This window comes from Virgibacillus carmonensis (genome assembly GCF_057836705.1).
The window spans coordinates 1-57,671 of record NZ_JBYQFJ010000002.1 but is presented as its reverse complement, the minus strand read 5'-3'; the positions used below and the strand labels follow the sequence as shown (position 1 = coordinate 57,671).

Annotated in this window: 56 protein-coding genes, 1 tRNA gene and 1 other RNA gene (1 of these 58 running past the window's edge); 45 read left to right on the top strand and 13 right to left on the bottom strand. The window is 37.4% G+C overall.

All coding sequences use genetic code 11. The features are described 5' to 3' along the window. From gap to AC3G7N_RS01555, 7 genes are all read left to right on the top strand, one after another. Positions 1-51, top strand: partial view of a type I glyceraldehyde-3-phosphate dehydrogenase gene (gene gap, locus AC3G7N_RS01585; protein ID WP_489420386.1) — the end only. Its footprint begins 957 nt before the window's first position; only the last 51 of its 1,008 coding nucleotides appear in the window; its start codon lies beyond the left edge, outside the window; it ends in the stop codon at positions 49-51. 244 nt (positions 52-295) lie between these two features. Further along, positions 296-1,477, top strand: a complete 1,182-nt coding sequence (locus AC3G7N_RS01580) for a phosphoglycerate kinase (protein ID WP_489420385.1) — start codon at positions 296-298, stop codon at positions 1,475-1,477. Positions 1,478-1,495: 18 nt separating this feature from the next. Continuing rightward, complete coding sequence (tpiA, locus tag AC3G7N_RS01575) at positions 1,496-2,254, top strand: triose-phosphate isomerase (RefSeq protein ID WP_489420384.1); 759 nt, start codon at positions 1,496-1,498, stop codon at positions 2,252-2,254. Beyond that, on the top strand, positions 2,251-3,789 hold the full coding sequence (gene gpmI, locus AC3G7N_RS01570; protein ID WP_489420383.1) for a 2,3-bisphosphoglycerate-independent phosphoglycerate mutase: 1,539 nt from the start codon (positions 2,251-2,253) through the stop codon (positions 3,787-3,789). Before tpiA ends, gpmI begins: the two co-directional genes overlap by 4 nt. A 13-nt stretch (positions 3,790-3,802) precedes the next feature. Further along, positions 3,803-5,089 (top strand): phosphopyruvate hydratase, encoded by a 1,287-nt coding sequence (gene eno / locus AC3G7N_RS01565; RefSeq protein WP_489420382.1) that lies wholly within the window; start codon positions 3,803-3,805, stop codon positions 5,087-5,089. Between the two features lie 214 nt (positions 5,090-5,303). Continuing rightward, complete coding sequence (locus tag AC3G7N_RS01560; protein WP_489420381.1) at positions 5,304-6,260, top strand: nucleoside hydrolase; 957 nt, start codon at positions 5,304-5,306, stop codon at positions 6,258-6,260. Between the two features lie 213 nt (positions 6,261-6,473). Further along, entirely contained in the window at positions 6,474-7,058 is a 585-nt protein-coding gene (locus tag AC3G7N_RS01555) for a nitroreductase family protein (protein ID WP_489420380.1), read from the top strand. 44 nt (positions 7,059-7,102) lie between these two features. Here the strand turns inward: AC3G7N_RS01555 and ptsP are convergent, their stop codons facing one another. Together ptsP and AC3G7N_RS01545 are read right to left on the bottom strand one after the other, a co-directional pair. Further along, a complete protein-coding gene (ptsP, locus tag AC3G7N_RS01550) occupies positions 7,103-8,815 on the bottom strand; it encodes a phosphoenolpyruvate--protein phosphotransferase (protein WP_489420379.1) in 1,713 nt (570 codons plus the stop codon). Between the two features lie 138 nt (positions 8,816-8,953). Further along, a complete protein-coding gene (locus AC3G7N_RS01545) occupies positions 8,954-9,868 on the bottom strand; it encodes an alpha/beta hydrolase (RefSeq protein ID WP_489420378.1) in 915 nt (304 codons plus the stop codon). A 169-nt stretch (positions 9,869-10,037) separates the two neighbouring features. On the opposite strand from AC3G7N_RS01545, the gene secG reads away from it, so the two are divergent. The 6 genes from secG (at position 10,038) to ssrA (ending at position 15,453) form a co-directional block, all read left to right on the top strand. Continuing rightward, positions 10,038-10,271 (top strand): preprotein translocase subunit SecG, encoded by a 234-nt coding sequence (gene secG, locus AC3G7N_RS01540; protein ID WP_489420377.1) that lies wholly within the window; start codon positions 10,038-10,040, stop codon positions 10,269-10,271. Between the two features lie 94 nt (positions 10,272-10,365). Then, positions 10,366-11,112: an alpha/beta hydrolase gene (locus AC3G7N_RS01535; RefSeq protein ID WP_489420376.1), complete on the top strand. Its 747-nt coding sequence runs from the start codon at positions 10,366-10,368 to the stop codon at positions 11,110-11,112. A 52-nt stretch (positions 11,113-11,164) separates the two neighbouring features. After that, positions 11,165-13,390, top strand: a complete 2,226-nt coding sequence (gene rnr, locus AC3G7N_RS01530; protein WP_489420375.1) for a ribonuclease R — start codon at positions 11,165-11,167, stop codon at positions 13,388-13,390. Positions 13,391-13,628: 238 nt separating this feature from the next. After that, the gene (gene zupT / locus AC3G7N_RS01525) at positions 13,629-14,438 is read left to right on the top strand and encodes a zinc transporter ZupT (protein WP_489420374.1); all 810 of its coding nucleotides are present in this window, start codon (positions 13,629-13,631) and stop codon (positions 14,436-14,438) included. Between the two features lie 83 nt (positions 14,439-14,521). Then, entirely contained in the window at positions 14,522-14,983 is a 462-nt protein-coding gene (smpB, locus tag AC3G7N_RS01520) for an SsrA-binding protein SmpB (protein WP_489420373.1), read from the top strand. 110 nt (positions 14,984-15,093) lie between these two features. Beyond that, positions 15,094-15,453: a transfer-messenger RNA gene (gene ssrA / locus AC3G7N_RS01515) on the top strand. A 153-nt stretch (positions 15,454-15,606) separates the two neighbouring features. Here the strand turns inward: ssrA and AC3G7N_RS01510 are convergent. Continuing rightward, positions 15,607-17,193: a peptide chain release factor 3 gene (locus AC3G7N_RS01510; RefSeq protein WP_489420372.1), complete on the bottom strand. Its 1,587-nt coding sequence runs from the start codon at positions 17,191-17,193 to the stop codon at positions 15,607-15,609. A 264-nt stretch (positions 17,194-17,457) separates the two neighbouring features. Here AC3G7N_RS01510 and AC3G7N_RS01505 point away from each other — a divergent pair, with 264 nt between their 5' ends. Beyond that, the gene (locus AC3G7N_RS01505) at positions 17,458-18,237 is read left to right on the top strand and encodes a redoxin domain-containing protein (RefSeq protein ID WP_489420371.1); all 780 of its coding nucleotides are present in this window, start codon (positions 17,458-17,460) and stop codon (positions 18,235-18,237) included. Between the two features lie 180 nt (positions 18,238-18,417). After that, on the top strand, positions 18,418-18,624 hold the full coding sequence (locus AC3G7N_RS01500; protein WP_489420370.1) for a thioredoxin family protein: 207 nt from the start codon (positions 18,418-18,420) through the stop codon (positions 18,622-18,624). Between the two features lie 159 nt (positions 18,625-18,783). Here AC3G7N_RS01500 and AC3G7N_RS01495 read toward each other — a convergent pair whose 3' ends face one another. From AC3G7N_RS01495 to AC3G7N_RS01460, 8 genes are all read right to left on the bottom strand, one after another. Then, positions 18,784-19,380, bottom strand: coding sequence for a polysaccharide deacetylase family protein (locus AC3G7N_RS01495; RefSeq protein ID WP_489420369.1), 597 nt, complete (start codon positions 19,378-19,380; stop codon positions 18,784-18,786). 74 nt (positions 19,381-19,454) lie between these two features. Then, complete coding sequence (gene phnC, locus AC3G7N_RS01490; protein WP_489420368.1) at positions 19,455-20,195, bottom strand: phosphonate ABC transporter ATP-binding protein; 741 nt, start codon at positions 20,193-20,195, stop codon at positions 19,455-19,457. A gap of 12 nt (positions 20,196-20,207) precedes the next feature. After that, the gene (gene phnE, locus AC3G7N_RS01485; RefSeq protein ID WP_489420367.1) at positions 20,208-20,963 is read right to left on the bottom strand and encodes a phosphonate ABC transporter, permease protein PhnE; all 756 of its coding nucleotides are present in this window, start codon (positions 20,961-20,963) and stop codon (positions 20,208-20,210) included. Between the two features lie 11 nt (positions 20,964-20,974). Then, positions 20,975-21,874: a phosphate/phosphite/phosphonate ABC transporter substrate-binding protein gene (gene phnD / locus AC3G7N_RS01480; RefSeq protein ID WP_489420366.1), complete on the bottom strand. Its 900-nt coding sequence runs from the start codon at positions 21,872-21,874 to the stop codon at positions 20,975-20,977. A 42-nt stretch (positions 21,875-21,916) separates the two neighbouring features. Next, entirely contained in the window at positions 21,917-22,825 is a 909-nt protein-coding gene (locus AC3G7N_RS01475; RefSeq protein WP_489420365.1) for an NAD-dependent epimerase/dehydratase family protein, read from the bottom strand. Positions 22,826-22,906: 81 nt separating this feature from the next. Next, positions 22,907-23,959, bottom strand: coding sequence for a selenide, water dikinase SelD (selD, locus tag AC3G7N_RS01470; RefSeq protein WP_489420364.1), 1,053 nt, complete (start codon positions 23,957-23,959; stop codon positions 22,907-22,909). Then, positions 23,935-24,981, bottom strand: coding sequence for a glycosyltransferase family 4 protein (locus AC3G7N_RS01465; protein WP_489420363.1), 1,047 nt, complete (start codon positions 24,979-24,981; stop codon positions 23,935-23,937). The genes selD and AC3G7N_RS01465 overlap by 25 nt, the downstream gene beginning before the upstream one ends. A gap of 142 nt (positions 24,982-25,123) precedes the next feature. Beyond that, a tRNA-Sec gene (locus AC3G7N_RS01460) sits at positions 25,124-25,220 on the bottom strand. 78 nt (positions 25,221-25,298) lie between these two features. Here AC3G7N_RS01460 and selB point away from each other — a divergent pair. The 17 genes from selB (at position 25,299) to AC3G7N_RS01375 (ending at position 43,426) form a co-directional block, all read left to right on the top strand. Beyond that, complete coding sequence (gene selB, locus AC3G7N_RS01455; protein WP_489420362.1) at positions 25,299-27,191, top strand: selenocysteine-specific translation elongation factor; 1,893 nt, start codon at positions 25,299-25,301, stop codon at positions 27,189-27,191. A 25-nt stretch (positions 27,192-27,216) separates the two neighbouring features. Beyond that, on the top strand, positions 27,217-28,623 hold the full coding sequence (selA, locus tag AC3G7N_RS01450; RefSeq protein ID WP_489420361.1) for an L-seryl-tRNA(Sec) selenium transferase: 1,407 nt from the start codon (positions 27,217-27,219) through the stop codon (positions 28,621-28,623). Between the two features lie 222 nt (positions 28,624-28,845). Beyond that, complete coding sequence (gene map / locus AC3G7N_RS01445; RefSeq protein ID WP_489420360.1) at positions 28,846-29,586, top strand: type I methionyl aminopeptidase; 741 nt, start codon at positions 28,846-28,848, stop codon at positions 29,584-29,586. 202 nt (positions 29,587-29,788) lie between these two features. Beyond that, a complete protein-coding gene (locus tag AC3G7N_RS01440) occupies positions 29,789-30,370 on the top strand; it encodes a DUF4256 domain-containing protein (RefSeq protein WP_489420359.1) in 582 nt (193 codons plus the stop codon). A gap of 344 nt (positions 30,371-30,714) precedes the next feature. Then, positions 30,715-31,467, top strand: a complete 753-nt coding sequence (locus AC3G7N_RS01435) for a class I SAM-dependent methyltransferase (protein ID WP_489420584.1) — start codon at positions 30,715-30,717, stop codon at positions 31,465-31,467. Between the two features lie 349 nt (positions 31,468-31,816). Continuing rightward, positions 31,817-32,866 (top strand): M42 family metallopeptidase, encoded by a 1,050-nt coding sequence (locus tag AC3G7N_RS01430; protein WP_489420358.1) that lies wholly within the window; start codon positions 31,817-31,819, stop codon positions 32,864-32,866. A 601-nt stretch (positions 32,867-33,467) separates the two neighbouring features. After that, on the top strand, positions 33,468-34,076 hold the full coding sequence (locus AC3G7N_RS01425; protein ID WP_489420357.1) for a TetR/AcrR family transcriptional regulator: 609 nt from the start codon (positions 33,468-33,470) through the stop codon (positions 34,074-34,076). A 108-nt stretch (positions 34,077-34,184) separates the two neighbouring features. Beyond that, complete coding sequence (locus AC3G7N_RS01420) at positions 34,185-34,388, top strand: hypothetical protein (protein ID WP_489420356.1); 204 nt, start codon at positions 34,185-34,187, stop codon at positions 34,386-34,388. 136 nt (positions 34,389-34,524) lie between these two features. Next, entirely contained in the window at positions 34,525-35,523 is a 999-nt protein-coding gene (locus AC3G7N_RS01415; protein ID WP_489420355.1) for an LLM class flavin-dependent oxidoreductase, read from the top strand. Positions 35,524-35,541: 18 nt separating this feature from the next. Beyond that, positions 35,542-36,561 (top strand): low-specificity L-threonine aldolase, encoded by a 1,020-nt coding sequence (gene ltaE, locus AC3G7N_RS01410; protein ID WP_489420354.1) that lies wholly within the window; start codon positions 35,542-35,544, stop codon positions 36,559-36,561. A 184-nt stretch (positions 36,562-36,745) separates the two neighbouring features. Beyond that, positions 36,746-37,360 carry a DedA family protein gene (locus AC3G7N_RS01405; protein ID WP_489420353.1) on the top strand — a complete coding sequence of 205 codons (615 nt, stop codon included), beginning with the start codon at positions 36,746-36,748 and terminating at the stop codon, positions 37,358-37,360. Positions 37,361-37,379: 19 nt separating this feature from the next. Next, positions 37,380-38,213: an undecaprenyl-diphosphate phosphatase gene (locus tag AC3G7N_RS01400; protein ID WP_489420352.1), complete on the top strand. Its 834-nt coding sequence runs from the start codon at positions 37,380-37,382 to the stop codon at positions 38,211-38,213. A gap of 167 nt (positions 38,214-38,380) precedes the next feature. Beyond that, positions 38,381-38,725, top strand: coding sequence for an ArsR/SmtB family transcription factor (locus AC3G7N_RS01395; RefSeq protein WP_489420351.1), 345 nt, complete (start codon positions 38,381-38,383; stop codon positions 38,723-38,725). Between the two features lie 12 nt (positions 38,726-38,737). Further along, the gene (locus AC3G7N_RS01390) at positions 38,738-40,039 is read left to right on the top strand and encodes an arsenic transporter (RefSeq protein ID WP_489420350.1); all 1,302 of its coding nucleotides are present in this window, start codon (positions 38,738-38,740) and stop codon (positions 40,037-40,039) included. 24 nt (positions 40,040-40,063) lie between these two features. Further along, positions 40,064-40,483 carry an arsenate reductase (thioredoxin) gene (gene arsC / locus AC3G7N_RS01385; protein WP_489420349.1) on the top strand — a complete coding sequence of 140 codons (420 nt, stop codon included), beginning with the start codon at positions 40,064-40,066 and terminating at the stop codon, positions 40,481-40,483. Positions 40,484-40,785: 302 nt separating this feature from the next. Beyond that, positions 40,786-42,834, top strand: a complete 2,049-nt coding sequence (locus tag AC3G7N_RS01380; protein ID WP_489420348.1) for a heavy metal translocating P-type ATPase — start codon at positions 40,786-40,788, stop codon at positions 42,832-42,834. Positions 42,835-42,859: 25 nt separating this feature from the next. Then, positions 42,860-43,426: a YdhK family protein gene (locus AC3G7N_RS01375; protein WP_489420347.1), complete on the top strand. Its 567-nt coding sequence runs from the start codon at positions 42,860-42,862 to the stop codon at positions 43,424-43,426. An 80-nt stretch (positions 43,427-43,506) separates the two neighbouring features. Here AC3G7N_RS01375 and spoIIP read toward each other — a convergent pair whose 3' ends face one another. Next, positions 43,507-44,673 carry a stage II sporulation protein P gene (spoIIP, locus tag AC3G7N_RS01370; protein WP_489420346.1) on the bottom strand — a complete coding sequence of 389 codons (1,167 nt, stop codon included), beginning with the start codon at positions 44,671-44,673 and terminating at the stop codon, positions 43,507-43,509. 111 nt (positions 44,674-44,784) lie between these two features. On the opposite strand from spoIIP, the gene AC3G7N_RS01365 reads away from it, so the two are divergent. The 12 genes from AC3G7N_RS01365 to AC3G7N_RS01310 all read left to right on the top strand — a co-directional run bounded on the left by AC3G7N_RS01365 (position 44,785) and on the right by AC3G7N_RS01310 (position 55,492). Next, complete coding sequence (locus AC3G7N_RS01365; RefSeq protein WP_489420345.1) at positions 44,785-45,378, top strand: class I SAM-dependent methyltransferase; 594 nt, start codon at positions 44,785-44,787, stop codon at positions 45,376-45,378. Between the two features lie 86 nt (positions 45,379-45,464). Beyond that, positions 45,465-45,809 carry a four-helix bundle copper-binding protein gene (locus AC3G7N_RS01360; protein WP_489420344.1) on the top strand — a complete coding sequence of 115 codons (345 nt, stop codon included), beginning with the start codon at positions 45,465-45,467 and terminating at the stop codon, positions 45,807-45,809. Positions 45,810-46,121: 312 nt separating this feature from the next. Further along, a complete protein-coding gene (locus AC3G7N_RS01355) occupies positions 46,122-46,475 on the top strand; it encodes a lmo0954 family membrane protein (RefSeq protein WP_489420343.1) in 354 nt (117 codons plus the stop codon). 19 nt (positions 46,476-46,494) lie between these two features. Next, entirely contained in the window at positions 46,495-47,136 is a 642-nt protein-coding gene (locus tag AC3G7N_RS01350; protein ID WP_489420342.1) for a PspA/IM30 family protein, read from the top strand. 96 nt (positions 47,137-47,232) lie between these two features. After that, a complete protein-coding gene (gene liaF / locus AC3G7N_RS01345; protein WP_489420341.1) occupies positions 47,233-47,964 on the top strand; it encodes a cell wall-active antibiotics response protein LiaF in 732 nt (243 codons plus the stop codon). Then, complete coding sequence (locus AC3G7N_RS01340; RefSeq protein ID WP_489420340.1) at positions 47,961-49,004, top strand: histidine kinase; 1,044 nt, start codon at positions 47,961-47,963, stop codon at positions 49,002-49,004. Before liaF ends, AC3G7N_RS01340 begins: the two co-directional genes overlap by 4 nt. After that, positions 48,997-49,629 carry a response regulator gene (locus AC3G7N_RS01335; protein WP_489420339.1) on the top strand — a complete coding sequence of 211 codons (633 nt, stop codon included), beginning with the start codon at positions 48,997-48,999 and terminating at the stop codon, positions 49,627-49,629. The genes AC3G7N_RS01340 and AC3G7N_RS01335 overlap by 8 nt, the downstream gene beginning before the upstream one ends. A 449-nt stretch (positions 49,630-50,078) precedes the next feature. Continuing rightward, a complete protein-coding gene (gene aceA, locus AC3G7N_RS01330; RefSeq protein ID WP_489420338.1) occupies positions 50,079-51,356 on the top strand; it encodes an isocitrate lyase in 1,278 nt (425 codons plus the stop codon). Positions 51,357-51,739: 383 nt separating this feature from the next. Beyond that, positions 51,740-52,690 carry a magnesium/cobalt transporter CorA gene (gene corA, locus AC3G7N_RS01325; RefSeq protein WP_489420337.1) on the top strand — a complete coding sequence of 317 codons (951 nt, stop codon included), beginning with the start codon at positions 51,740-51,742 and terminating at the stop codon, positions 52,688-52,690. Positions 52,691-53,045: 355 nt separating this feature from the next. Further along, a complete protein-coding gene (locus AC3G7N_RS01320) occupies positions 53,046-54,392 on the top strand; it encodes a C40 family peptidase (RefSeq protein ID WP_489420336.1) in 1,347 nt (448 codons plus the stop codon). A gap of 206 nt (positions 54,393-54,598) precedes the next feature. After that, positions 54,599-55,183 (top strand): nitroreductase family protein, encoded by a 585-nt coding sequence (locus tag AC3G7N_RS01315; protein ID WP_489420335.1) that lies wholly within the window; start codon positions 54,599-54,601, stop codon positions 55,181-55,183. An 87-nt stretch (positions 55,184-55,270) separates the two neighbouring features. Beyond that, on the top strand, positions 55,271-55,492 hold the full coding sequence (locus tag AC3G7N_RS01310) for a hypothetical protein (RefSeq protein WP_489420334.1): 222 nt from the start codon (positions 55,271-55,273) through the stop codon (positions 55,490-55,492). A 75-nt stretch (positions 55,493-55,567) separates the two neighbouring features. On the opposite strand, the gene AC3G7N_RS01305 is transcribed toward AC3G7N_RS01310, so the two are convergent. Then, complete coding sequence (locus tag AC3G7N_RS01305) at positions 55,568-55,762, bottom strand: hypothetical protein (RefSeq protein WP_489420333.1); 195 nt, start codon at positions 55,760-55,762, stop codon at positions 55,568-55,570. 269 nt (positions 55,763-56,031) lie between these two features. Between AC3G7N_RS01305 and AC3G7N_RS01300 the strand changes: the two genes are divergently transcribed. Further along, positions 56,032-57,540 carry a BCCT family transporter gene (locus tag AC3G7N_RS01300; protein ID WP_489420332.1) on the top strand — a complete coding sequence of 503 codons (1,509 nt, stop codon included), beginning with the start codon at positions 56,032-56,034 and terminating at the stop codon, positions 57,538-57,540. Positions 57,541-57,671: the final 131 nt, after the last annotated feature.

Genomic DNA, 57,671 nt, shown 5'->3' with positions numbered 1-57,671 from the left:
TCAGCTCGTTGTGTTGATTTGGCAGTTTATATTAAAAATCAAGGACTATAAGGAAAGGCGCAAGCGCGCTTTTAGTCGGCCTTCCTTCTAACAACTGATGTTGACTTATCGTACGAAGGTGAGGGAAGTCTACTACAGCTTTAGAACTGGAGCTAGACAAGAAGTTCATATATACTGGAGGGGGAACTTTATCCTCCTCTTTTTCTTTTTTATGACTAACTGTCGTAATCTTGGGGAAAACAAACAAGTAGCATGTATACATAATTTTTTAATCACAAGGGAGGATTTTTTAAGAATGAATAAAAAAACTCTGAAAGACCTTGATGTAAAAGGGAAGAAAGTTTTTTGCCGTGTTGATTTTAATGTGCCAATGTCGAATGGCGAGGTGAGTGATGATACACGGATTAAAGCTGCACTTCCTACAATTGATTACTTAACAGAACAAGGTGCTATTGTCATTTTGGCTAGTCATCTTGGACGTCCAAAAGGAGAAGTAGTAAAAGACTTAAGACTTGATCCTATTGCGAAACGATTGAGCGATTTAATTGGAAAAGATGTTACGAAAACCGATGCAGTATTCGGTAAAGAGGTAAATGAAGCTCTATCACTACTAAGTGATGGCGATATTTTACTAATCGAGAATGTACGATTTGAACCAGGTGAAGAAAAAAACGATGAGAAGCTGGCTCAAAGCTTTGCAGATATGGCAGACTTTTATGTGAATGATGCATTTGGTGCAGCTCATCGTGCGCACGCATCCACAACTGGTATAGCAGAAAAACTACCAGCTGCTGCCGGACTTTTAATGGAAAAAGAGCTTGATGTTTTAGGAAAGGCATTAGAAAATCCGGAGCGCCCGTTTACTGCAATAATCGGTGGTGCAAAGGTTAAAGATAAAATTGGTGTTATTGACCATTTACTGGATAAAGTGGACAACCTACTCATTGGTGGCGGACTTGCCTATACATTTATTAAAGCACAAGGGCACGAAATCGGACAATCTCTACTAGAAGAAGATAAAATCGGTGTGGCGAAACAGTTTATGGAAAAGGCGAAAGAAAAAGGTGTTAATTTTATAATTCCTGAGGATGCCATTATTGCAGATGAATTTGCAAAAGATGCCAATACTAAAATTGTTTCAATCGATGAGATACCAAAGGACTGGGAAGCGCTTGATATTGGGCCGAAAACACGTGAAAAATTTAGTAAGATTGTAGCAGATTCAAAGCTTGTGATTTGGAACGGGCCAATGGGTGTATTCGAATTCAATGCTTTTGCAGGTGGAACACAAGCAGTTGCAGAGGCATTAGCTGAGACAAACGGGTATACTGTAATTGGTGGTGGCGATTCCGCTGCAGCTGCCAGCAAATTTGGTTTTGCTGAACAAATGGATCATGTGTCGACTGGTGGCGGAGCGTCACTAGAGTTTATGGAAGGTAAGGAACTTCCTGGTGTACAAGCTTTAGATGAAAAATAAATTGAATGAGGTGAGACGATGCGCAATAAAGTAATTGCTGGAAACTGGAAAATGAATAAGGTGTTAGCAGAAGCAGAACAATTCGTTCAAGAGGTTGTGAAAAAAGATCCAACTGATCAAGGTGTCGAAGCAATTGTCTGTGCTCCTTTCCCTTTTTTGGCACCACTTGTAGAACAAACAAAAAATAGTTCTGTGAAAATTGCTGCTCAAAATATGCATTTTGCAGAAAACGGTGCATATACAGGTGAAGTAAGTCCTGTAATGCTTAAAGATTTAGGAGTGACACATGTTGTTATTGGTCATTCGGAACGCAGAGAACATTTTGCTGAAACAGATGAAACGGTAAATAAGAAAACACATGCAGCGTTTAATCATGAATTGACACCAATTGTATGCGTCGGTGAAACACTTGATCAACGTGAGAAGAACGAAACAATGAACCATATTGAAAAACAAATTTCCGCTGGATTAAAGGATTTAACTGCAGAACAAATTGCGAAAACAATTGTTGCCTATGAACCAATTTGGGCGATTGGAACTGGCAAAACAGCTTCCAGCAGTGATGCAAATGAAGTATGCCAGCATATACGTACAGTTATTGAAAAACTTTCATCAAAAGAAACAGCAAACCAAGTGGTCATTCAATATGGTGGTAGCGTAAAGCCTGCTAACGTGGATGAGTTACTAGCGCAATCTGATATTGATGGTGCACTTGTTGGGGGCGCAAGCCTTGAAGCCGAATCATTTATCCAGCTTGTGGAGGCCGGTAAAAAATGACGAACCAAAAACTAGCTGCATTAATCATCTTAGATGGATATGGAATTCGTGATACAGAGATGGGAAATGCAGTTAAACAAGCAAACACGCCTAACTTTGATCGGTATTGGAGTAAGTATCCACATAATCAACTGCAAGCAAGTGGAGAAGCGGTTGGACTACCAGAAGGTCAAATGGGTAACTCAGAGGTAGGGCATTTAAACATTGGTGCAGGAAGAATTGTCTATCAAAGTTTAACTAGAGTGAACCTATCAATTAAAGACGGCGACTTTTTTGAAAAAGATGCGTTTCTAAATGCAATCAAAGACGCTAAAAAGAAAAAGAAATCATTACACATTTTTGGATTATTATCAGATGGCGGCGTGCATAGTCACATTCAACATTTGTTTGCATTATTGAAGTTGGCGAGGGATAATGATTTTAAAGATGTGTTTGTTCACGCATTTTTAGATGGACGAGATGTAGGTCCACAAACTGCAAAAACATATATCATGCAAGCGGAAGAGAAAATGAAAGAATACGGTGTAGGACAATTCGCAACGATTTCAGGACGTTACTATTCAATGGATAGAGATAAACGTTGGGATCGTGTGAAGAGGGCTTATGATGCAATGGTGTATGGTGAAGGACCACAATATCAAGATGCCTCCACACTAGTCGACGACTCCTATGAGAATGGGATCCATGACGAATTTGTTATTCCTTCTGTTTTAACGGATGAATTTGGGAATCCAAGAGCAACCGTTGAAGACGAAGATTCTATCATCTTTTATAACTTCAGACCAGATCGGGCTATTCAAATTTCACGTACATTTTCTGATGATGACTTTCGTGATTTTGACCGTGGGAAAGAAGTACCAAAGGGATTACATTTTGTAATGCTCACAAACTTTAGTGAATCAGTTGATGGGTATGTAGCATATAATCCAGTTAACCTAGATAACACAGTCGGGGAAGTTTTGTCTCAACAAAATATGAAACAACTCCGTATTGCTGAAACAGAAAAGTACCCACACGTAACATTTTTCATGAGTGGTGGCCGAGAAAAGGAATTCCCTGGTGAAAAACGAATTTTGATTGATTCACCAAAGGTTGCAACCTATGATTTGAAACCAGAAATGAGTGTTTACGAGCTGACTGATGCGCTACTTACGGAATTGGATTCTGATACACCGAATGCAATTATCTTAAATTTTGCCAACCCAGATATGGTGGGGCATTCAGGAAAGCTAGAACCAACGATAAAAGCGATTGAAGCAGTTGACGAATGTCTTGGAAAAATTGTTGATAAGCTAGTAGAATTAGGTGGCAATGCTATTATCACAGCTGATCACGGTAATTCAGATGAGGTCATTACACCTGATGGAGGTCCTATGACGGCACATACGACAAATCCAGTGCCCGTTATTGTGACACAGGAAAATGCAACATTACGTGAAGATGGAATTTTAGCAGACTTATCACCAACACTACTAGATCTATTAGACATTGATTTGCCAGCAGAAATGACTGGCACATCATTAATTAAAAAATAAGGGAGCGATTTACATGCCATACATTACAGACGTTTATGCACGAGAAGTTTTAGATTCACGTGGAAATCCAACAGTAGAAGTAGAAGTTTTTACAGAGTCAGGAGCATTTGGCGCTGCCTTGGTTCCAAGTGGTGCATCAACTGGTGAATATGAAGCAGTTGAATTACGTGATGGCGACAACGATCGTTACTTAGGAAAAGGCGTACAAAAAGCAGTAGAGAATGTAAATGAGTTGATTGGGCCTGAATTACTTGGGGTAGATGTTACACGTCAAACGATTATCGATGAAATTATGATAGAACTCGACGGAACAGAAAATAAAGGAAAACTTGGGGCTAACGCAATCCTTGGCGTATCAATGGCAGTAGCACATGCAGCAGCCAGTTACTTAGAAATTCCATTATACAATTATTTAGGTGGATTTAATGCTAAAACGTTACCTACACCAATGATGAACATTTTAAATGGTGGGGAGCACGCAGATAATAATGTAGATATCCAAGAATTTATGGTTATGCCTGTAGCAGCACCAACTTTTAAAGAAGCGGTTCGTACTGGTGCAGAAATTTTCCATTCATTGAAAAAAGTATTAAAGTCTAAAGGCTATAACACAGGTGTTGGTGACGAAGGTGGGTTTGCACCTAACTTGAAGTCAAATGAAGAAGCACTTCAAACTATTGTAGAAGCAATTGAAGCTGCAGGATATAAGCCTGGAGAAGAAGTTAAACTTGCAATGGATGTAGCGGCATCTGAGATCTATGAGGATGGAAAATACAACCTCAAAGGTGAAGGAGTTGTGCGCACGTCAAAGGAAATGGTTGATTGGTACGAAGAAATGGTTAATAAATACCCAATCATCTCCATTGAAGACGGTTTAGATGAAAACGACTGGGATGGCCATAAAATGTTAACGGATCGGATTGGCGACCGTGTTCAGTTAGTTGGAGACGATCTTTTCGTGACGAATACGAAGAAATTATCACAGGGAATTGAACAGGGCGTTGGTAACTCTATCTTAGTTAAAGTGAATCAAATAGGTACTTTAACGGAAACATTTGATGCAATCGAAATGGCAAAACGTGCAGGATATACTGCAGTTATTTCTCATCGCTCTGGTGAAACAGAAGATGCAACTATTGCAGATATTGCTGTCGCAGCAAATGCTGGTCAAATCAAAACAGGTGCACCATCACGTACCGATCGTGTAGCGAAATATAACCAATTATTGCGTATTGAAGACGAGCTGTCAGGCCTTGGTGTCTACGCAGGATCAAATGCATTTTATAACTTGAATAAGTAAATAGTTATTTTGATTAGAGGCAGAGAAATCTGTCTCTTTTTTTTGCCATTTTTCCAGTACTAGACAGTAAATACAGTTTTGGATCGTATTTTTAAATTCTGGACAGTATTTTTCACATGCTCGACAGTGAACAAACTTATCCTGAAATTTTAAAAGCATAGTACATCCTTCTCCATGAATAGTATTTAAAAAGTGGAGTAAAGGACGTGACTTGATGGCACAGAAAGTCTTACTATTTGGCGATATTGGAATAGACGATACAGTTGCACTTATATATGCTCATTTAAAGGAACAAGTTGAGGTTGTGGGTGTTGTCGCAGATTATGGAAATGTTCCACGAGATAAGGCGTTAGCTAATGTTAGGTACATTAAGGAGCTATTTAATATTCCAGATGAACTTGCCATAATTAGTGGAGCTGAGCTTCCCATGACAGGGAAAATGCCGGAGTTTTTCCCGGAAATTCATGGTGAATATGGGCTTGGGCCGATAATTCCTCCAAATGCTAATGATGATTATGATATTGAAAATTTTTTTCAGATTGTAACAATTATAGAAAAATATCAGGATGAATTAATGATCGTTAATATTGGCAGACTTACCTCGCTTGCTACTATGTTTATCTTATATCAATCATTAATGAGTAAAATAAAAGGTTTCTATATTATGGGTGGCGCATTTTGGGTTCCAGGTAATGTAACTGCCGTGTCAGAAGCCAATTTTTACGCAGACCCTATCGCTGCAAAGATTGTGTTGGACAACGCTCATAACGTAACGATTATTCCCCTGAATGTGACTCTCCAAGCGATAGTAACGCCGCAAATGGTAGATTATATAGCGAACATTGGAAAAGCTAAGATCATTAAGCCTTTGCTAGATTATTACTATGATTTTTATAAACGACGAAATCCCGCCATTCTAGGTAGTCCGATGCACGATGTCCTTACCCTGATGGCTCCAATACATAAGGACATGTTGACCTTCGATACGCTACCAGTCCACATTGTTCAATCGAGGGAGGGAGTGGAGAGGGGACAAAGCATTGCCGATATCAGGCCGTACATAAATAATGCCAAAGCTGGAGAGAAAAAACATCGAATTGCTTTTAGTTTGGACTACAGGAAATTTTATATCGAATTTATGTCTGTGATGACTGGAGAACAAGGGAATTAACCGAACCGCGTTAGTTTTCTATAATACCGGTTGGAAATCAACGGTTAACCTAATATCAAGCTTCAATGCAGGAAATCAACGGTTAATTCGATATATCAAGCTTCAATGCAGGAAATCAACGGTTAATTTGATATATCAACAACCTTCACCTCATTTCATCCACCACACATAGTCAGAATCTGTTACCATGGTAGAAAGTAGTTTGACAACGGGGTGGTAAGGTTGGATATTTTACGGGCAATTAAAGAAAGAAGATCCATACATAGTTTTAAAAGTGAAGAAGTACCATCGGACAAGTTGAAAGAAATTTTTACTTACGGTTCATATGCGCCAACACATTACATGAAAGAGCCATGGGAAATTAAGCTTTACCAGGAACAAGGGAAAGTACAACTTGTCGATCAGATTATTGAAAGCTATCAACGAATCGGGATGTTAAAAAATGATCAGAATCCAAAAACAGTCAAAATGACAGAATCCATGAAGAGATTTTTATTACAGATCCCGCATCATGCACTAATTTATTATAAAAGAGAATCTGATCCGGTTCGTATGGAAGAGGAAATTGCGGCCGTAAATGCATTTATCCAAAATGTGCAATTAGCTGGATGGGAATTTGGTGTTGGAATGCTTTGGACAATTACACCGTTTATGCACGACCCAGAATTTGTGGAAGCGATAGGCTTAAACAAATATACGCATAAAATAGCTGCAGTTTTGCAAATTGGATACCCAAAGAATATTCCCAGGAATAAGGGTAGAACGCCTGTTGAACAAAAACTTGAGATAATAAGATAAAAAAAGATGGATGAAGCTCCAGAGCTTCATCCATCTTTTTAACTTTATTCTGTTTTCTCTTTCACAAATGCTACGACTTCATCTGCAGTACCCATGGAAAGTAATGTATCTTTATGGGATTGCATATCTTCTTTTGACAACTGACGTAGCTGTGTTCTTGCTTGCAAAATGGACGTTGCACTCATGCTGAATTCGTCTAATCCAAGTCCAAGTAAAATTGGAATTGCAATTGGATCACCGGCCATTTCACCACACATGCCTACCCATTTGCCTTCATCGTGAGCTGCCTCGATTACGTTATGAACCAGGTTTAAAATTGCAGGATGGTATGGTTGATACAGATAGGAAACCTGTTCATTCATACGGTCAGCAGCCATGGTATATTGAATTAAATCGTTAGTACCAATGCTGAAGAAATCAACTTCTTTTGCAAATTGTTTGGCAGTTACAGCGGTAGATGGAATTTCTACCATGATGCCAACTTCAATTTTATCAGAAACATTTACACCCTCGTTTGACAAGTTACTTTTTTCATCCAACAAAATTTCTTTCGCCTGTCTAAACTCCTCAAGTGTTGCAATCATTGGAAACATAATCTTTAAGTTACCATGAACGCTCGCGCGCAATAACGCACGTAATTGAGTGCGGAATATAGACTCATTTTCTAAGCAGAATCTTATTGCACGAAATCCTAGGAATGGATTCATTTCTTTAGGGAGGTCTAAGTAGCTTAGTTCCTTATCTCCACCTATATCTAATGTACGAACAACAACAGGTTTGTCGCCCATTTTTTCAAGTACGGATTTATATGCATCATATTGTTCATCTTCAGTTGGAAGTTCGCTTTTTCCCATGTATAAAAATTCTGTACGGTAAAGTCCAATTCCTTCTCCACCATTATTTAGCACGCTCTCTACATCTTCTGGTGTACCAATATTAGCTGCTAATTCTACTTGTTCTCCGTCAGAAGTAACTGTTGGTTCATTCTTCAATTTTGCCCATACCGTTTTTTGCTCTTCGTACTCTATTTGTTTTTTCTTATACGAATCTATTTCTTCCTCACTTGGATTAATCAAAACGTCACCATTCATGCCATCAACAATAATGAGGTCGTTTTGCTTAATCTTTTGCGTACTTTCTTTTGTACCAACTACGGCTGGAATCTCAAGTGACCTAGCCATAATAGCGGAATGAGAAGTCCGTCCGCCAATGTCTGTTGCAAAGCCTTTTACAAACTCACGATTTAACTGAGCCGTATCAGATGGTGTTAAATCATGCGCAATGACGATTACTTCTTCATCTATTAATGCTGGATCAGGAAACGTTACATTCAACAGATGAGCCATTACGCGTTTGGTAACATCTTGAATATCAGCAGCCCGCTCACGCATGTATTCGTTATCCATATTTTTAAACATATCGATGAACATATCAGCTGTTTCCTTTAAAGCAGCCTCAGCCATTTCGTTATCAGTTTTAATTTTTTCTTTGATTGGCTTGATTAATTCAGGGTCACTTAACACAAGGAGATGTGCTGAAAAAATCTCTGCATGTTCGTCCCCAATTTCTCTTTTAGCGTGTTCTTTAATTTTTTCTAACTCGGCTCTTGACTTTTCAAGTGCCTTGTCTAGTCTCTCAATCTCTTCGTTCGGATTATCTATTGTCTTTTTTTCAAAGGTTAAATCTGGCGTTACCAGTTGATAGGCCTTTGCGATTGCTATTCCACTTGAAGCGGCTATTCCTTGTATTTGTTTCATAAACTATTTGTCCAACCCTTCAACATTTATTTCATATCCTTTATCTATTTTACCTCTAAAAACCCAGTTGTTTCAAGGGATTAAGCATGCATATAACTGGAAAACTTCATGTAAACGCTTACCTGAAAAGGGAGTAACCTAGCCCATTTGATCGCGCAACCAATGGAATAGGAGTTTGAACACTTCTTCTTTGTTCAGTTCATTCAATAATTCATGCCGGCCATCATGAAAAAACATCGTGGCAATATTGTCGAGTCCAGCGTTATCATACAAATCAGCTGTTTTCCAAACACCTTTCCCGTAATCACCTACAGGATCCGCGTCACCACTAACTAGAAGCATTGGCAAATCTTTACGAATCGCTTCGTTGCGTCTTCCGTCTTGAATTGTGCTAATTCCGTCCATCAGGTCATAGTAGAATCTTGCAGTCGGGACAAATCCACAATATGGATCATCCATGTATGATTGAATCATTGCTTTATCACGTGTTAGCCAGTCGTAGGAGGTATTCATATCATCTACACGCTTGTTGTAAGAGCCAAATGTCAACATGTTCATCAATTTTGTTTCTTCTTTTGGCGGTAAAGTAGATGCAAGCTGTTTACCAACTTGATAGCGGACCTTAGGGGTATAGCCAGTTCCGGAAAGAATAACGCCATTAATTTCTTGGCTATACCGTTGGATATACGCACGTGCTAGGAATGATCCCATGCTGTGCCCTAAAATGAATAATGGTGTGTCAGGGTATTCCTTTTTTATTTCCATTGTAACTTCATAAAGGTCATTTGTTACTTTTTCAAATCCTTTTTCTTCTGCAAAGTAACCAAGTTTACCTTTTTTCTCACCCGTTCTCCCGTGTCCACGGTGGTCATTCCCATACAGAAAAATATCGTTTTCCAACAAATAATTACCGAATGTATCGTATCGATTAATGTGTTCTGCCATGCCATGCGCTAACTGAACAATAGCTTTTGGCTTTTGATTTGGTTTATACCACTTTTTCACATAGACTTCGACATCATCATACATGGATATCCAAAATTCTTTTTCCATTGCCTCTATTCATCCTTTTTGATAAGTAGTTGTTCTTCTATCATAAAGTGAAAAGAGTGTTTCGTCCAAAATATAGCGATTTCATTAAAATAAACTTGCTAAATAAACAGAAATTATGATAAAGTACAAATAGGTATTCGTACGTTTTTGATGGGGGTGTCATAGTAACATGGCTAATTTAGTAAATATTATATTAGTAATAGATGCAGTTATTTTGATCGTTTTAGTTGTTTTACAGTCAGGTAAAAGTGAAGGGCTCTCTGGTGCAATTTCTGGTGGTGCTGAACAATTATTTGGTAAACAAAAAGCTCGTGGTGTTGATTTAATCTTGCACCGGGGTACAGTTATAACGGGTACATTGTTTTTTGTTTTAGCTTTCTTAAGTGCATATGTTTTACAATAGACAATTAAACCCTTACCACGTTTTTGGTGGTAAGGGATTATTTATGTTCAAGAGGATATCATAAAAGAGCGAGTGTCAAAGGAGAATAATGATTATGAAAATTAAAGAACCAAAACCTTTCACGTTTGAATCAGGAGAGCGTGCTGTTTTATTACTGCATGGCTATACGGGGCACACTGCTGATGTCCGTATGTTGGGCAGGTATTTGGAGAAAAAAGGATATACATGCCATGCGCCAATTTACAGGGGCCATGGTAAACCACCAGAAGAACTTATTGACGCAACTCCTGAACAGTGGTGGGATGATGTTCAAGAGGCCTACAACCATTTAAAAGAACGAGGTTATACAGAAATTGCTGTTGCCGGTTTGTCGCTTGGTGGTGTTCTAGGGCTGAAGTTGGCGTATTCAGAGAAAGTTAAAGGTGTTATTCCAATGTGCGCACCGATGTTTTTTGACAATAAAACACAGCTAACAAAGGGCTTTAAAACCTTTGCAAAGGAATACAAGCAACTAGAAAGGAAAAATAATGATACAATAGAGGAAGAAGTTACCAGTTTAATGGGTGAGTCGGCTTCTATGTTTGAACAATTAGGCAAGTTAATCACGGATGTCAAAAACAATGTCGATACCATCTATACACCTACATTTGTTGTACAAGCCAAAAAAGACGAAATGATTAATACAAAAAGTGCGCCATACATTTATGAAAATGTCGAATCTGATACGAAAGATATTAAATGGTATGAAGAATCAGGACATGTCATTACGCTCGATAAGGAAAAAGAACAGCTACATGAGGATATTTATGATTTTTTGGAAGAACTCGATTGGGAAAAATAGTATTATAAATTGGTAATTTAGGGTAACAATAGTAGAGAAAGAAGGTGAACAAATGAAAGATGAATTTAAAGAGTCATTACAAAATTACTTTAAAGAGAATAATACGAAGCCATTGGCAGTTGATGAGCTTAAAGAAGCTCTAGATATCAATGACTCAGAGGAATTTAAAATTCTAATTAAATCACTAAATGAACTGGAAGAAAGTGGCGAGCTTGTTCGCACGAGGAAAAATAGATTTGGATTACCTGAAAAAATGAACCTAATTAAGGGTAGGATTCAAATGCATGCGAAAGGATTTGCCTTTTTAATTCCGGAAAATGAAGAACAAAAGGATGTCTATATACATCACTCCGATCTAGCTTCGGCGATGAACAATGATACCGTTTTAGTACGATTAGAGAAAAAGGATGATGCAGGTAATCGTCCAGAAGGTACGGTAATTCGTATTCTGGAACGTGCTGTGCATCAGGTAGTAGGTACGTTTGAGGATAATCGATCATTTGGCTTTGTGATTGCCGATGATAAGCGGATTCCAAACGATATATTTGTTCCTAAAAGCATGACAAAAGGGGCGGTTAGTGGACACAAAGTAATTGCTACTATAACGAAATACCCTGAAGGAAGAAAAAGTGCTGAAGGCGAAATTGTTCAGATTCTAGGCCATAAAAGTGATCCAGGAATTGATATAATTTCGATTATTTACAAGCATGGTATCACCATTGATTTTCCTGATGAGGTATTGGAGCAAGCAGAAAATACACCAGAAACAATAAATGAAGATGAAATTAAAAATCGTAAAGACATACGTGATGAAGTAACGGTAACGATTGATGGTGCAGACGCAAAGGATCTCGATGATGCGGTGTCTGTGAAGATGCTTGATAATGGTAACTATAAATTGGGTGTATATATTGCTGACGTTAGCTATTATATGGGTGAAGACACCCCAATGGATAAAGAAGCCTTTGAACGTGGGACAAGCGTTTACTTAGTTGACCGTGTTATTCCGATGATACCTCATCGCCTGTCTAACGGAATTTGTTCGTTGAATCCACAAGTTGATCGTTTAACCCTGGGTTGTGAAATGGAAATAAACAAATTTGGTGAAGTGGTCAATCATTCCATTTTTCAAAGTGTCATTCAAACAAATGAACGCATGACATATAGTGATGTAAATAAGATTTTAGTCGACAAGGATGAACAGGTTCGTTCGCGGTATGATGCGCTTGTTCCAATGTTTGAAGCAATGGAGAAATTGGCTTCCATTCTACGTCATAAACGGGCAAAACGTGGTGCGATTGATTTTGATTTCAAAGAGGCAAAAGTCCTAGTAGACGATGCAGGTAAAGCCGTTGATGTTGTTATCCGTGAACGTGGGGTTGCCGAACGTTTAATAGAAGAATTCATGCTTGCGGCAAATGAAACAGTTGCCGAGCATTTCCATTGGATGGATGTTCCGTTTATCCACCGAATTCACGCAGATCCAGATGAATCAAAGTTGCAGCATTTCTTTGAATTTATCGGAGGACTTGGCTATAAGGTCAAAGGAACAGCAAATGAAATCCACCCACAAGCATTGCAGAAAATTATTGAAGAAGTAAAAGATAAGCCAGAAGAAATGATTATTTCAAAGCTGATGTTACGTTCCATGCAGCAGGCAAAATATGATCCTAACAGCATTGGGCATTTTGGTTTAGCAACAGATTTCTATACCCATTTCACTTCACCAATTAGAAGATATCCAGATTTAATCGTTCATCGATTAATTCGTACCTATTTAATTGAGAAAAACATGGGCAATAAGACAATCCAAAAGTGGAAAGAAAAAATGCCAGAAATTGCCCGTCACACATCAGGAAAAGAACGAACAGCAGTCGATGCGGAACGTGAAACAGATGATTTGAAAAAAGCAGAATTTATGGAAGATAAAGTTGGGGAAGTTTTCACAGGTGTCATTAGCTCCGTTACTAACTTTGGACTTTTTGTTGAACTAGAAAATACGGTAGAGGGCCTTGTGCATGTTAGCCAACTAACCGATGACTATTACCATTATGATCAGCGAAATTATGCAATGATTGGTGAACGTACGGGTAATATTTACAGAATTGGTGACACGGTGGAAGTCCGCGTTATCGCAGTAAATATTGAAGAACGAGTAGTAGATTTTGAAATGGTGAGTGGTTCCAGTAAGAAGCGCGAAACCCCTAAGAAGACAACAAATAAAGATGGGGTAAATAATACAAATAAGAAAAAGAAGAAAAGTAAGTCCAATAAATAATTAAGATTATTACCAAAGAAAATTTGCTGAATTGTGATGAAAAACAGTTCGTACACAAACCCTCTAAACTTAAGACTAATTCGGCTCAACTGTGAGCATCGGATTAGTCTTTTTATTGTACGAAAAAATATTAGAAAAATGATTGCATTTTGTTAGCTTATAGCATAATGTATAACTACATATAAAAATGTTTACCTAAGGAAAAACTAATAAGCATATACAACAAAGGAGGATAATTATGTCTGAAGAAGTAATTCTTGCGTTTCTGTTTACTTTATTTGCTGGATTAGCAACGGGAATTGGAAGCATATTAGCTTTTTTTACAAAAACAACCAATACAAAATTTTTATCATTTTCACTAGGATTTTCAGCAGGGGTTATGATTTATGTGTCAATGATTGAAATCTTTGTGAAAGCTCAAGATGCTTTAATCGGTGAGCTAGGAAAAGTGGAAGGCAGTTGGATAACGGTTCTTTCATTTTTTGGTGGAATTTTTTTAATTGCGATAATCGATCGTTTTGTACCAAAGCAATCTAATCCCCATGAACTGAAGAAAGTAGAAGACATGAAAAATACCAGCAAAACAATTAATAACCCAGATTTATTAAAAATGGGCACGTTCACAGCGCTTGCGATTGGAATTCATAATTTTCCTGAAGGTATTGCAACGTTTACGGCAACGTTACAAAATCCAGAAATTGGTTTTGCAATTGCCGTAGCGATTGCGATTCACAATATACCAGAAGGAATTGCAGTATCCGTGCCAATCTATTACGCGACAAATGATAAGAAAAAAGCATTCAAGCTATCGTTTTTGTCCGGGTTATCTGAACCAGTGGGAGCTGTTCTAGCCTTTTTGATTCTCATGCCTTTTTTAAATGATGTGTTATTTGGTGTAATATTTGCGAGTGTCGCGGGAATCATGGTATTCATATCACTTGATGAATTACTGCCGGCTGCCAAAAAATATGATGAAGCACACACATCGATTTATGGATTGGTTGGAGGTATGGCATTAATGGCCATTAGTTTGTTGCTGTTCATTTAAATGTTGCTACGTGGCTAATTATGATTGGAATAAAGTAGAATCTTTGATAAAATAAGGGGCACGTAACAGTAGGAGGAAACATTATGCCAAAAGGATTCGGAAAAACACTTGCCCAAAATAAAAAAGCATCACATGATTATTTTATTGAAGAGACATATGAAGCAGGAATGGTATTACAAGGAACGGAAATAAAATCCATTCGTGCTGGCCGCGTAAATATTAAAGATTCACACGCAAGAATTGATAAAGGTGAATTAAAGCTAATAAACTTGCATATTTCAACCTATGAACAGGGAAACAGATTTAATCATGACCCAACCCGGACACGTAAATTACTGATGCATCGAAAAGAAATTGATAAATTATTTGGGGTAACACAGCAACAGGGTTATGCGTTAGTACCATTAAAGATTTATATTAAAAACGGCTATGCCAAAGTTCTGATTGGTATAGGTCGAGGAAAGAAAAAGTATGATAAGCGGGAAGACTTGAAGCAGAAGCAAATGAAGCGTGACATCGACCGTGCAATAAAGGACCGTGAGTAAAAATACCTATATGTAGTTGCAATTTATGCTGAATATGCTATAATGGATCTTGTAACAATAAAGCTAATAATTAAATAGATGCTCAATTTTTTCCGAGCGTTTCTCTTAATGGGGACGTTTAGGATTCGACAGGGATAGATTGAGCTCAGGTTGCGCGTCGAGGTTACGGCTCGTAAAACGTTACACGCCTATAATTGGCAAAAATAATCAACCTGCTTTAGCAGCTGCGTAAGTAGTTCTAAAGCGATCCTTACTGCATTCGCCCGTGATGCAGATTGAAGGGTCTCAAATGAAGCGGGCTACACTATTATCCACCGTCTGCGGATAGTGGTTGAAACTAATCAGACTAGCTACATGGAAGCCTGTTGGTAGGCCGATATGCTAGCGAATTATTAATATACCAACTACACGCGTAGAAGCCTGAGTGGCGATGTCCTTGGACGTGGGTTCGATTCCCACCGTCTCCACCAATACATATGTTGGTGGTTTTTTTGTGAAAAATAATAAGGTAATGCGTTAGCAATTTCCTATTTAACCAATGCTAGTTATCTTATTGTATGAATAAAATTATATTTTAAAAACCACAGTTTCGCAATCACGCGAAACTGTGGTTTTTTATAAAATTAATATTCCTGATCATACTTATTTACTTCAAGTAAATCAATCAATTCAACCTTAGGATTTTTATCTTTAAACCACCGGAGTGCAAATTCATTTCTAAACAAAACAATGTGATTTCCTTCTCGATCTCGGACAAGTAAGTTCTGCTCATCAAAGAGTGATTCATCTACTTGGTCTGCCTGTAACCAACGGGGTACTTTTTCTCCTATTGATTCCAACAAGACTTCAACATTGTATTCATTTTTCATTCGATATTTAAAAACTTCATATTGTAACTCGCCTACAGCTCCCAATATGAAGGAGTCGGTACGATGTCGATAATATAATTGGATTGCACCCTCCTGCACAAGCTGTTCAATGCCTTTTCTGTATTGTTTGGATTTCATAACGTTTTTTGCCGTTACCTTTTTAAATATTTCTGGTGGGAATTTTGGTAACTCTTCGTATTCAAAATGATCCTTACCTTCAATTAATGTGTCCCCGATTTGATAGGCGTTTGGATCATAAATACCGATGATATCACCTGCATACGCTTCCTCTATTGTATCTCTAGAAGATGCAACAAACTGCTGCGATTGGGAAAGCTTAATCAGCTTATTGTTTCTTGCCAGTCTGACACTCATTCCACGCTCAAATTTACCAGAGCATACACGTAAAAATGCAACCCTATCGCGATGAGCGGGGTTCATGTTGGCCTGAATTTTAAAAATAAATCCAGAAAAGTCTGGGTTATCGGGTTGTATGGCTCCATCAGTTGATTTTCTTGGTGTTGGTGTTGGTGCCATTGAAATGAATGTATCAAAAAAAGTTTGCAATCCAAACGGTGCTAAGGCACTACCGAAAAATACAGGAGTTTGTTTACCAGACATAACGGTGTTTAAAGAAAACTTATCTCCAGCTTCATCCAATAAAGAAAGTTCGTCTTTAGCTACTTGAAATGCTTCCTGGGCTATTAATTCCTTATATTCAGGATCACCTAAATCGTTATATGGAATATATGCTTCTTCTTCGTTGCCATTGTATTGAACAAATTGTTTTTCATGTCGGTCAAAAGTACCAAGAAATCGTTTCCCCATACCAGCTGGCCAGTTCATTGGATAAGTCTCAATATCTAAAACCTGTTCGATTTCTTCCAATAATTCAAGGGGTTCTCTACCTTCACGGTCCAATTTATTAATAAAAGTAAAAATTGGAATGCCGCGCATGCGACATACTTTAAATAACTTTATTGTTTGTGCTTCTATGCCCTTGGTTGCATCGATGATCATAACCACACTATCAACGGCGGTCAATGTGCGATACGTATCCTCACTAAAATCCTCGTGACCAGGAGTATCTAAAATATTTACTTGATATCCATCATATGGAAAATTCATCACACTGGAGGTTACCGAAATGCCGCGTTGTTTTTCTATTTCCATCCAGTCTGACGTAGCAAATTTACCAGACTTTTTACCCTTGACCGTTCCGGCTGATTGAATTAAGTTTCCGAACAGTAGCAACCGTTCTGTTAAAGTTGTTTTTCCTGCATCAGGGTGCGATATAATAGCAAACGTTTTTCGTTTCTTAACTTCATCTTGAATACTCATAAAAATCCCTTCCATTCTATATTATTTCTTGTGTCATCGTTATCAATACAATCGGGGATTTTTGATTTACATTGTAATAATTCTCCTCGCATTTTTTCGGTTAATAATACCCTAAAAGATAGCATGAATAGAGGATTGAAGTCAATAAACCATGACTATTATCAACCATAGAAACTTATGGTCATGATTTACTTGCTTCTGTGAGTTGATTATTTGTGTTAAGAATATCTCAAGGAGTATACTAACTGTGAAAGGTGGGATAAAATGTTATTAGAAAAAATTAAGGATATCGAACTTTCTGATTTAGATGGAGAAAAAGTATCCCTCAGTGATTACCGTGGAAAAAACACGTTAATTTTCATGTGGGCTTCATGGTGACGGTGTAGAGAGCAACTGCCTGGATGGCAGGAATTTTATGAAAAATATAAAGATAATAATTTTGAATTATTATCCGTATCTGTTGATATTCAAGGTGCAGAGGTAGCTAAACCGTATGCACAAGATATGGCTTTTACAACTGTTGTTGATACTGAAAATAAGCTTGCTAATTTATTCGGGTTTAAAATTGTACCGAATGGTATTTTCATCGATGAAGAAGGAACCATCCGCCTTATTAAACAAGGCTTTCAAGTCACAACAGAAGAACATGTTGAATCTGTTAGGAAGTTACTGTTTGGTGAAGTTGAAAAAGTGGAGCTCGATGATCAGTATTACGCTCCAACAAATGATACAAGTGATGTAGAAAGCATGCTTGCTCAAACAAAGTTTAAACTAGGAATGGAATATGCCAAAAGTGGTAAAAAAGAAGAGGCATTAAAAGAGCTTGATGAAGCATTACTTCTTGATACCGATAACTTTTTAATTCGTAAACAACGTTGGTACATTCGATACCCTGAAAAATTTTCACCAACAATTGACACTGAATGGCAACAAGAGCAGCTTGAGAAAGAAAAAACGGAAGAAGCGGAATTAAAAGGTGAATTGATTTGTGGACCAGAGGGCTGTGTCATACCGGGTACCTCTTCTGAAAAAAACGATAAGTAATCCAAACTACTCTTGTAAGAAATAAATAATAAGCGAACACAGTGGAATAATAATAATGAAAGTAAAGGAGGATTAACAATGGCTAAAACCATTACACTAGAAAAGTATGAAGAATTAAAAGACACTGCAAGCAAGCCGATTGTACTTGAATTTGGGGCAGATTGGTGACCAGGCTGTCGTATGTTGAGGCCGGTGGTCTCAAGCGTCTCAGAACAGCTAGATAGCGCTGATTTTTATTATGTTGATGTAGATGAATCATCTGATTTGGCTAGTGAATTTGGAGTTCAAAGCATCCCAACTATGGTTTTGATAAAGAATGGAAAAGAAGCAGAACGATCAGTTGGTTTTGTACCTGAAGAAAGAGTGAAAGAATTTGCTCAGTCTTAATATAAATAAAAAAACACTAAACGTACTCGGATTGAACCGATAATACGTTTAGTGTTTTTTTTGCACATAAGTAAAGTATATGGGTTTTAAGGAAACGCCGTATAAAAAAATTCGCCACTCATTATTAAGGACGAGATGAATGGCGAGTTTTTCTAACAATTAATCTTTAAGCAAGGTAAATTCATAACCTTTTTCTTTAATAGCTTTTATTAAAGAAGGTAATATTTCTACTGTTTGTGTAAGCTCATGTAATAAGATAATCGCACCATCTTCCAGGTTTTCTACTACGTTTAAAAGAATTTGTTCAGGATTCCTTTTTAATTCCCAATCCATCGAAGCGACTCTCCATAAAATAGGGTTTAAGCTTAGTTCTTTAGCAGCCTTTATCGTGTCATCGTTATACTGACCAAATGGAGGACGGAAGTACGTTACCTTATTCCCTGTAATTGCTTCAAACTTTCTGACGCTATTTTCTAAATCCTGATACTGTTTTTCGTAAGTTTGTTTAACCAAATTAAGATGTTTAGTCGAATGCGTACCAATCGCATGGCCTTCATCTAATACTCTTTTCCAAGGTCTTTCTGGATGCAACAGCCGTGATTGCCAAAAAAACATGGCTGGAACACTTTCCTTTTTTAACACGTCTAAAATGGAGGGAAGTACCCTACTTGGGCCATCGTCGAATGTAAGTACGATGGATTTATGACTTTTCCTTTGCGCTTTTGTGACGATATTAGAATCTGTAGAGTCGTACACGACCCTTGAATTATCTACCACTCAAGGACTTTTCATCACTAAATTCCACCTCTTATTGTTTAGTTTACTTGCTATCAACTGGAAATATATACATTTTGATATTCCTTTTCATCAAAGTCTTCAGGTTTACCATCAAAAATAACTTCTCCATTTTTAAGAGCCAGAAGCCGAGTTGAATAGCGTTTCGCAAGTTCGACATCATGAACATTAATAATTGTCAATAGTTTATGACGGTTATGCATCTGTTGCAGTAGATTGAAAATATGACTGGACGTTCCTGGGTCGAGACTAGAAACAGGCTCATCACCTAACAGTAGTTTAGGTTGCTGTAATAGGGATCGTGCTATTCCTACCCTCTGTTTCTGCCCGCCACTTAAACGTTCAACCCGTCGATCGATAAGGTCAGATAGTCCTACATCTGAAATCACTTGTTTTGCTCGTTCTATTTCTTCTGCTGTAAACCATCCAATTAGATTTTTAAACGTACTTCGATAACCAAACATGCCTGTTAAGACGTTCTGTAAAACAGATAATCGAGGGATTAAATTAAAGTGCTGAAAAATCATCCCCATCTCTCTGCGAACTCCTCTTAATTGCTCTTCGTTCATGCTAGACAAGGTGTAGACATCCCAAATTATTTCCCCAGATGTTGGTTTTTGTAAACCATTAATACATCGTACTAACGTCGATTTTCCTGCACCACTTTTGCCTAATATACAAACAAACTCACCTTGAGCAAAGGCCAAATTAATATCCGAGAGTGAATTTTCTGCGTTACCTGGATATCGAATCGTTAAGTTTTTTAATTCTAACAAGTAACTACCCCCTTAAATGACCTTTTTTCGTACATAACTACCAAATAGATCAACAGCAATGACGATAACCATAATAATTAATACATCTAAGGAAACAGAAGAATATTGAAACGTTTTAAAATCAACAAATAATCGTTGTCCAATTCCTCCGCCACCGATAAACCCTAGTATAAGGGAGGTTCGAATCGCGACTTCAAATCTATAGAAATAGTTGGACAACACATTTGGCCAAATTTGTGGAAGAATACTAAATAAATTTGCCGACCAGCTTTTTTCTCCTACTGCCTTCATCGCTTCCTGTGGGCCTGGATCTGAAGCTTCAATCAGTTCGGCTATTAATTTTCCTAGAACACCGACATTATGAAACATGATAGCCAAAACCGCTGGAAAAGGGCCAAGTCCAAGCGTAGTTAGTAATATTAAACCAAAGACTATTTCTGGAATAGAACGTACAAAGCTCAATCCCAATCTGGTGAAGTGATAAATCGATTTTGATGGTGCTGTATTCCACGCTGCCATAAAGCTAATAGGAAGTGCTATAAGTAAACCAAAAAAGCTTCCTAAAAACGCCATTGCAACGGTTAATAAACTGTCCTGTAATATGCTTGGAAGGTTGGAGAACTCCATCGGAAACCACTGTGATAGAAAATCTATCATATTACGGAAGTCTTTAAACTTTGATATATCAAACTCTGTTAGCCTCATACTGATGAATATAAAAAACGCTAACAGAATAGCTGTTAAAATACTTCGGGGTTTGAACCACACTGCAATCAGCCCTATTCCTCAATAATTCCTTGTTTAATTGCTGCTTTTCTGATGCTTTCGTAATCTTCGTTTGTCGCTTTCGTAAAACCAGTTGCACCAAATGCATCTAGAATCTCTTTATCCTCAATGGCTAGGAAAGTTTTTTGCAGCTTTTCAATCGTGTCCTGGTCGGTATTTTTGTGAACGGCCCAAGGATATTGAAATAATTTATCTGACTCCCAAATTACTTTAATTTTTTCTCCATCAATTTTTCCTGCCTCGACAAGTTGATTATAAATAGCACTGTCAATTGCACCAGCATCCACTTGCTTATTTTGAACAGCTAATGCAGTTGCGTCATGTGAGCCTGTGAATCTAACAGAATTAAATTTGTATTCATTTTCAGATTTATAAACACCGCGGTCTTGAAGTTCGATCCCTGGAATTAATGAACCAGAGGTAGAACTTGGGTCACCAAATGCAAAATTGACTTTTTCTGGATTAGCTATTAATTCATCTAACGTATTCCACGGATTGTCTTTACTTGTAATAATATAGGAGTGGTAAAATGGCTCTCCATCAATTAATTGAGTAATAATAGCTTTAGCTCCACTTTTTTCATGAGCAACGACATAGGTTAACGGGCCAAAGTAAGCCATATCAATTTTGTCGTAGTTCATTGCTTCAACGACACCGTTATAATCCGGATAAACCTCAACAGAGACATCCCGATCAAGTTCCTCGGTTAAGATTGATTGTAATTTCGTCATCGCATTTTCCATTGCACCTTCAGTCTGTACGGGAATTACTCCAATGGTAAAAGGTTTGTTCTCGCCCTTATCAGTTGCAGCTGAATCCTTTTCTGAATTTCCACACGCTGCTAATAAGAAGAAAATGCTAACAGTAAAAATTAAAAAAAGCCACTTTCTCAATATGCTCACCTCGATATATATTTGTATAGTTCTTTAATTCCGTTACTGATTAAAAAGTGTATAATGTAGCCCTGTTTTCAAAGGATAATTAATTTTCCATTCGAGCTGATTTAATGCTTTCGTATTATCCAAATAACTGTTTGAAATTTCACCGAGCCGATTATTCACATACCGGGGCTCAATCGATTTATTTAACAAGATATTTAATAACACTACAAGTTCGTTTAATTTTGTTTGCTTATTGGTGCTAATGTTAATTATTTCATTATTACCCTGTTTAATAGCGGCTACATTTGCAGCTGCAACATCTTTAACGTAAATATAATCCCTCGTTTGCTGCCCATCACCATAAATAATCGGAGCTTTGTCAGCCTCCAAACGATTACGAAAAATAGAAATCACATCGTTTTTAACGTTCTGGTTAGAATCCAGATCTTGACCATATACATTGGAGTATCTTAATATTGTATAATTCATTTGATATAACTGGCAAAAAGACTTTACGTATCTCTCAGCAGAAAGTTTGGAAATCCCGTAAAAGGAAACAGGTTCCAAAGGATGTAATTCATCAATTCCCAAATAGGAAGGTTCCCCGTATACAGCTGCTGAGGAGGCATAAATAATTTTCTTTACATTATATTTTTTACAACTTTCAAGAATATTAATCGTACCTAAAATATTAGCGCTTGCATCCAGTTTAGGATCTTCCACTGAATTATTAACATCAACTTGAGCCGCAAGATGGATAACAACTTCGGGATGTTCCGCCTCGAAAACTTTATCGATATCGTTATTAATATTAACCGAATGACAGCTAATACTTGGAATATGACTAAACTCTGTGCTATTACACTGATAGTCGATGATGGCAACTTCGAATTTGTTAGCCAACAATTCGGCAACCACATGTCTACCTATAAAACCTTTGCCACCTGTAACAAGAACCTTCATTGTTCCTAGTCCCCTCTTAGACCTTACTTCTAATTAATTAAAACCAATAAACTGTAAACAAGGACTTTAACTGAGCCCCTGTTAGATTACTGTAATTCGCCCAGATTTCTCACTTGTTACCTCTCCAACGATTGCAGATTCAACATTGTTCGTTAACAATGCCTCTTGTAAGGAATGTGCTTCTGATTCAGGCACTGATATAAGCAGTCCACCAGACGTAACAGCGTCACAAAGAATGAGTTGCTCAAGTTCACTAATTTTATTGTCGTAATCGATTCTATCCGCAATCCATTTATGATTCTTTTTAGACCCACCTGGAATAACATCTTGTTCAGCTAGCTCTCTTGTTCCTGGCAAAACAGGAACGTCTTTACTAGTAATTGTGATGCCAACATCACTTCCTTCTGCTATTTCAAGTGTGTGACCAAGTAAACCAAATCCGGTAACATCGGTACAGGCATTTACGGTATAACTTTCCATCGTTTCGGCAGCGTATTTATTTAGTGTTGCCATAACAGTCATTACATTGTCCAAATCAGCTTTTGAAAGTAAGTCTCTCTTAATGGCTGTTGTTAAAATGCCAACGCCGATTGGTTTTGTAAGGATTAGGCGGTCACCTGGTTTAGCACCTACATTTGCTTTAATATGATCTGGATGAACCGTTCCAGTCACAGATAAACCAAACTTTGGCTCTTCATCATCAATCGAATGGCCGCCTACTAACGTAGCTCCTGATTCGTTTATTTTATCAGCAGCGCCAGCTAGAATATCAGCTAGAATACTTTTGTCTAAGGTGTTAATTGGAAATCCAACAATATTCATTGCTGTGATTGGTTTTCCACCCATTGCATAAACGTCGCTTAAGGAATTCGCAGCACCAATCTGACCGAACATATAAGGGTCATCCACTATTGGCGTGAAAAAATCAAGCGTCTGGACTAAAGCAGTATCATCATTAATTTTATATACACCAGCGTCATCGGATGTATCTAAACCGACGAGCAAGTTGGGATCAGGTACGGATTTTGGTATATGACGCAGAACCTGCGCCAGGTCTTCTGGACCAATTTTGCATCCTCAACCACCTTTTGTTGATAAAGAAGTTAATTTTATGATTTCTTCTTTTTTTGACATAGATATCTCTCCTCGCTAGAACCAGATTCGTACAATACATCTTTATAAACTTTTAACAAATGTTTAGCCTCATAGATGCTAGAATGATTTTGAGCAATGTATTGTTTAGCGGACTGTCCAATTTGATTTCTTAATTCGATATTATTCATGATTTGCTCAGCATAATCAAGGAATTGGTTTGGAGTATTGTATACCAGTCCTGTTTCACCATTTGAAACAATATTGCGGTTGCCCTGGTTACCAGCCACTAGTACAGGTAATCCATATCCCATTCCCTCCAGTATAGAAGAGGATTGCCCTTCGGAGTGGGAAGTGTTTAAAATTGTATCAGCTTGTTCATAAATCGTGCCCATGTGAGAATGGTCTACCTGACCGATGTATGTAACCCAATCTTTATTCTTTGCAACAAGGTCCGTAACAACTTTTCCTTCTTCATCTTCTATAATGGGACCTACAAGCCATAGGCGTACGCCCGGAAATTTGTTATGGACCTTACTTAATAGATTAATTGCATTTGGAACGTTCTTAACTTTTCTTATACCAGCTGGCAGTACAAATAAAAAAGTATCTTTTTCTTTAGAATGGTTCAGCATTTTTCCTGAAAAATTTCTTGTTCCTTGATGAACTATAAAGATTTTCGGTTCTAGATCAGGAAATTTATTTATTAAGGTACATTTAGCTTCCTTATCAAATACATGAATTGCCGAAGCAGCCCTCAAACAATTAAAAACCTCTGCTCGTTTGTTTTCATTAAATAAGTCATGGTTTAAATCGGTTCCAGTTAACGTTATAACGAATTTATCGAATTTTCTATCTAGTTGCTCGTAGAATTTATAAAAGCGATAGGCATGAAAGCCATGTACAATATCTGCTGATGGCAGTGAGGTAATTGAACAATCATCAGTCATAGAGATAATTTCCGTTTCAACTCCTAATTTCTCAAGTCCTTCAGTTATTCGCTGTACTGTCACGGTATTACCGCGAGGTTGGTGAAAATTAGGCGTTGCTAATAAAACCTTCATTACTTCTCATCCTTTAAAATTAGTAGTAGTATAGGGGGAAATGTAGAGGTTTTTCCTTACTTTTATTATGAAAATATAAAAGAAACATAAAAGAAACAACGGGATCCAATGAAACAATCATTTCTTTAAGAGTGTTTGTTTATGGCGGGACTGTGTGGGAATCGAACCCACCGGAGACGGCACGCGCCTCCCTCAGGGTTTTGAAGACCCAGGGGGACACCAGTCACCCATCCAACCCCATAATGAACACTTCTAAATTATATACAGAATTTGATTTTTATATCAAGAAAACAGCTTTGGAAAGTAGGTAGTATAAGATGGATACTTCATATTTTACGATCGGGATGGCTGGGCATATTGATCATGGTAAAACAACGTTGACTAAAGCGTTAACTAATGTTGATACGGATCGTTTGAAAGCAGAAAAAGAAAGAAATATATCAATTGAATTAGGGTTTGCGCCTATACAAACGAATGATGGAGTTCAAGTTTCAATAGTAGACGTGCCTGGACATGAACGTTTTATCAGGCAAATGATTGCAGGTGTTGCTGGGATTGACCTAGTCGTATTGGTCATTGCAGCAGACGAGGGAGTTATGCCTCAAACGAAAGAACATGTAGAAATCTTGGAATTTTTAGGTGTAGAGCGGTGTATAGTAGCCATATCTAAGGTAGATCAAGTAGAGCAGGACTTATTGGAAATCGTTGAAGAAGATATAAAAGATGGATTAGCAGGTTCCATTTTTAAGAAGGCTCCTTTTGTATACGTTGACAGCGTGTCTGGTAAAGGTGTAGATCAATTAAGAGAGGTGATTTTCACCGAATTAAAATCAGTAGAAAAACGTAATGATTCTGGGTCGTTTCGATTGCCAATTGACCAAGTGTTCACAGTTCAAGGACAAGGGACGATTGTCAGAGGTACTATCTATGAAGGACTTGTTCATAAGGGGAGTCAGCTAACAATCCTGCCTAAAGGCCATAAAGTAAAAGCAAGACAAATACAAGTACACCATAAAGAGATGGATCAAGCGCGAGCTGGTCAACGAACCGCAATTAATCTTGGTGGAGCAGACAAAGAGGATATTCGTCGTGGCGATGTACTTGTTGATTCGGATCACTTTTTACGATCAAATACAATAGATGTCACGATTAAGTTTGTTGATGAATTATCGTCACCACTTAAACAAAGATCGCCTGTCCGCGTATATATTGGAACTTCAGAAGTATCAGGTAAGATCGTGTTTTTTGATCGCAATGAAGTAAAGCAGGAGACAGAAGAAGTGCTTTGTCAAATCAGGTTGGAAGAAGACGTTGTGATCCGTCGCGGAGATCGGTTTATTCTAAGGCGTCCAACTCCGGTGGAAACGCTTGGTGGCGGATGGGTGATCCAACCAAACGGTAAAAAATATCGATTTGGAGACGAAACGATAAAGATGCTAGAAAATAAAAAAGAAGGAACATCAGAAGATCTGATACAGGATGTTTTATTAAAACACAAGCTCTTGGACAAGAAGAAGCTTACCCAATTAACATCAATAGAAGAAACCGAAATAAAGACTGCACTTGCAACGGGAGTAACAAACGGTATGATACTGGAATTACCTGGGAACAGATATGCTTTGATGAAGTCCTTTACTAAATTGAAAAGTGAAGTTACAAGTGAACTAGAAAGCTATCATGAAAAGTTTCCAATGAGACAAGGCATGGGTAAGGCAGAACTTGTGCAGGTATTAAGCAAACGCTATCCAAAAGCGTTTATTGATTATTGTTTAAATAGGCTTATTACGGAGAATACGCTTTATAAACCGGCTCAATTTCTTGCTTTATCCTCATTTCAACCTCATTTGCCGAAAAAATGGGAAACTAGAATGGATCAGGTAATTGCTAAGGTTGAAAGCGATGGAATTACACCCGGAAAATGGCAAGAGTATATCAAAACAACACCCCTCTCAAAAGAGGATGCGAACGAATTAAGTGGGTACTTGCTTCATACGAAACAAGTACACCAATTAACGGAAGATATGCTGATCCATCAAGCAGCTGTTGAGCTTGCTTTAACTAAACTGAAAGAGCAAACGGAGAATTCATTTAAATTAAATGAAGCCAAAGATGCTCTGGAAATTTCCCGCAAATACCTAATCCCGCTTTTGGAGTTATTGGATAGGTTGAAAATAACTAGTCGTAAAGATGATGTGCGCGTATGGAATTAGATGCTAAAGGTCTGGAGGTTGAAGAATGAAACAATTTTTACGGGAATTGCCACCCATTCATGAAATACAAAAAAATGAACGATATGTAATAATACGTCATTCTGCGAGTTTATCAAATGAACATCTTAAGGAAATTGTTCAGGAAGCCACGGATCATATACGAAAGAAGCTGGTAGATGGACATATACCAACCAAAAAATGTTCTAAAGAACATTTTTTGCAAATGATTTTAGATGTTGCGGAAGAAAAAGTAAACTACTTTGTAAAAGATCGCTTAACCAAAGTGATTAACGGGACAGGTACCGTGCTACATACCAATTTAGGCAGGGCACGGTTGAGTGATAATGCGATCAAGCATGTTAATGAAGTTGCATCTAGTTATTCAAATTTAGAGTATCGATTAACGGAAGGTAAACGCGGTTCCAGGCATGATATTATTGAGGACTTATTAATAAAGGTTACTGGCGCTGAAGCAGCAATGGTTGTCAATAACAATGCTGCAGCTGTATTTCTCACACTTCGAGCATTAGCGAAAGAAGGAGAAGTAGTTGTTTCTCGCGGGCAGCTTGTTGAAATTGGTGGTTCATTCCGCATTTCATCCATTATGGAGGAAAGCGGTGCAAGGCTTGTTGAGGTCGGAACAACTAATAAAACACATGTTTACGATTACGAGGATGCAATTAATGAGGGCACCTCTATGATTTTAAAAGTGCATACAAGTAATTTTAAAACAGTCGGTTTTACCGAATCAGTAGATACAAAAGATCTTACGGCTCTAAAAAAAGAGCATCCGAACCTTATTTTTTATGAGGATTTGGGAAGCGGTTCCTTATACGACTTTAAAAAGATTGGTATAGGGGACGAGCCTGTAGTAAGAGAAGTATTAGAATCGGGAGTTGATCTCGTATCTTTCAGTGGTGATAAGTTGTTAGGTGGGCCGCAGGCAGGGATAATAGTCGGCAGGAAAGAGCTAATTCAAAAACTGAAAAAACATCAATTAGCTAGAGTACTTCGCGTCGATAAAATGACATTTGCAGCATTAGAGCAAACGCTGAAAGTATACTTGTCTGAACAAAACGGGATTCATGAGCTTCCAACTGTACGCGATATTATTAAATCTTTAGATGAAATCCACGGACAAGTTGAGACCTTTATGAAACAGTTAAGGAAATGTTCTACTTTGTACGAGGTTGACATACAAGAAGATATATCTCAAGTAGGCGGCGGCACAATGCCCGATGTAGAGCTTCCAACCATGGTAGCAGCGGTTTCTCATCAAAACGTCACTACCAATGAACTAGCAGAAAAGTTACGAACCGGAAATCCCGCCATTATTACCAGAGTGAAAGAGGATAAAGTACTTGTTGACTTTCGAACAATAGCGGAAGAAGAAATGGGTGATTTGATGGAAGGATTCATGTTATTGGGTTAAGGGCGATTGGAATCATGACGGACGGAAACTGTAAGTTTAAAATGAAGTTTAACCGTTTATAAAAAAGAACAAAACCTCCGTATTAAAAATTTAATACGGAGGTTTTATTTACTTGCATATTCAACAGTAGGGCCAGTTTTGTTGAAGAAAAAGCCGTTTCGTTTATACTAGAATCTAAATGGAATACTAATCATAAAATACTTTAAAAAGTGAGGATACACGATGATTGCAAAGACTGAAGAGGATTTTAATGGATTAAGAGAAATTGGTGAAATTTGTGGAGCGATTCGAGATAAATTAGTCCACTGTACTAAACCTGGAATTACTACAAAAGAACTCGATGAAATTGCGGGAGATATTTTTGAAAAAGCAGGAGCTCAATCTGCACCAAAAGGAGAATACGATTTTCCTGGATATTCGTGCATTAGCATAAATGAAGAAGTAGCGCACGGGATTCCAAGGGAACGGACCATTCAGGAAGGGGACCTTGTAAATATTGATGTTTCAGGTTCGAAAAACGGGTATTTCGCAGATACCGGAATTTCCTTTGTAGTTGGGAAGGGAGAGATAATTTTACAGAAAATATGTGACGTTGCTAAAGAAGCATTCGACGCTGGACTTGAGAAGGCAAAACCAGGTTCGAAAAAAAGCGCGCTCGGAAAAGCTGTACACAATGTAGCGAAAAAGCATGGCTTAACAGTCATAAAAAATCTTACTGGACACGGTGTTGGGCGCTCGATTCATGAAGCGCCGGAACATATTTTTAATTACTTCTCTCGCTGGGATGACGAAATTTTAAAGAATGGTATGGTAATTGCCTTTGAACCTTTTATCTCTACATTTGAAGAGGAAGTTTTCCAATCCGAAGATGGATGGACCTTCCTAACCGATGAAAGCTTTGTGGCTCAATACGAACATACGATTATTCTTACGAAGGAAGGACCGATTATTACTACCTTGTAAGAGTACTAATACGACAGGGCGCTTTTCTGTAATAAGGATTAGCGCTCACTTTCATTTAAATGGTCAGATTGCGGAGGAATGGATTTACTTAATCATATATATTGTAAACTGAATTCACACAATTACTTAAACGATTTATTATAAAACAAATATTTATATATACTTAAACCATTATAAGTAAAATCAATAAGGGGGAACTAACATGAAAGAGAGAAATAAAAGTAGCAATAAAAAGGAGTTGTCACTAGAACAACGTGAAGAATTACTCAGAGCATTGAAGGCTCGTTTTGAGAAAAACATGAATCGCCATAAAGGTCTTGAATGGGCTAAAGTCCAAGAAAAGCTGGATGCTAATACTGAAAAACTGTGGTCGCTCAATGAAATGGAAAGTACTGGCGGTGAACCGGATGTTGTTGATCATGATAAAAAGAAGGGCGAATACATTTTTTATGATTGTTCAGCGGAAAGTCCTAAAGGTCGCAGAAGTGTTTGTTACGACCGCGCGGGGCTGGAGTCAAGGAAAAAACATAAACCAGAAAATAACGCTATTGATATGGCAACTGCCATGGGCATTGAACTTTTAACGGAAGAACAATATCGAGTGTTGCAGAAACTTGAAATTTTCGATATGAAAACGTCGAGTTGGGTGCAAACACCCTCTGATATTAGAGAACTCGGCGGTTCCCTTTTTTGCGATTATCGATTCGGGCACGTCTTCGTGTATCACAACGGTGCGTCCTCTTACTATGGTGCCAGAGGGTTCCGTGGCTCGCTGAGGGTTTAAATTTGAATTGAGAACGGATCACCTTGCGAAAGGCTTAAATTTCATCTTTCAACTATTGGGCGCATTTCCGGAGTAAGGATCAGCGACCTTTTTTCATAAAGGGTCATTTTGTTGAAAATCTTTCTCATATTAAATTTATTAATCTAAAGGGCGAAATTCTTTAATAGGAATCAGCGTTCGTCCTGCATTTAAGGGCCATGGGGTAAAGCTGTAAAACTAGTAGTAGTTTAGATATACAAGTATTGTGTTTCATAAGGATAGTGATTTATCAGAAAAATAGTCTCCTAGATAGATATGGTATTAATTTTAGGAGGCTATTTTAATACGTAGGAGATGTATGAATGATGAAACAAAACAAATATGATGATGCGGATTTCTTTTCTGCGTATGAGCAGATGCCACGATCAGTAAAAGGACTTGAGGGTGCGGGAGAATGGCCAATCTTTAAAGCGTTAATGCCAGAGCTGCGAAATAAGCGTGTTCTTGACTTGGGATGCGGTTACGGTTGGCATTGCCGATTTGCCTGCGCGGAACAAGCAAGTTCAGTCGTAGGTGTAGATATATCCGAAAAAATGCTTCAGAAAGCTCGTGTAAAAACGGATGATTTTTTAATTTCATATATAAAAATGCCAATTGAAGACATCAATTTTTCAGATTCTCAATTTGATGTGGTTATCAGTTCGTTGGCTTTTCACTATATTAAGTTGTTCGAAGTAATCTGCAAAAAAATCTATGATTGTCTAAAGCCTGGGGGGACTTTTGTTTTCTCAGTTGAACATCCAATATTTACTTCTCGAAGTGAACAAGATTGGTATTTCGATGACCAAGGGAATCGTCTGCATTGGCCAGTTGACAACTATCAGTCAGAAGGAGTGCGTGAAACAACATTTTTGACCGATAACGTTGTAAAATATCATCGTACGATTTCGACGTATATAAATGACTTAATTGAAGTTGGATTTAACATAAGAGCAGTCAAGGAACCAACTCCTACGGATGAAATGCTAAAGAGTGTATCTGAAATGAAGCATGAAAATCGAAGACCTATGTTTTTAATACTCTCAGCAGAAAAGGAAAATACTTCTTCAAATAAATAAATTTTAGTTTATAAATTATAATATTAACAGAGGCGTTCCTAAAAGAAAGTAGGGACGCTTTTTCCTATTCTACGAAGTGCGATTCTTGAAGGCAATATCTGTTCACAGGGTTATTCTATAACGGTCTTCCGTAATCGGGGCGCTTTTTTGGAACAACGTAAGTAAAAAATAACCAAACTTTTTTATAACTTTTACAGAAAGAGAAGTACGAAAGCATTTCGAGGAAGCAAAGAAAAAGTCCCTATTATACTTTTATACTACTAGCAATAGTATTTAGAGTCTTTTACTGTTAACCTCCATCTTTTAACGGTAAAATATAGTTGCTTATATTCTGAAAGGGGTTATTAGTTTGAGTACATATCCAAACATAAATGAAACAAAAGATCTGATTAGTCAGTTAGTCTCTATCCCAAGTCCTTCTGGCAGTACCGAAAAAGTAATTAAATTTGTAGAAGGTTTTTTAAACGACTTGAAAGTAGAAACAAGACGCAATCGTAAAGGTGGATTAATTGCGACGTTACCTGGAGCAAATAGTGACGAACACAGAATGTTAACTGCACATGTTGATACACTAGGTGCAATGGTAAAAGAAGTCAAAGAGGATGGGAGGCTTCGTCTTGATCTTATTGGCGGATTTGGTTATAACTCCATTGAGGGTGAATATTGCGAAATTCATACTTCTGGTGGAAAGGTTTACACAGGGACAATTTTGATGCACCAAACATCCGTACATGTGTATAAAGATGCAGGTGAAGCTAAACGTAATCAAGAAAATATGGAAGTACGAATCGATGCTAAAGTTAAAAATGATAAAGAGATTCGTGCACTGGGAATCGAGGTTGGAGATTTTGTTTCATTTGATCCTCGCATTCAACAAACGAAAAATGGTTTTATAAAATCTCGACATCTAGATGATAAAGCGAGTGTCGCTATTCTCTTACAATTGATAAAACGAGTAAAAGAAGAAACTGTCACACTTCCATATACAACTCATTTCCTTATTTCTAATAATGAAGAAATTGGCTACGGGGGTAACTCAAATATAACACCAGAAACCGTCGAATATTTGGCAGTCGATATGGGTGCTATGGGTGATGGTCAAACGACAGACGAATACACGGTTTCGATTTGTGTGAAGGACTCTAGTGGACCTTATCATTGCGGATTGCGGAAACACCTAGTTGAGCTAGCTGAGTCAAATAATATTGGCTATAAGCTGGATATTTACCCATACTATGGCTCAGATGCATCGGCGGCTATTTATGCAGGCCATGATGTTGTGCACGGACTTATTGGCCCTGGGATTGATTCGTCTCATGCATTCGAACGTACACACGAAACATCATTAGATAATACAGAGAAATTGTTATATCATTATGTACTTTCTGCGCTTGTTTAAGTAATTGTTTAAGGCGGTTTTCGTAAAGAATGTTGCTTTGCGACATTACTAAAAATCATGTTTGATGCCCTGCGACCACTGCGGAAAAACACTACGCTTTCCGCGGGCTCGCGATGAGCCTCCTCGATTGCAAAGACCGATCACTGCGGGGTCTCATCGTCTTCGCTGTTCTCGCAGGAGTCTCTGTGTTTTTCCTCCGCTGATGTGGTATCAATAATGAAAAAATAGTATCACTTTATCGATTAAAGCATAAATAGCCACTATTATGGAAGTTGTTTGGAGCGGAGGACCGTTGACTCCTGCGGGAACAGCACGAGTCTGAAGCCCCCGAAGGAAGTGGTTTTCTTCCGAGGAGGCTAAAGCCGTGCCCGCGGAAAGCAACGGTCCGCAGCGGAAAACAACCCAGTCTATACGTCGCATTTTATATCAATAGCAACAGACTTTTCTAAAACAGCTTTGTAAAAAGACAAACGAGCACTCGAAATCCGAGTGTTCGTTTGTCTTTTTACTATTCAGTAAATTTATCTTGACTTACTTAGGTCATTTGAAGGATAATACTAATGAGTAATATATTTGTAAATATAACATGGAGTTGTAGTTTATGGGTCAAAGAGGTAGAAAAGTAGGATCAAACGGGGAAGATAGTAAGGTTTTATTACTGAATATTGCTGCTGAGGAATTTGCTCAAAAGGGATATTATGAAACGAAGGTAAGCACAATCGTGAATAAAGCTGAGTTAACACAACCTACCTTTTACCTATATTTCCAAAGCAAGGAAGCGATTTTTCAGGAACTGGTCCATTCATTTCGAACTAGATTGTTTAGTTTTGTTGAGAAGAGCCGTCTTGAATCAGGGATTGAAATCACCTCGTTAGCGGAAAAAATTAAAAAAGGCTTAACTGCAATATTTTCTTTCTTTGTGGAAAACCCAAATTTAACGAAGATTGGATTCTTTCTAGCATCAGAATCGGAAGAATTGAAAGTTAATTTAGCTACTCAAATTACGGATAATCTCACGAAAGAAGCGCAAGATGGCTATTTCCAAACAAGCGTTGATCTAAGAACCGTTGCTGAGAGTTTAGTAGGGATAATGGAGCGTCTCACTATTACCAAATTATTTACGGGCATAAAAGACCCTGAAAGTCTTGCAAATGATATAGTCGACCTTTTACTATTTGGAATCATTTCCAAAAATAAAAATAATGGGTAACTGTTGTTGTTTATATTGATGTAATAAACGTGAACGACTTGGTGCTAGATAAAAACAGAAATTCGCAATTCAGACATGAAAACATAAGTTCCTTGTCGTTTTAATAATATGGGGGAGTTGGTTATTATTAAGAGGTCGATGAAGGAAACACTGGGGAATAGTCTGGACGAAGAGTGGATAGAACTTCTTATAACTGCAAAATATATCGGGCTCACGTCAGTTGAAGTAAGAACATTTATTAGCGGAAATCAGGAGTTTAAGAATAAAGAAATTTTTTTGAAATTCATCCAAAGAACAAAAGAAATAAATTAATAGTCCAACATAAGAATGGGATACATAGATTCAGATATTGGAAGGCCTCCCGCTTTTTTTGGTAGGTCTTTTTTGCTTATTTGGTTAATGCTCCATATAATTACAGTAGATGTTAGTAACGGAAGTAGGTAATGCCATGCAACTTAGCATATTAGATCAAGCGCCAATTCCAGCAGGAATGACCGCACAGGATGCGCTCCATGCTTCAACCGAACTCGCCATGCTCGGTGATAGACTGGGATATACCCGCTATTGGATGGCTGAACATCACGATTTATCAGGATTAGCTTGTCCTTCTCCTGATGTGATGCTTGGAATTATCGCAGCTAAAACCAGTAATATTCGAATTGGTTCTGGGGCAGTCCTATTGCCTCACTATAAACCTTTTAAAGTAGCTGAAACCTATAATTTGTTAGCAACATTATACCCTGATCGTGTTGATTTAGGCATTGGGCGAGCACCAGGAGGGTCTGCTGAAGCCACCATGGCACTCTCGGATAATTATCTAGAAAATGTTCGCAAAATGCCTGATACACTTGATGAATTGTTGAGGTTTTTAGATAACGACTTTCCTCAAGATCATATGTATGCAAAAGTTAAACCTTCACCAGTGCCGAAGACTCTACCCAAACCTTGGCTTTTAGGGACGAGCGAAAAAAGTGCCATCTTAGCAGCTAAAAAAGGTATGGCATACACATTTGGTCATTTCATGAGTGATCAAGATGGTCCCTCGATTGTGAAGAAATATGTTAATGACTTTTCTAATAATTATGGTTCAACAAAACCAGAAGCAATTATTACAATTTCGGTGATTTGTGCTGAAACAACAAATGAAGCAGAAGAACTTGCCCTGAGTGGTCAATTGTGGAGTGTAAAACAGGCAGAGGGTCAAGATAGTGGTATCCCAACTGTTGAAGAAGCAAAAAATTATCCGTATACTGCGGATGACCTTGCATTAATCAAAAAAACAAGGGATAAAATGATTATCGGAAATCAACAGGAAGTGAAGCAGCAGCTTGAGGAAATACAAAAAACATACAATGTAAATGAGCTGATGATTGTGACCATAACCCATAGCTCAGAAGCAAGATTAAAATCATACGAATTAATTGCAAAGAAAATGCTTTCAAATTAGATGGATGGAGGAGTTATGATGATCGATTTAAGAAGTGATACTGTAACAAAGCCAACACTGGAAATGAGACAGGCTGCTTTTGATGCGGTGGTTGGGGATGATGTATATAACGAGGATCCAACGCTTAGAGAGTTAGAGGAATTAGCAGCAGCCAAACTTGGAAAAGCAGCAGCATTGTTTGTACCAAGTGGAACACAAGGAAACCAGATTGCTGTATTAACGCATTGTCAGTCTGGTCAAGAAATTATTTTAGAAGCGGAAGCACATATTTTTTACTATGAGGGAGCTTCTATCTCTGCTTTTGCTGGTGTTCAACCTAGAACGATTAATGGTACCCGTGGTGTAATGGATCCGGAATTGGTGAAAGCGGCGATTCGTGAAGATGATATCCATCTGCCTGAAACAGGACTTATTTGTGTTGAGAATACCCACAATCGTGCAGGTGGTGCAATTGTTCCGCTTGAAAATATGAAAGAGATTCATAGAATTGCGCAAGAAAATAACATCCCTGTTCATCTAGATGGTGCAAGGTTATTCAATTCTGCGGTTGCTTCTGGTGTGGATGTAAAAACCTATGCGGAACAAACAGACACCGTGCAGTTTTGTCTTTCAAAAGGACTAGGCGCACCAGTCGGTTCAATTATTGCCGGATCTGAGGACTTTATTAAAAAGGCAAGAAAATGGCGTAAACGACTAGGTGGGGGATTAAGACAAGCTGGAATAATTGCAGCCCCAGGCATAGTAGCATTAAACACGATGGTGGACCGTTTGGTTGAGGATCATGAAAATGCTAAGTTCCTGGCTTCTGACCTACAAGAAATAAAGGGGCTTTCCATTGAAAATAATGTCGATACGAATATCATTTTGGTGAATACAAAAGAAGCTGGATTATCTTCAACTGAATTTTTAGCTAAACTTAAGCAGGAAGGCATTTTAGGAGTCTCTTTTGGACCAAGCACGGTACGATTTACCACACATTTTGATGTGACACGGGAAGAAATTAAAGATGTAGTGGGTAAGGTGAATAAGCTAATCTAGTTATATATTTTATTGAAGACGGGTTCCTATCAGATGAGCCCGTTTTTTATTGATTTTTTATTAAATATTTATTATTTTTTCAGTGTGATCTAGTATATAATAAGAAATTAATGTTATTTTAGTTTAATGACAAGCATTTACTAATAGTAGGTATTCAATTAGAGAGAAATATAGGAGTGGAAACATGCAAAACTGGGTAACAGATTTCATGGAGCAATTTGGATACATAGGAATTTTTTTAATGATGGCCTTGGAAAATGTATTTCCACCAATCCCCTCAGAAATAATTCTGCCCTTTGGTGGGTTTTTGACTAATGATTCAAACCTAACTGTTGTAGGTGTTATTTTGTCAGCAACTGCAGGATCTGTAATAGGAGCAATCATTCTCTATGGAATCGGACTCCTCGTTGATGTAGAACGATTGGAAAAAGTCATTGATCGATGGGGACACATTATTCGAATTAAAAAACAAGATATTTATAAAGCAGACGCTTGGTTTGATCGTTATGGTTATTGGACAGTTTTATTTTGTAGAATGATCCCACTTATACGAAGCTTAATATCAATACCAGCCGGCATGTCTAATATGAAGTTTTGGCTATTTTTAGTTTTTACAACAATTGGTACCCTTGCGTGGAATATTATTTTGGTAACTGTTGGTGCCGCTTTAGGTGAATCGTGGGAGGATATTCTTGCATTTATGGATATCTACTCAACTATAGCTTATCTAGTACTAGCAACTGGACTTGTTTTACTTTTATTATTGTATCTTCATAGATTGGTAAAACGAAAAAGATAGATTAAGGAGTTTACACAAAATGGATATAATTGAACTTTTAAAAGCGCTTATCTTAGGGATGGTTGAGGGACTTACAGAATTTGCTCCCGTATCATCGACTGGTCATATGGTTATTGTAGATGATCTGTGGCTGAAATCAAAAGAATTTTTAGCATCTGAGTATGTTGCGAACACATTTAAGATCGTCATACAACTCGGTTCTATACTGGCTGTTGTTGTTGTTTTTAGAAACCGATTTATCGACTTGTTAGGGTTAGGAAGAAGCAAATCAGAAGCATCGGAAGGACAAGGTCGCTTAAAATTAACCCAGGTAATTGTAGGATTGATACCTGCTGGAATTTTAGGTCTTTTATTTGATGACTATATTGACGAAAATTTATTTACTGTTAAAACTGTATTAATTGGATTATTGATAGGTTCAATTCTAATGATCTTTGCAGATGTGTTTTCTCCAAAAGAACCACGAGTCACAACTGTTGATCAAATCACATATAGACAAGCACTTACTGTAGGTTTGATACAATGCTTCTCTTTATGGCCAGGGTTTTCACGTTCTGGTGCTACTATATCCGGTGGTGTGTTGACGGGCATGAATCACCGGACTGCTGCAGATTTTACGTTTATCATGGCTGTGCCAATCATGATGGGAGCGAGTGTTGTATCGCTATTAGGTAATTGGCAGTATTTTACGATGGACGCTTTACCATTTTTCATTGTGGGATTCATTAGTGCGTTTGTTTTTGCGTTGATCACGATTAAGTTTTTCCTGAATATTATTGAAAAGGTTAAGTTAATCCCATTCGCCACCTATCGAATTGTTCTAGTGGCTGTAATTTATCTGATTTACTTTTAAAACAAATGCCCCAAATAGAGTTGGGGCATTTGTTATTAAATCATACTTAATTCAAAGCGGATAAAACCAGGATAAGGATTCTCAACACAGATGGTAACAATTTGGTTGCATCATATAAGTAAATTGTTATATACTGATAAACGAATAAACAAGGAGGCATTTTATACATGATACAAACCACAATTACTATGGAAAAAGCGGCTTTAACGCTAAAATTATTAGGTGATAAAACCCGCTTAACAATCGTAGGCCTTTTAAGAGATAATGAATGTTGTGTTTGTGAATTTGTGGAAGTTTTTCAAATGAGCCAGCCATCGGTTAGTCAACACCTTCGCAAGTTAAGAGACGCTGGTATTGTTAAAGAAAGAAGAAATGGGCAGTGGATTTTTTATTCTTTAAATAAAGAGAGTGAGAGTTTTCCATTGGTCATGACTATATTGGAACATATGCCGGATCAAAAAGAAAAATTGGACTGCTTAGAAGCAGAGGGTAAACGAATTGTTTGCAATTAAGGAGGAATTTACTTGGATTTGTCAATTTACTTAGCCATTGGGATTTTCATCGTAACGTTAATACTAGTCATATGGCAGCCCAAAGGGTTAGGTATAGGTTGGAGTGCGTGCGGAGGTGCAATTTTGGCCTTACTAGTTGGTGTCGTCACATGGGGGGATGTACTAACGGTTACAGGCATTGTTTGGAACGCCACGCTAACATTTGTTGCGGTTATTTTGATTTCTTTAATTCTTGATGAGATTGGATTTTTTGAATGGGCTGCGTTACATATGGCTCGGATTGCTAAAGGTAATGGCGTCAGAATGTTTGTTTATATCATCTTATTAGGGTCTGTTGTTGCTGCATTTTTTGCAAATGACGGTGCTGCACTTATATTAACACCTATCGTATTAGCAATGGTCAGAAATTTAAACTTTAAAGAAAAAATGATTTTACCTTTTATTATGGCTAGTGGTTTTATCGCGGATACTGCCTCACTCCCTTTAATAGTAAGTAACTTAGTAAATATTGTTTCTGCAGACTATTTCGGGATAGGTTTTGTGGAATATGCTTCCAGAATGATTATTCCAAACTTGTTCTCTATCGGTGCAAGTATTCTTGTTTTATATCTATTCTTCCGTAAAAGTATTCCGGGGAACTACGATTTGTCTCAGCTAAAAGAACCTAAAGAAGCAATAAAAGATCAATCCATGTTTAAGCTTTCATGGGTAGTATTGGCTGCATTGTTAGCGGGCTATTTTGGTAGTGAAATAATTGATGTTCCGGTATCCATTGTAGCGGGTATTATTGCCATTTTATTTCTTATTATGGCCAATCGAAGTCCAGCTGTACAAACTTCAGAGGTTGTAAAAAGTGCACCATGGGCTATCGTCTTTTTCTCAGTTGGTATGTATGTAGTTGTGTATGGATTGCAGAACGCTGGTTTAACAAGTGTGTTAGCGACCCTAATTCAATGGACTGCTGATCAAGGTCTTTATGCAGCGACCATTGGAATGGGATTTATTGCTGCCATACTGTCTTCCATTATGAATAATATGCCTACTGTCATGATTGATGCACTAGCGATTTCAGAGGTTGAAACAACAAGTGCAATTAAAGAGGCACTTATTTATGCCAATGTAATCGGATCTGATTTGGGTCCTAAAATTACACCTATTGGTTCGCTTGCAACATTATTGTGGCTTCATGTTTTATCACTTAAAGGTTTTAAAATATCATGGGGTTATTATTTTAAAGTCGGAATTATTCTAACCATTCCAACATTGTTCATAACACTGTCAGGATTGGCGTTATGGCTCTGGATTATCTTATAAAAGCAGAAGAGGAGAATTATTTATATGTCTAAAAAAACCATTTATTTTTTATGTACTGGAAATTCTTGTAGAAGTCAAATCGCTGAGGGCTGGGCAAAAAAACATCTAGGGGATGAATGGGAAGTGAAAAGTGCAGGTATTGAAGCACATGGCTTAAACCCAAATGCAGTCAAAGCAATGCATGAAGTTGGTATTGACATCTCGGATCAAAAGTCGGATGTTATCGACCCGGAGGTTTTGAATAATGCTGCAATGGCTGTCACGCTTTGTGGAGATGCAGCAGACAAATGTCCTATGACACCTCCTCATGTAAGAAGAGACCATTGGGGATTTGATGATCCTGCAAAAGCAGAAGGCACGGATGAGGAAAAATGGAAGGCCTTTCAGCGTGTACGTGATCAAATTGGTGAACGAATTCAAAAATTTGCTAAAACTGGTAAATAAGGAATCATCCAGGATTCTAAATAGATAGGAAGTTCAGTGGGTGAATTAACTTTAGACAAAGATGGAGAAAAAATTGTGTTGTTAGGATTAGATAACTGTTGGAAAAGGTCTCTTTGAGGGCCTTTTTTTTCAATACCAGAGATATCAATTTGGTGTCTCTAGTAAAGAAAGAATATCTCAACAATGAAAAGGGCATTTATATAGAAGCATAATTATAAATGAAAAAATTAACAATTAGTAAGCATATCTGTTTATTTAATACCCGTATAGGGTATAAAGTGATAAATGAGAGGAGGAATTGGATGAGTAAACATAACAATCATAGTCATGAACGTCAACATAAGCAAGGTCATGAGGAACATGACGAAAACAATCATCATAGTGAACACAACCACCATGACCATCATGCGCATATGATGGAAGATTTTAAGAAGCGATTTTATATTTCATTGATATTGACGATACCGATTCTAGTATTGTCACCAATGATTCAAGACGCAGTACATGTGAACTTACGCTTTACGGGTGATTTATATATTCTTTTTGGATTATCGACCATTGTATTTTTTCATGGTGGATGGCCGTTTCTTAAAGGGATGATTGATGAGGTTAAACAAAAAGAACCTGGAATGATGACATTAATCGCTATGGCAATCATAGTGGCCTATGGTTACAGTTCGTTGACTGTATTTGGAGTCGAAGGCCGTAATTTTTTCTGGGAGTTAGCCACTCTAATCGACATTATGTTGATCGGCCATTGGATTGAGATGAAATCAGTAATGAGTGCTACCTCATCACTTGAGAAATTAGTAGAGCTGATGCCGAACACCGCTCATCGGATTAATGAAGACGAAGAAACAGAAGAAGTAAAAGTGACGGATCTGAAAAACGGTGATTTGGTATTGATTAAACCAGGTGAAAAAATCCCTGCTGATGGTATTATTAAAAAGGGCCGATCAGAGATAGATGAATCGATGTTGACGGGTGAATCGCTCCCCGTTTTAAAAGAAATAGACGAAGAGGTAATTGGTGGATCCGTCAATGGGGAAGGATCACTAACCATTTCCATTGAGAAAACAGGTGAAGAAAGCTACTTATCTCAGGTGATCACGATGGTTCGTGAAGCACAAGCATCAAGATCCCATACACAAGACCTTTCGGATCGGATGGCAAAGTGGTTGTTTTATGTTGCAATGGCGGCTGGGGCTGTCACATTTATTATTTGGATTTTCGTTGGGCCATCTTTGAGTTATGCTCTTGAGCGGACGGTAACTGTAATGGTTATTGCATGTCCTCATGCGCTTGGACTCGCAGCACCATTAGTTGTCGCGAAATCAACAACACTTGCCGCAAAAAGTGGATTGCTCATTCGGAAGCGGTCGAGTTTTGAAGAAGCGAGGAACATAGACACTGTCATATTTGATAAGACAGGAACCCTGACATTGGGTGAATTTGGTGTTAGTGATGTTGTTTCTAGTGGTGATTTAGGTAAAGAAGAGATTGTAAAATTTACAGCTTCACTTGAATCACAATCAGAACATCCAATTGCTAGGGGAATTGTTAATTATGCCAAAGAGCAAAATATCGACTTCCCACAGCCAAATGAATTTGAATCATTAACTGGTAAGGGTATACAAGGTGAAGTAGATAATAAAAGCGTAAAGGTAGTTAGTCCTGGTTATTTAAAAGATGAGCAAATTGATTTTGATGAATCCGAATTTCAACCTTTAAGTGCAGAAGGAAAAACGATATCTTTTCTTTTAATTAACGATAAACTGGAAGGTTTTGTTGCGTTAGCCGATCAAATAAAAGAAAGTTCCAAGGAAGCGATTGCTCAGCTTAAATCAATGAATGTTGAATCAATGATGTTAACTGGTGACAGCCAAAAAGTTGCGCAATGGGTTGGTAAGGAATTAAATCTCGACGCTATTACCGCTGAGGTTCTTCCTGATGAAAAGGCTGATTTTGTGAAGAAGGTTCAAAAAGATGGGAAACGCGTCGCGATGACTGGGGATGGAGTAAATGATGCACCTGCTTTAGCAAATGCAGACCTAGGAATTGCAATCGGTGCTGGAACAGATGTAGCCATGGAAACCGCAGATATTGTTCTGGTCGAAAGCAATCCTAAAGATGTAGTTAATATTTTAGATTTATCAAAAGCTACCTATCGAAAAATGATCCAAAATTTGTGGTGGGCAGCAGGATATAATATTATCGCTATCCCATTAGCAGCTGGAATATTGTTCCCTATAGGTATTGTGCTAAGTCCTGCAGTTGGTGCACTTCTTATGTCACTAAGTACAGTAGTTGTAGCGATTAATGCGCGTTTGTTTAAGTACGAAAAGCAATAAAAGAAAAACTTCGAGGAGGATTAAAATGAAAAGTAAAAAATTTTTAATAGGTATTTTAGTGATTGTTGCCACATTAATGCTAGCCGCATGTGGCAACGATAATGAAGAAACGGGTCAGAAAGAAAATGATGAGAATATGGATTCCAGTCACGAAGGTATGGATCATTCCAGCTCTGGAAAAGTCCCTAAAGACTTAGCAGTTGCAGAAAATCCAAACTATGAAGTTGGAGACCAAGCCATTGTTACAAGCGACCATATGGAAGGAATGAAGGGTGCTGAAGCTACAATTGTAGGAGCGTATGATACTACCGCCTACGCTATTTCTTATACCCCAACAACTGGTGGGGAAAGGGTAACAAATCATAAATGGGTTATACAGGAAGAAATTGTAGACACTGGTGAAGAAACGGTGGAGGCTGGAAAAGAAGTTACAATAAATGCCTCTCATATGAAAGGGATGGACGGTGCGACTGCTGAAATAGATTTAGCCAAACAAACGACTGTCTATATGATTGATTACACTCCAACTACTGGTGGAGATAAGGTAACAAATCATAAATGGGTAACCGGTAGTGAACTATCGACTGAATAAATGCAAAACAAGTTTGGCCCTTTCAAATACCTATTAACAAAGATTGGTGTAAAAGGGCCACTATGTCTATAATCGCTAATTTATGGGGCATTAACCTCTACAACACCTTCATAAACCCCTTTGAATACATCTGCGAAAGCATCAACTGTATTACTAAGTTCACTTTTGTTGTTATCGATACCTCCTACTTCTAATAAAAGTGACTTGTTCGAAATATCTTGGTTATAAACCCCGTTGCCTTCAGATTTTGTTTTAACATAAATCCCTTTACTCAATCCTGGATATTTTTCTTCCATTTTTTCATGGATTTTTTTTGCAAACAGTAAATTTGCCTCGTGATTTTCGTGCGCCTGACCAACCACAAAATAGAGCCTTGCATAACTCTTTCCATTAATAGTAGTAGTTGTGCTTGTTTTTCTGGCTGAATCCCTGTGAATATCGATATAGTATTCAATTGTTGAATGTTGTGATGCAGCAGTTTCAACATACTTTCGAGATAAAGCATAGGAATTACCATAATCCCATCCATTATCCCTTAAATCTTTCGCTACATTTGTTTGATTATGGAAAGTATTAATCCCATATTCTTCAAATTTCTTAGATAACAGTGAACCAACAAGAACCACATTTTCATTATTATCAATAGATGAAGAATCACTCGGTTTAACATCTTCATCTATTAAAGGTAGATATCCTTCCCAACTATGAGAATGATAAACAAAAACAGAAGGGTTCTGTTGATTATTGTCTTGGTTATTTGTTTCATTTGAATCCTCTTTAGTCGTGTCTACTGTTTTTTCTTCATTCGAATCTTCATCTTTAAGTAATTCCTCAAAATTTGGTGGAGGTGATTCCTGTGGTAAATTTGAATAATCCGATCCCTCCCCTGCAATATAAATCTCGGTATTAGCTAAATTGAATCCTGGCAGTTCTTGCATGAGTAATGTAGTTATGTTGTTAGTTTTAATTCCAGTCACAGTCTCTAAGGCTAATTTAGATAAAGAAGGGGGTTTAAGTTCACCGCTTAACGAGTCCTTAAATTGAGGGATTTCTTCTCCTATTAAAAAAAGAAATGTATTTGTAAAGGGTTCTGAATTTACCATATGTTCAAGGCTTTTGAATTGCAATATTTTAATATGTACAGAAGGTGTGCTAATAAATACCGTTGTTGCAAATATCATTATAAAACTACCTAAAGTAAGTATAATAAGGTTTTTAGTGCTTTTTATAGTATTTGTATGCTTCATTTTTTATCACCTCTATTTGTATCTATGAAGATAGTAACAAGAATAGAAGTTAATTTGATGTTACACTAATTTAAACAGCACAGTTTCAAGATTAAAGAGGTGAATACGTAAATGGGAAAATGGTTTCCGAGGGTTTACGATACAGCAATGAAGCCTCTTGAACGAACCAAGTTTAGAAAAATAAGAACTATCTTTATAGCCAGGGCAGTAGGTAGGGTGTTGGAGGTCGGTTCAGGTTCAGGAGTTAATTTCCCTTTTTATAAGAATGTTGATCAGATAGATGCGATTGAGCCTAACCCTTTAATGAGAGAGCTATCACTTAAACATATAAGTGGATCTCAAAATCAAATTCGAATATATTCAGCCGAAGCGGAAAGGCTTCCATTTGACGATAATACCTTTGATACCGTGGTAGCAACGCTTGTTTTCTGTACCATTCCAGATCCCGGTAAAGCACTTGAGGAAATCAAAAGAGTTAGTAAACCAGGGGCTAAAATTTTACTTTTTGAGCATGTCAGAATGGACCATAAACCCTTGGCGAAAGTGCAAGATGTACTGACACCACTATGGAAGAAGGTCTGTGATGGATGTCATTTAAATCGTGATACATTAGAATCGCTGAACCGAACTCGGATGGAAATCAAGCATGTAGATTACTATTATAAAGGTCTTTTTGTAACTGTCGAAGCGATTAATGACAAATAGTCCTAGAAGCTAATTAACATGAGTATAAATGTGATCGGAATGGGCAAATTATCTAGCAAATCTATCGATAAAAAGGAGGGACTGGATTGGGAGTATTATCAACATCACCAGCTAATATGGATTCGTGTATTGAAGCGTGCGTGAAATGTCTAAGAGCATGTGAAGAATGTCTAACAGCCTGTTTGCAAGAACCTGATGTGCAAGCAAGGATTAAATGTATTCAAACATTAAATGACTGTGCAGATATTTGCAATCAATCAACACAATTCATGTCGCGTAATAGTTCATTTTCAGTACAATTGTGTGGTCTATGTGCAACGATTTGCGAGCAATGTGCTTCAGAATGTGGCCAAATGAAAGATACACACTGTCAAGAATGCGCGAAAATATGTCAACAATGTGCAGAAGAATGCCATAAAATGGCTGGTTAATATGTACACATGAAAATTAGGAGACTGCTGTTTTGTTAGTACAGCTATCTCCTTTTTTATGTTTGAACATTTTTAATTCATTTTCATAGAGTATAGTGATAATAAGATCAAGTGAATACTTATCAGCATTTCCAAAATATGTTAGACCAATGAATCATAAAAAAACAGGTGTGGATTCTCTAGAGAATCCACACCGTTTTTTTATGAAAAAATAAGCCTTAGGTCTTAGTAAAAGATATGGCTCAGGCTCATTATACGAAATTCAGATAATCGGTATGATGAATATAAGATAAAAGGAAGGAGGCAGAACAAATGAAAAAGTTTATGTTGTTTATTGGAGGTTTAGTCGCTTTATTGATTCTACTTTCGATGCTCGGACCAATAATTTTATTAGGTATCAGCGTCTGGTTGCTTTATGTAATATTTAAGCAATTTATCAAAAGCGATTCAACAATTGGAAAAATCGGTTGGGTTGTTGCAGGCCTTGTTGTGATTAGTATTGGTCTTTCTAATATCTATGCTGTGATTGGTGTTGCTGCAGCAATTGTGTTGTACTTAATTATCAAGAATTGGAAAAGCGATAAGCATGAATCACATGAACAAACAGTGGTAGAAGATGATCCATTTAAGAATTTCGAGAGACAATGGGCCGAATTAAATAATTAAAAATGAGGAGAGAAGTAATATGACAAACGTATTTACACGAATGAAGGATTCCATTTCAGCAGATCTTCACAATATGATCGATCAAAAAGAACAAAAGAATCCGATAGCTGCGTTAAATCAATATCTACGTCAGAGTGAGCAAGAAAAGGAAAAAGTAAGAAAGCTTGTAGAGCGTCAATATCGATTGAAAGATGAATTCACAAGTGAATATCATAAGGCACAGGATTTTGCTGATAAGCGCTTGAAGCAAGCTAATATTGCTGAAAACGCAGGCGAGAATGAAATGCGTGAATTTGCAATGAAAGAGCACGAAGATTATCAATCAAGAGCAAATAGATTAAAATCCTCTCGCGAAGAGTCTGTTGAACAACTAGAAATGCTTGAACAAAAATACGAAGAAATGAAGTACAAACTAAAGGATATGCATTTGCGTCGCATGGAGTTAATGGGCCGTGAAAATGTAGCACATGCAAATCATCAACTAAATCGTGCTGTAGAAGGCTCTTCAGATAAACCAATAGCTCGATTTACTGAAATGGAGCGCTATATTGAAGACTTAGAGTTTAAAGTTAATAGTTCTTACTATCGAAACACGTTTGACAGTAAGATTGAAAAGCTTGAAAAAGAAATGAACACAGACAAAAAAGCTGATAAAAACTAAAATTTTTCATATGCAGCTTTTTATGAAAAAATGATATACTAAAGCAGGCGCAGTACTCTGCGTCTTTTTATTACATAAACAAAAGGGGGTCACCTTATGTTTCAGAGATTATCAACAGATACATTAAACTGGATATTAATTATTGGGGTGATCCTCTTTATCATAGAAATAACCTTTTTTGGTGGAGGCATGATCATATCTGCCTTGTTTTTTGGTTTATTTATATATATTGGTTGGAAAAGGTTTTATAGACTATGGGGGAAAATTTTCTTTTGGATCGGCATCATTGGTCTAGCGTTTGCTGTTTTTAATATGATGGCTATCAGATTTCTTATTATAGCAGGTATCCTATTATTCATTGTCAATTATTCTAAGTCTAAAAAAGAACCTGATCATATTCAACCTGGCATTACTTCACAAGAAGATGTTAACCAAGAAACAATCATTAAAACGAAAGCCTTATTTAATCATAAAGTATTTGGGGATCAGGAAACCATGGACCAAGCGTATCAATGGCACGATATCAATATACATGGAGCTTTTGGTGACAGAGTCATCGACCTAAGCAATACCGTTTTACAAGATGAAACGGCTGTCATTTCGATTCGTCACCTTGTTGGTAATATTGAAATTTATATTCCGTATGAAGTAGAAGTTAGCATACACCATAGTTCGGTATTTGGGCGTGCACATATTTTTGGCCTCCATCACCAGAAATTGATGAATCAATCTTTATTATATAGAACAGAGAAGTATGAATCTACTTATCCTCAAGTCAAAATCATTACGTCTTTACTGTCTGGAGACATCGAGGTGAAGCGGATATGAATATAATGATGCGTCACGTTATCACAGCGGTTTTATTCAGTGTATTTATATCATTTATGGTGATTGGTGTAACACTGATTACCTTTCCTTTAGATAGTTGGTCATTACTTAAAAATCAGGAAATTGCGAATTTTTCTTACTTGTTATTGGTTTTTATTATCCCTGTTGTTGCTGGGTTTATAATAGGTGTATCTACAGGATTTTATTGGCGGCAACGACTCCATCGAATTGATCGGCAGTTGGACGAAATAGTCAAAGGCCAAAAACTGACAATGGAAGAGGAACCCCATAAAGAATTAAACACAATTCAACAACGGATGGAACAGGTACAAGAAAAATTCAGGTTGCAAGCGGAACATTCCCAGCGAATGGTGACAGAAAGAGCGAATGAACGGGAAAAAAGTCTCCAGGAAGTAGTTGTGCAGGAAAGAAATCGCCTTGCGAGAGAATTACATGATTCTGTTAGTCAACAATTATTTGCAGCATCCATGATGATGTCAGCAATAAATGAAAATGATTTACCAGATATAGAGACTGGTAAACAACAACTTCGTATGGTGGAAAAGATGATCCATCAGTCCCAGTTAGAAATGAGAGCTTTATTACTACATCTCAGGCCAGTCGCATTAAAAGGTAAATCGCTACAAGAAGGCGCCCAGGAATTATTGCTTGAATTAAGGCAGAAGGTTCCAATGGAGATTGAATGGAAAATAGAAAAATTCACCGTTGAAAAAGGAATTGAAGATCAGCTATTTCGAATTCTACAAGAGTCTGTATCCAATACATTGCGGCATGCTAAAGCTACGACTTTACATGCATTATTAATTGAACGGGACGATACAGCTATTTTACGAATAGAGGATAATGGAATAGGATTTGATGTCGAAAAAGTCCGTACAAGCTCATATGGCGTGCAAAATATGAGCGAAAGAGCGAGCGAAGTTGGTGGAACTTGTAAAATTATCAGTCTACCAAATGAAGGAACTCGAGTAGAGGTGAAAATTCCACGCTTGAAAAAAGAAGGTGAAAACAATGATTAAAGTGTTATTTGCGGATGATCATGAAATGGTCAGAATTGGGGTGACAGCCTATTTATCCGCGCAAGCCGATATTGAGGTGGTGGCAGAAGCGGATGATGGCGGTGAAGCAGTTGAAATGGCTTTGGCTTTAAAACCCGATATCATTTTAATGGACCTGGTCATGAAAGAAATGGACGGTATTGAAGCAACGAAGCAAATTATTGAACAATGGCCAGAAGCAAAGGTTATAATTGTTACAAGCTTTATCGATGATGAAAAAGTATATCCCGCTCTCGAAGCAGGAGCTACAAGTTATATGTTGAAAACTTCAAAAGCTAGTGAAATTGCTAAAGCAATACGTTCTACTTTTGGAGGGCAATCTATTTTAGAACCTGAAGTGACTGGAAAAATAATGACCAGAATGCGGACACAGCCAGTTGATCAGTTGCATGAACAGCTGACAAGCAGAGAAATGGAAATTTTAATGTTAATAGCACAGGGAAAAACAAATCAGGAAATTGCTGACTTGTTATTTATCGCATTAAAAACGGTAAAAGTACACGTCAGCAATATATTAGGTAAACTTGAGGTTCAAGATCGTACCCAGGCAGTCATTTATGCGTTTAAGCATGATCTGGTGAAATAGAAAAAACAGTTCAGGTTGGTTATCGACTTGAACTGTTTTTTCATTTTTTTGAAAAAAGGGTTGCATTTTTTAAACCAATAGCATAGACTGTTTTATAACAGAAACACAATAAACTAAACTGTTATATAAAAGAGGTGGGAATTTGATGAACACTAAGTGTCAGCAGTGTGGGGATAACATTGACGTAAAGAACTACATGCTTGAGTGTGAATACTGTTTATCTAAGAAAGAAGAGTAAATTTTTTTGGGTTTATTGTACTATAACAATAAAATTATTATATACTGTATCATAACAGTGTGTACTACAAGGAATAAAAGGTATAAAACTTTTGAAGGGAAGTTTAAAAATAGCAATGGATCTATTTTATCAGCTAATTGGTGAAGAAAACGGTCACTAAGTTCTTAATTATTCCGGCATATAATCTATTTAATCCAAGGGGGAAATTGGAATGGAGCAAAATCGTGTCAGTAACTTAAAGGATAGATGGAAAAGTGATTTACGATGGGTAGGAGTGGAGCGGCCATACACAGCGGAAGATGTTATCAGGTTACGGGGATCAGTTGATATTGAACATACACTTGCTAGAAAGGGGGCAGAAAAACTGTGGAATCTTATCAACACAGAGGAGTATGTGAATGCGCTAGGTGCTTTAACAGGAAATCAAGCTGTTCAACAGGTAAAAGGCGGCCTTAAAGCCATTTACTTAAGTGGTTGGCAAGTTGCTGCAGATGCCAACTTGGCAGGTCATATGTACCCTGATCAGAGCCTATATCCTGTAAATAGTGTTCCACAAGTTGTGAAGCGGATTAATCAAGCATTGCAACGCGCTGATCAAATACACTTTGCAGAAGGTAATGGAGAAATTGATTGGTTTGCACCCATTATTGCCGATGCTGAGGCAGGGTTTGGTGGTCAATTAAACGTATTTGAATTGATGAAATCCATGATTGAATCAGGGGCAGCAGCGGTACACTTTGAAGACCAATTGTCCTCAGAGAAAAAGTGTGGGCATCTCGGTGGAAAAGTATTATTACCAACACAGACAGCTGTTCGGAACTTAATTGCTGCACGTTTTGCAGCTGATGTGATGGGGACTCCGACACTTGTCATAGCACGAACCGATGCAAATGCAGCGGATTTAATCACAAGTGATTTTGATCCACAAGATAACACGTTCATTACAGGTGAACGTACACAAGAAGGGTTTTATAAAACAAAAGCCGGAATTGACCAGGCAATCGCCCGTGGATTAGCGTACGCGCCTTATGCCGACTTGATTTGGTGTGAAACGTCTGAACCCAATTTAAAAGAAGCAAAACAATTTGCTGATGCCATTCATGAAAGATATCCAAATAAATTGTTAGCTTATAATTGTTCCCCGTCATTTAATTGGAAAAGCAAACTATCAGATAAAGAAATAGCAACTTTTCAAAAAGAATTGGGGGAAATGGGGTATAAGTTTCAGTTTGTTACATTAGCTGGTTTCCATGCACTGAACCATAGTATGTTTGAACTCGCTCGGAAGTATAAGGACGGGGGAATGGCAGCATATTCAGAATTGCAACAAGCTGAATTTGCTAGTGAAAAATATGGGTATAGCGCAACACGCCATCAACGTGAAGTAGGAACAGGTTACTTTGATGAAGTAGCACAGGTTATTTCAGGTGGTACCTCATCTACTACAGCCTTAAAGAATTCAACGGAAGCAGAACAGTTTTCGAAATAATATTGTCTTTGATTGGGGGCTTGTGTTAGCAAGTCCTTTTTAAATTGTAAAGAAAGTATAAACGAAAGTCTGTCTAGGTCCAGCGACTAGACACTCGAGACATAAGCAGTTCGCTTCCGCTCAAGGAAACCCATCCACACTGCACCGCTCTGCTTATGCTTGTCGTGTCTTTCAAGGCGCCCTGAGTTTTTCTTAATTGTCAGGTGGTTGCATCAGCATTTTAACGTGATTCATCAGCAACTTCGGGACTTCCATCAGTATTTGACCATGATTCACCGGCAACTTTCACCTTTATATCAGTAATTCAAGAAAATTGTGGAGTAAAAATCTGTCGAATAGGGTAAAAGAAGGTAATATAAAACTATTTTAGAAAGTATGAGTCGATGATTACGATATTAGCACAAAAACAAAATGTAGAGCGCATTGAAGAAATTACACTTGACGATCTTAATAATCATGCATATGACTGGTACTGGGTTGACTTTGAAAGTCCAACTGATATTGAAACAAAGCTTCTGGAGGTATATTTTCAGTTTCACCCTTTAGCAATTGAAGATTGTATCCATGAATTACAGCGTCCTAAGCTTGATTATTATGAGGATCACACATTTTTTGTTATTCATTCGGTGGAAAAACAATCATTAACAAAAAAAGAAATAGATATTTTTATGGGAGATAATTTTATTGTAACCTATCACAAACAGCAATCATCGTATACAGAATTAGTGAAAAGTTTGCTGAAAAGAAAAGATAACAATCATTCATATGATGAATATTACGTTTTCTATCAATTACTGGATTTTGTTGTAGATGAGTATTTCCCTATCGTTTATACAATTGAGGACCATATTAATGAAATTGAGGACAATACAAAAAAATTGTCGATGGAAAATTTATTAGAGCAATTATTCGATCGGCGTGGAGAACTATTAAAGCTACGTCAAATGGTACATCCGATGCGAGATTTATTGTACCGTATTTTGAATTCACATCATTTAGACGGGGTCCAGGAACGGAAGGAATATTTCGCGGATATACATGACCATTTAATTAAAGTAGCAGACATGGTTGCATCAAATCGGGAATTGACACAAGACATTAGAGATAGTTATTTGTCTTTAAATGCACAACAAACCAATCGAACGATGCAAGTACTTACTGTTATCTCCGTAATTTTCATGCCTTTAACATTTATTGTTGGCATTTATGGGATGAACTTCACATTTATGCCAGAGCTTGATGAGAAGTATGGGTATTTTGTCATTTGGGTCATAATGCTTAGTATTTCCCTCGGTATGTACCTTTGGTTTCGAAAAAAAGGATGGTTTGATTAATGAAAAAAGTTTACCTATTTTAAACGATAGGTAAACTTTTTTACATTTTAGAATGTAAGGAGCCTATGCCCCGTCTATGTCTAGATCAGAATCGCGCAACTAGTTTAGTAAACCTTTTTATATTCCATAATTTTTACAAAATATGTAATAAAAGAGGGAATTCTATCACAATTGAAACATAATTGTAATATAACTATTACATTCATGTCATTTTTGAATGATATACTACTAATTGCCTAAGAAAATAATATCAGAATACATAATATAAAAAATATAGATCACCTTACATACATAAATACTAGACATAGAGAAAACAAACATACAGGTGTGAAATAGGGGAAGCGGGGAATATCAATTGAAAAAATCGATAATAACTCTAACTACTGTGGCGGTGGTTGGTTTAGGGAGCATGTTCGTAAATAACACAGTACTAGCAGAAACGGCAGCAGATCTAAAAAACAAGCAATCAGAAATACAAAGCGAACGATCCGCTGTTCAAGCGAATCTATCAGTAGCAGAATCAAAATTAGTAGAAATAATGGTAGATTTAAAGAAACTTAATGAAAAGATAGAACAAGTAGATAGTGCATTAAAACAAAATCAACAAAAATTGAGTGAAACAAAAAATAAAATTGAAGATAAAAAAGCAGGAGTTAAAGCATTAGAAGACGAGATCAAGGATTTGGAAAAAGAAATAGAAGCAAGATATGAAGTTTTGGAAGACCGCATTGTGTCCTACCAAAAAAGCGGTGGGGACATCGGATATATGGATGTCATTTTTGGATCCAAAAGTTTTGGAGAATTAATAAGCCGCGTGTCAGCAGTAAATAAAATTACAAATGCAGACGCTGAGTTAATGAAAGAACAGGAAAAGGCTAAAAGCGAAGTAGAAGATAAACAAGGGAAAATTGAAAAAAAATTGACTGCTTTACAAGATATGAAAGTGGAACTTGAAGGTATGGAAGAAACAATTTTAGTACAAAAAGAACAAAACGGCGAAGCAAAAGAAGCGTTAAAAAACAAAAAACAAGATCTAGAAGTAATGAAAGAAGACTTAGAAATAAAAGATGGTTCACTAGCAGTAATTGAAGCAGAAGTTAATCAAAATATTGCCCAAAAAAGCATAGAACGTGAACGTGCAATTGCTGAGGCTGAAGAGGCTTCTACTGAAGATGGACAAACTTCTTCAAACGATAGTAATTCCAGTGAGTTAGCTACACTTGGTAGTGAAAGCTCAAATGCTTCTTCTACTAGCAATGAAAGTTCTAAACAAAGTTCAAACGATACAAAAAAGAAAGAATCTAAAGCAAATAAGTCAGTTGCTCCAGCTCCAGGTGGTGGAATAAGCACTGCAATCAACGCAGGATATCCACATCTTGGTACGCCATATGTATGGAATGGTGAAAGTCCAAGTGGGTTTGATTGTTCTGGATTTATAGCTTGGGCATTTAGACAAGGTGGAATTTCAGTTCCTTCAAGTACGTCTGGACTGCAAAATGTTGGACAGAAAGTTTCATATAGCAATATACAACCAGGAGATCTAGTATTCTTTGATACGTATAAAACCAATGGCCATGTAGGAATTTACGTGGGTGGAGGCAAGTTTATTGGTGCACAAAACTCAACTGGGTTAGCAGTTGCAAATATGACTAGTGGTTATTGGGCAGATGAATTTGAAGGACATGTTCGTCGCGTAAGATAAATAATAAGTCAAAGATCTATCTCTTAAAATGAGGTAGGTCTTTTTTTAAATATTCCCATTATAACTATTTTGAAACCTGGTTTGACTTTAGCCTTTAGCTTTTATTAATTACTAAAAGTAAAAGAGTATCTTTTAGTAAGTATTTAATGTATAATTATCCGTGGAAATTCAACCTATGACAATCATATGAAAAAGGAGTTATTTTTATGAATAATGTACAAAAACATCGTACTGCAACTCATGATATTGATCCAATTTATTTGCAAAGATGGTCACCACGTTCATTTTTAAATAAAGAAGTACCAGAAAGTGTTATTCATAGTATATTTGAAGCAGCAAGATGGGCACCTTCTGCGGCAAACATGCAGCCATGGCATTTTGTAGTGGCACGTAATGATGAGGACCGAGCGAAATTTCATTCGTTTATTTTCGATAACAATGTGGAATGGTGTAAAAATGCACCTGTGTTAATTGCTATTACTTCGAAAATGGATTCAGAACGATTTGGCGATAACGTAACACACGCTTTTGATACTGGAGCTGCTTGGGGTTACCTGGCGTTAGAAGCAACTCGTAAAGGATTAATCACACATGGCATGGGTGGTTTCGATAGGGATAAAGCAAGAGAAGTATTACAGGTTCCAGACAATTATGCAATACAAGCTATTATTGCACTTGGCTATAAAGGTGAGAAAGAATTACTGGAAGAAAAGTTCCATGAACGGGAAAAGCCTTCTAATCGTAAAGAAGTAGATACATTCATTTCGGAAGGTACGTTTACTAAAGAATAAATTATTTGTGGAGGGCATCAGCTATTAAGATGCGCTCTTTTTATTGTGCTTTAATTGCCAGTATCCTAATATTTTAGTTTTATAGAATTGGTGAATTGGGAACACAAAATGACTGCTAAAAAGCGCGTAATCGGTATAGCTATGCTAACTGCAATCGCAATTATTGGTGATTCTATGATGCTGATCGCAGAAACTACTCAAGCTAAAAGTTGGAATCTAGGTTTTCCCACTTATATTTGGATTATTTTACTAACTGGTTTCGTTATGGGCTTCATCGTTTTTGGTTTGTTTGCGATAACTTTAAGTTAGCTGGGCTTGGGACCCTTTTCTGGCACACGTTGTTGGAAGGAAACTTGATTCCCTTTCCGCAAAAAATAATTTACTTTATGTACCTTTACTTGGCGGATTTCTTCTTTTTGTAAACACAAAATCGATTGTTCCATTACTTTTATTCCTACTTGTTTTCCAAGTACTATCCATTGTTTTTGTCACAACTATCGATACAATAGCCACAAGCGCTGCAACCGGTTCAGATTCATTAAAAGTTATAACAGCGCATACAATCGTAATTGATGCCACAGCAATGGATCCGCTTTTATCTTTGGTATTAATATAGTATTTTGGTTTGCATGCAGTGTATTGGATTGCGAAACATTATTATCATTAGCTTTAGTCTGGTTTGGTTACAATCTTAATAAAACAAGAAATTAGTTAGTTAATTACAAGTTTAACTCATAATGAAAACGGTTATACTAAATATGTTAATCCTTTATATGGTAAAACTACTTAATTCACGCGTGTCTAAACTTACTTATGAAAACAAACTTATGTTATGGAAAGGACTTGTTATGGAAAAACATACATACAAAAATCCCGTATTTTTTATCTCAGTAATTATTGTTACTTTTTTAGTAATATTCGGTGCAGTTTGGCCAGAAAAATTTAAGACTGGTGCTGAAACATTATTTAGCTTCACAACCATTAACTTTGGCTGGTTTTATCTGTTAGCAGTATTCATTTTTGTATTATTTTTATTTGGGATATCCATTACGAAATACGGAAAAATTAGACTCGGACCAGCAAATTCCAGACCTGAGTACCCATTTTTCACTTGGATTGGAATGCTGTTTTCCGCTGGATTTGGTGCAGGATTGGTATTCTGGGGTGTTGCAGAACCAATGAGTCATTTTTTCAATACACCTTTTCCCGGATTAGAAGGACAAACAGAAGAAGCAGCGAGAGTGGCAATGGGGTATGCCTTTTTCCACTGGGGCGTTAGTCAGTGGTCAGTTTTCGCAATTGTAGGACTCGTAATTGCCTTCTTGCAATTTAAGAAAGGGAAAAAAGGATTAATATCGTCATCCATTAAACCTGTGATAGGTAAAAATAAAAGTATTGCAACTACGATTGATTCATTAGCTGTAATTGCGACCGTTATGGGTGTCGCAACCTCCTTAGGGTTAGGTATCCTGCAAATGACTGGTGGCTTGAAAACAGTATTTGGCGTGCCTGATTCATTGTGGGTACAACTTGCCATAGCTGGTGTTATGTTGCTGACATATTTACTTTCCTCCAGCACCGGACTCAACAAAGGGATTAAATACTTAAGTAATCTAAACTTGGGACTTTGTTTATTACTATTAGTTTTTGTATTTTTTACCGGACCTACCGTTTTTATTTTAAATACATTTGTTTTAGGCTTAGGTGATTATTTCACAAACTTTATTCAATACAGCTTACGACTATCGCCTTATTCAGGTGGAACGTGGGTACGTGACTGGACTATTTTCTACTGGGCCTGGGCAATTGCATGGTCACCGTTTGTTGGTGCATTTGTGGCTCGTGTATCAAAAGGCAGGACGATTCGAGAATTTGTAGTTGGCGTCTTAATTGTTCCACCTGCAATTGCATGTTTATGGATTGCTGCATTTGGTGGCACAGCGCTATTTAGTGATTTGAATAATGGTACCGGTATTGCAGAAGCGGTCAATAATGATCTGGCAGTAGCGTTATTTAAGACATTTGGTGGTTTACCACTTACGGATATTATGTCAGTATTGGCTATATTCTTGATCTTTACTTTCTTAGTTACATCAGCCGATTCAGCGACATTTATATTGGGTAGCATGACATCAAAAGGAAGTCTTAATCCGGGACTTACTGGTAAAATAATTTGGGGTATATTAATCACCGCCATTGCAGTAGTGTTGATAATAGCGGGTGGGTTAAATGCATTACAAACCGCATCGCTCGTATCGGCGTTACCATTTACCGTTATATTAATACTGATGCTCATATCGTTTGTAAGGATGCTTAAAGATGAACAACTTCCGAATAAAACGAGGAATAGAGATTAAATTGCATGCAGCTAAAGGACTCCCTTTAGCTGTATTTTTTTTATGAGCAAAGAAAAAAAGTATAAAATTTTGGCGATTAATTGTCTAGCTCCAGCGCCTAGACACTCGAGACATAAGCAGTTCGCTTCCGT

Coding starts and splice junctions, on each gene's coding strand:
- AC3G7N_RS01465 (WP_489420363.1), bottom strand. CDS start 24,981: ATGAAGGTTTTATTAGCAACGCCTAATTTTCACCAACCTCGCGGTAAT.
- AC3G7N_RS01500 (WP_489420370.1), top strand. CDS start 18,418: ATGTTGAGGCCGGTGGTCTCAAGCGTCTCAGAACAGCTAGATAGCGCT.
- smpB (WP_489420373.1), top strand. CDS start 14,522: ATGCCAAAAGGATTCGGAAAAACACTTGCCCAAAATAAAAAAGCATCA.
- AC3G7N_RS01340 (WP_489420340.1), top strand. CDS start 47,961: ATGAATATAATGATGCGTCACGTTATCACAGCGGTTTTATTCAGTGTA.
- ltaE (WP_489420354.1), top strand. CDS start 35,542: ATGATCGATTTAAGAAGTGATACTGTAACAAAGCCAACACTGGAAATG.
- AC3G7N_RS01560 (WP_489420381.1), top strand. CDS start 5,304: ATGGCACAGAAAGTCTTACTATTTGGCGATATTGGAATAGACGATACA.
- aceA (WP_489420338.1), top strand. CDS start 50,079: ATGGAGCAAAATCGTGTCAGTAACTTAAAGGATAGATGGAAAAGTGAT.
- selA (WP_489420361.1), top strand. CDS start 27,217: ATGAAACAATTTTTACGGGAATTGCCACCCATTCATGAAATACAAAAA.
- ptsP (WP_489420379.1), bottom strand. CDS start 8,815: ATGAAACAAATACAAGGAATAGCCGCTTCAAGTGGAATAGCAATCGCA.
- AC3G7N_RS01300 (WP_489420332.1), top strand. CDS start 56,032: ATGGAAAAACATACATACAAAAATCCCGTATTTTTTATCTCAGTAATT.
- AC3G7N_RS01335 (WP_489420339.1), top strand. CDS start 48,997: ATGATTAAAGTGTTATTTGCGGATGATCATGAAATGGTCAGAATTGGG.
- AC3G7N_RS01425 (WP_489420357.1), top strand. CDS start 33,468: ATGGGTCAAAGAGGTAGAAAAGTAGGATCAAACGGGGAAGATAGTAAG.
- AC3G7N_RS01440 (WP_489420359.1), top strand. CDS start 29,789: ATGAAAGAGAGAAATAAAAGTAGCAATAAAAAGGAGTTGTCACTAGAA.
- selB (WP_489420362.1), top strand. CDS start 25,299: ATGGATACTTCATATTTTACGATCGGGATGGCTGGGCATATTGATCAT.
- arsC (WP_489420349.1), top strand. CDS start 40,064: ATGTCTAAAAAAACCATTTATTTTTTATGTACTGGAAATTCTTGTAGA.
- AC3G7N_RS01405 (WP_489420353.1), top strand. CDS start 36,746: ATGCAAAACTGGGTAACAGATTTCATGGAGCAATTTGGATACATAGGA.
- AC3G7N_RS01365 (WP_489420345.1), top strand. CDS start 44,785: ATGGGAAAATGGTTTCCGAGGGTTTACGATACAGCAATGAAGCCTCTT.
- AC3G7N_RS01395 (WP_489420351.1), top strand. CDS start 38,381: ATGATACAAACCACAATTACTATGGAAAAAGCGGCTTTAACGCTAAAA.
- AC3G7N_RS01475 (WP_489420365.1), bottom strand. CDS start 22,825: ATGAAGGTTCTTGTTACAGGTGGCAAAGGTTTTATAGGTAGACATGTG.
- eno (WP_489420382.1), top strand. CDS start 3,803: ATGCCATACATTACAGACGTTTATGCACGAGAAGTTTTAGATTCACGT.
- rnr (WP_489420375.1), top strand. CDS start 11,165: ATGAAAGATGAATTTAAAGAGTCATTACAAAATTACTTTAAAGAGAAT.
- AC3G7N_RS01315 (WP_489420335.1), top strand. CDS start 54,599: ATGAATAATGTACAAAAACATCGTACTGCAACTCATGATATTGATCCA.
- tpiA (WP_489420384.1), top strand. CDS start 1,496: ATGCGCAATAAAGTAATTGCTGGAAACTGGAAAATGAATAAGGTGTTA.
- zupT (WP_489420374.1), top strand. CDS start 13,629: ATGTCTGAAGAAGTAATTCTTGCGTTTCTGTTTACTTTATTTGCTGGA.
- AC3G7N_RS01580 (WP_489420385.1), top strand. CDS start 296: ATGAATAAAAAAACTCTGAAAGACCTTGATGTAAAAGGGAAGAAAGTT.
- AC3G7N_RS01535 (WP_489420376.1), top strand. CDS start 10,366: ATGAAAATTAAAGAACCAAAACCTTTCACGTTTGAATCAGGAGAGCGT.
- AC3G7N_RS01415 (WP_489420355.1), top strand. CDS start 34,525: ATGCAACTTAGCATATTAGATCAAGCGCCAATTCCAGCAGGAATGACC.
- secG (WP_489420377.1), top strand. CDS start 10,038: ATGGCTAATTTAGTAAATATTATATTAGTAATAGATGCAGTTATTTTG.
- AC3G7N_RS01510 (WP_489420372.1), bottom strand. CDS start 17,193: ATGAGTATTCAAGATGAAGTTAAGAAACGAAAAACGTTTGCTATTATA.
- AC3G7N_RS01350 (WP_489420342.1), top strand. CDS start 46,495: ATGACAAACGTATTTACACGAATGAAGGATTCCATTTCAGCAGATCTT.
- spoIIP (WP_489420346.1), bottom strand. CDS start 44,673: ATGAAGCATACAAATACTATAAAAAGCACTAAAAACCTTATTATACTT.
- AC3G7N_RS01420 (WP_489420356.1), top strand. CDS start 34,185: ATGGGGGAGTTGGTTATTATTAAGAGGTCGATGAAGGAAACACTGGGG.
- map (WP_489420360.1), top strand. CDS start 28,846: ATGATTGCAAAGACTGAAGAGGATTTTAATGGATTAAGAGAAATTGGT.
- AC3G7N_RS01435 (WP_489420584.1), top strand. CDS start 30,715: ATGAAACAAAACAAATATGATGATGCGGATTTCTTTTCTGCGTATGAG.
- AC3G7N_RS01380 (WP_489420348.1), top strand. CDS start 40,786: ATGAGTAAACATAACAATCATAGTCATGAACGTCAACATAAGCAAGGT.
- corA (WP_489420337.1), top strand. CDS start 51,740: ATGATTACGATATTAGCACAAAAACAAAATGTAGAGCGCATTGAAGAA.
- AC3G7N_RS01375 (WP_489420347.1), top strand. CDS start 42,860: ATGAAAAGTAAAAAATTTTTAATAGGTATTTTAGTGATTGTTGCCACA.
- liaF (WP_489420341.1), top strand. CDS start 47,233: ATGTTTCAGAGATTATCAACAGATACATTAAACTGGATATTAATTATT.
- AC3G7N_RS01400 (WP_489420352.1), top strand. CDS start 37,380: ATGGATATAATTGAACTTTTAAAAGCGCTTATCTTAGGGATGGTTGAG.
- gpmI (WP_489420383.1), top strand. CDS start 2,251: ATGACGAACCAAAAACTAGCTGCATTAATCATCTTAGATGGATATGGA.
- AC3G7N_RS01545 (WP_489420378.1), bottom strand. CDS start 9,868: ATGGAAAAAGAATTTTGGATATCCATGTATGATGATGTCGAAGTCTAT.
- AC3G7N_RS01355 (WP_489420343.1), top strand. CDS start 46,122: ATGAAAAAGTTTATGTTGTTTATTGGAGGTTTAGTCGCTTTATTGATT.